59 protein-coding genes (2 of these 59 cut by a window edge) are annotated in these 57,671 nt (G+C 41.2%); 50 read left to right on the forward strand and 9 right to left on the reverse strand.

The annotated features are described in order from the left end of the window. The 10 genes from H6G08_RS06740 to H6G08_RS06785 form a co-directional block, all read left to right on the forward strand. On the forward strand, positions 1-2,651 hold the 3' portion of the coding sequence (locus H6G08_RS06740) for a two-partner secretion domain-containing protein (protein WP_190539872.1). Its footprint begins 2,227 nt before the window's first position; the window shows 2,651 of its 4,878 coding nt (coding positions 2,228-4,878); its start codon lies off the left edge, out of view; the stop codon is at positions 2,649-2,651. Between the two features lie 578 nt (positions 2,652-3,229). Continuing rightward, the gene (locus tag H6G08_RS06745) at positions 3,230-4,942 is read left to right on the forward strand and encodes a ShlB/FhaC/HecB family hemolysin secretion/activation protein (protein ID WP_242046087.1); all 1,713 of its coding nucleotides are present in this window, start codon (positions 3,230-3,232) and stop codon (positions 4,940-4,942) included. Further along, complete coding sequence (locus H6G08_RS06750) at positions 4,891-7,722, forward strand: CHAT domain-containing protein (RefSeq protein WP_190539876.1); 2,832 nt, start codon at positions 4,891-4,893, stop codon at positions 7,720-7,722. The genes H6G08_RS06745 and H6G08_RS06750 overlap by 52 nt, the downstream gene beginning before the upstream one ends. Before the next feature lie 475 nt (positions 7,723-8,197). Further along, positions 8,198-8,986, forward strand: a complete 789-nt coding sequence (locus H6G08_RS06755) for an S-layer homology domain-containing protein (RefSeq protein WP_190539879.1) — start codon at positions 8,198-8,200, stop codon at positions 8,984-8,986. Between the two features lie 3 nt (positions 8,987-8,989). Then, complete coding sequence (locus H6G08_RS06760) at positions 8,990-10,849, forward strand: family 10 glycosylhydrolase (RefSeq protein ID WP_190539881.1); 1,860 nt, start codon at positions 8,990-8,992, stop codon at positions 10,847-10,849. A gap of 417 nt (positions 10,850-11,266) precedes the next feature. Then, entirely contained in the window at positions 11,267-15,016 is a 3,750-nt protein-coding gene (locus H6G08_RS06765) for a CHAT domain-containing tetratricopeptide repeat protein (protein WP_190539883.1), read from the forward strand. A gap of 525 nt (positions 15,017-15,541) precedes the next feature. After that, on the forward strand, positions 15,542-17,149 hold the full coding sequence (locus H6G08_RS06770; protein WP_190539885.1) for a peptide ligase PGM1-related protein: 1,608 nt from the start codon (positions 15,542-15,544) through the stop codon (positions 17,147-17,149). 309 nt (positions 17,150-17,458) lie between these two features. Next, positions 17,459-19,195 (forward strand): serine/threonine protein kinase, encoded by a 1,737-nt coding sequence (locus tag H6G08_RS06775; protein ID WP_390625578.1) that lies wholly within the window; start codon positions 17,459-17,461, stop codon positions 19,193-19,195. Between the two features lie 565 nt (positions 19,196-19,760). Further along, positions 19,761-20,288 carry a pentapeptide repeat-containing protein gene (locus tag H6G08_RS06780; RefSeq protein ID WP_190539889.1) on the forward strand — a complete coding sequence of 176 codons (528 nt, stop codon included), beginning with the start codon at positions 19,761-19,763 and terminating at the stop codon, positions 20,286-20,288. Positions 20,289-20,706: 418 nt separating this feature from the next. Beyond that, a complete protein-coding gene (locus H6G08_RS06785) occupies positions 20,707-21,894 on the forward strand; it encodes a M20 family metallopeptidase (protein WP_190539892.1) in 1,188 nt (395 codons plus the stop codon). A 95-nt stretch (positions 21,895-21,989) separates the two neighbouring features. Here H6G08_RS06785 and H6G08_RS06790 read toward each other — a convergent pair whose 3' ends face one another. From H6G08_RS06790 to H6G08_RS06800, 3 genes are all read right to left on the reverse strand, one after another. Next, entirely contained in the window at positions 21,990-22,457 is a 468-nt protein-coding gene (locus H6G08_RS06790; protein WP_190539894.1) for a type II toxin-antitoxin system YhaV family toxin, read from the reverse strand. A gap of 10 nt (positions 22,458-22,467) precedes the next feature. Next, the gene (locus H6G08_RS06795; RefSeq protein ID WP_190539896.1) at positions 22,468-22,785 is read right to left on the reverse strand and encodes a hypothetical protein; all 318 of its coding nucleotides are present in this window, start codon (positions 22,783-22,785) and stop codon (positions 22,468-22,470) included. A gap of 304 nt (positions 22,786-23,089) precedes the next feature. After that, on the reverse strand, positions 23,090-24,142 hold the full coding sequence (locus H6G08_RS06800; protein ID WP_190539898.1) for a hemerythrin domain-containing protein: 1,053 nt from the start codon (positions 24,140-24,142) through the stop codon (positions 23,090-23,092). A 392-nt stretch (positions 24,143-24,534) separates the two neighbouring features. Here H6G08_RS06800 and H6G08_RS06805 point away from each other — a divergent pair, with 392 nt between their 5' ends. The 3 genes from H6G08_RS06805 to H6G08_RS06815 all read left to right on the forward strand — a co-directional run bounded on the left by H6G08_RS06805 (position 24,535) and on the right by H6G08_RS06815 (position 26,424). Next, positions 24,535-25,281, forward strand: coding sequence for an LmeA family phospholipid-binding protein (locus H6G08_RS06805; protein ID WP_190539900.1), 747 nt, complete (start codon positions 24,535-24,537; stop codon positions 25,279-25,281). Between the two features lie 12 nt (positions 25,282-25,293). Beyond that, the gene (locus H6G08_RS06810) at positions 25,294-25,836 is read left to right on the forward strand and encodes a DUF2231 domain-containing protein (RefSeq protein WP_190539902.1); all 543 of its coding nucleotides are present in this window, start codon (positions 25,294-25,296) and stop codon (positions 25,834-25,836) included. Positions 25,837-26,196: 360 nt separating this feature from the next. After that, positions 26,197-26,424, forward strand: coding sequence for a DUF167 domain-containing protein (locus tag H6G08_RS06815; protein WP_096643281.1), 228 nt, complete (start codon positions 26,197-26,199; stop codon positions 26,422-26,424). Between the two features lie 278 nt (positions 26,425-26,702). Here the strand turns inward: H6G08_RS06815 and H6G08_RS06820 are convergent, their stop codons facing one another. Next, entirely contained in the window at positions 26,703-27,314 is a 612-nt protein-coding gene (locus H6G08_RS06820; protein ID WP_190539904.1) for a glutathione S-transferase family protein, read from the reverse strand. A gap of 204 nt (positions 27,315-27,518) precedes the next feature. Between H6G08_RS06820 and H6G08_RS06825 the strand changes: the two genes are divergently transcribed. The 5 genes from H6G08_RS06825 to gatB all read left to right on the forward strand — a co-directional run bounded on the left by H6G08_RS06825 (position 27,519) and on the right by gatB (position 31,954). Then, positions 27,519-28,202, forward strand: coding sequence for an SOS response-associated peptidase (locus tag H6G08_RS06825; protein ID WP_190540041.1), 684 nt, complete (start codon positions 27,519-27,521; stop codon positions 28,200-28,202). A gap of 207 nt (positions 28,203-28,409) precedes the next feature. Further along, entirely contained in the window at positions 28,410-28,931 is a 522-nt protein-coding gene (locus tag H6G08_RS06830) for a photosystem I assembly protein Ycf3 (RefSeq protein WP_190539906.1), read from the forward strand. A gap of 104 nt (positions 28,932-29,035) precedes the next feature. Further along, a complete protein-coding gene (gene gatC / locus H6G08_RS06835) occupies positions 29,036-29,326 on the forward strand; it encodes an Asp-tRNA(Asn)/Glu-tRNA(Gln) amidotransferase subunit GatC (RefSeq protein WP_190539908.1) in 291 nt (96 codons plus the stop codon). Positions 29,327-29,395: 69 nt separating this feature from the next. Then, complete coding sequence (locus tag H6G08_RS06840) at positions 29,396-30,364, forward strand: glutathione S-transferase family protein (RefSeq protein WP_190540043.1); 969 nt, start codon at positions 29,396-29,398, stop codon at positions 30,362-30,364. A 114-nt stretch (positions 30,365-30,478) separates the two neighbouring features. Then, positions 30,479-31,954 (forward strand): Asp-tRNA(Asn)/Glu-tRNA(Gln) amidotransferase subunit GatB, encoded by a 1,476-nt coding sequence (gatB, locus tag H6G08_RS06845; protein ID WP_190539911.1) that lies wholly within the window; start codon positions 30,479-30,481, stop codon positions 31,952-31,954. A gap of 778 nt (positions 31,955-32,732) precedes the next feature. Here the strand turns inward: gatB and H6G08_RS06850 are convergent. The 4 genes from H6G08_RS06850 to H6G08_RS06865 form a co-directional block, all read right to left on the reverse strand. Next, on the reverse strand, positions 32,733-33,605 hold the full coding sequence (locus H6G08_RS06850) for an MBL fold metallo-hydrolase (RefSeq protein ID WP_190539913.1): 873 nt from the start codon (positions 33,603-33,605) through the stop codon (positions 32,733-32,735). A 222-nt stretch (positions 33,606-33,827) separates the two neighbouring features. Beyond that, the gene (locus tag H6G08_RS06855; RefSeq protein ID WP_190539915.1) at positions 33,828-34,478 is read right to left on the reverse strand and encodes a sigma-70 family RNA polymerase sigma factor; all 651 of its coding nucleotides are present in this window, start codon (positions 34,476-34,478) and stop codon (positions 33,828-33,830) included. A gap of 227 nt (positions 34,479-34,705) precedes the next feature. Further along, entirely contained in the window at positions 34,706-36,085 is a 1,380-nt protein-coding gene (locus H6G08_RS06860; RefSeq protein ID WP_190539917.1) for a DUF2330 domain-containing protein, read from the reverse strand. Between the two features lie 26 nt (positions 36,086-36,111). Continuing rightward, a complete protein-coding gene (locus tag H6G08_RS06865; protein WP_190539918.1) occupies positions 36,112-36,945 on the reverse strand; it encodes an RnfABCDGE type electron transport complex subunit D in 834 nt (277 codons plus the stop codon). A 198-nt stretch (positions 36,946-37,143) separates the two neighbouring features. On the opposite strand from H6G08_RS06865, the gene H6G08_RS06870 reads away from it, so the two are divergent. From H6G08_RS06870 to H6G08_RS06880, 3 genes are all read left to right on the forward strand, one after another. Beyond that, positions 37,144-37,629, forward strand: a complete 486-nt coding sequence (locus H6G08_RS06870; RefSeq protein ID WP_190539920.1) for a GNAT family N-acetyltransferase — start codon at positions 37,144-37,146, stop codon at positions 37,627-37,629. A gap of 415 nt (positions 37,630-38,044) precedes the next feature. Then, positions 38,045-38,884 (forward strand): WecB/TagA/CpsF family glycosyltransferase, encoded by an 840-nt coding sequence (locus H6G08_RS06875; protein ID WP_199322408.1) that lies wholly within the window; start codon positions 38,045-38,047, stop codon positions 38,882-38,884. Between the two features lie 225 nt (positions 38,885-39,109). After that, positions 39,110-39,979, forward strand: coding sequence for a polysaccharide deacetylase family protein (locus tag H6G08_RS06880; protein WP_190539922.1), 870 nt, complete (start codon positions 39,110-39,112; stop codon positions 39,977-39,979). A gap of 88 nt (positions 39,980-40,067) precedes the next feature. Here the strand turns inward: H6G08_RS06880 and H6G08_RS06885 are convergent, their stop codons facing one another. Further along, entirely contained in the window at positions 40,068-40,556 is a 489-nt protein-coding gene (locus H6G08_RS06885) for an NAD(P)H-quinone oxidoreductase subunit N (RefSeq protein WP_190539924.1), read from the reverse strand. A gap of 993 nt (positions 40,557-41,549) precedes the next feature. On the opposite strand from H6G08_RS06885, the gene rplC reads away from it, so the two are divergent. The 29 genes from rplC to rpsI form a co-directional block, all read left to right on the forward strand. Beyond that, positions 41,550-42,185, forward strand: a complete 636-nt coding sequence (gene rplC / locus H6G08_RS06890; RefSeq protein ID WP_190539926.1) for a 50S ribosomal protein L3 — start codon at positions 41,550-41,552, stop codon at positions 42,183-42,185. Positions 42,186-42,287: 102 nt separating this feature from the next. Beyond that, positions 42,288-42,920: a 50S ribosomal protein L4 gene (gene rplD, locus H6G08_RS06895; RefSeq protein WP_190540046.1), complete on the forward strand. Its 633-nt coding sequence runs from the start codon at positions 42,288-42,290 to the stop codon at positions 42,918-42,920. After that, complete coding sequence (locus tag H6G08_RS06900) at positions 42,913-43,227, forward strand: 50S ribosomal protein L23 (RefSeq protein ID WP_096643297.1); 315 nt, start codon at positions 42,913-42,915, stop codon at positions 43,225-43,227. Before rplD ends, H6G08_RS06900 begins: the two co-directional genes overlap by 8 nt. 7 nt (positions 43,228-43,234) lie before the next feature. Beyond that, positions 43,235-44,098 (forward strand): 50S ribosomal protein L2, encoded by an 864-nt coding sequence (gene rplB / locus H6G08_RS06905; RefSeq protein WP_096643298.1) that lies wholly within the window; start codon positions 43,235-43,237, stop codon positions 44,096-44,098. Positions 44,099-44,242: 144 nt separating this feature from the next. Continuing rightward, positions 44,243-44,521 (forward strand): 30S ribosomal protein S19, encoded by a 279-nt coding sequence (gene rpsS / locus H6G08_RS06910; protein WP_190539928.1) that lies wholly within the window; start codon positions 44,243-44,245, stop codon positions 44,519-44,521. A 77-nt stretch (positions 44,522-44,598) separates the two neighbouring features. Then, positions 44,599-44,958 carry a 50S ribosomal protein L22 gene (rplV, locus tag H6G08_RS06915; RefSeq protein WP_190539930.1) on the forward strand — a complete coding sequence of 120 codons (360 nt, stop codon included), beginning with the start codon at positions 44,599-44,601 and terminating at the stop codon, positions 44,956-44,958. A gap of 51 nt (positions 44,959-45,009) precedes the next feature. After that, positions 45,010-45,774, forward strand: a complete 765-nt coding sequence (rpsC, locus tag H6G08_RS06920; protein WP_096643301.1) for a 30S ribosomal protein S3 — start codon at positions 45,010-45,012, stop codon at positions 45,772-45,774. Positions 45,775-45,868: 94 nt separating this feature from the next. Continuing rightward, positions 45,869-46,303, forward strand: coding sequence for a 50S ribosomal protein L16 (gene rplP, locus H6G08_RS06925; protein ID WP_190539931.1), 435 nt, complete (start codon positions 45,869-45,871; stop codon positions 46,301-46,303). A gap of 3 nt (positions 46,304-46,306) precedes the next feature. Then, on the forward strand, positions 46,307-46,534 hold the full coding sequence (gene rpmC / locus H6G08_RS06930; RefSeq protein ID WP_190539934.1) for a 50S ribosomal protein L29: 228 nt from the start codon (positions 46,307-46,309) through the stop codon (positions 46,532-46,534). Between the two features lie 6 nt (positions 46,535-46,540). After that, positions 46,541-46,792, forward strand: coding sequence for a 30S ribosomal protein S17 (gene rpsQ / locus H6G08_RS06935; protein ID WP_096643304.1), 252 nt, complete (start codon positions 46,541-46,543; stop codon positions 46,790-46,792). A 41-nt stretch (positions 46,793-46,833) separates the two neighbouring features. Continuing rightward, positions 46,834-47,202 (forward strand): 50S ribosomal protein L14, encoded by a 369-nt coding sequence (gene rplN / locus H6G08_RS06940; RefSeq protein ID WP_015129713.1) that lies wholly within the window; start codon positions 46,834-46,836, stop codon positions 47,200-47,202. Next, complete coding sequence (gene rplX / locus H6G08_RS06945; protein WP_242045484.1) at positions 47,202-47,552, forward strand: 50S ribosomal protein L24; 351 nt, start codon at positions 47,202-47,204, stop codon at positions 47,550-47,552. Before rplN ends, rplX begins: the two co-directional genes overlap by 1 nt. Positions 47,553-47,666: 114 nt before the next feature. Further along, positions 47,667-48,215, forward strand: coding sequence for a 50S ribosomal protein L5 (rplE, locus tag H6G08_RS06950; RefSeq protein WP_096643306.1), 549 nt, complete (start codon positions 47,667-47,669; stop codon positions 48,213-48,215). A 20-nt stretch (positions 48,216-48,235) separates the two neighbouring features. Next, entirely contained in the window at positions 48,236-48,637 is a 402-nt protein-coding gene (rpsH, locus tag H6G08_RS06955; RefSeq protein ID WP_096643307.1) for a 30S ribosomal protein S8, read from the forward strand. Between the two features lie 79 nt (positions 48,638-48,716). Continuing rightward, entirely contained in the window at positions 48,717-49,265 is a 549-nt protein-coding gene (rplF, locus tag H6G08_RS06960; RefSeq protein WP_096643308.1) for a 50S ribosomal protein L6, read from the forward strand. Positions 49,266-49,267: 2 nt separating this feature from the next. After that, a complete protein-coding gene (gene rplR / locus H6G08_RS06965; protein ID WP_190539936.1) occupies positions 49,268-49,630 on the forward strand; it encodes a 50S ribosomal protein L18 in 363 nt (120 codons plus the stop codon). Positions 49,631-49,785: 155 nt separating this feature from the next. Further along, positions 49,786-50,313 (forward strand): 30S ribosomal protein S5, encoded by a 528-nt coding sequence (gene rpsE / locus H6G08_RS06970; RefSeq protein WP_096643310.1) that lies wholly within the window; start codon positions 49,786-49,788, stop codon positions 50,311-50,313. Between the two features lie 48 nt (positions 50,314-50,361). Then, positions 50,362-50,808, forward strand: a complete 447-nt coding sequence (gene rplO / locus H6G08_RS06975) for a 50S ribosomal protein L15 (RefSeq protein WP_096643311.1) — start codon at positions 50,362-50,364, stop codon at positions 50,806-50,808. A gap of 71 nt (positions 50,809-50,879) precedes the next feature. Continuing rightward, entirely contained in the window at positions 50,880-52,193 is a 1,314-nt protein-coding gene (gene secY, locus H6G08_RS06980) for a preprotein translocase subunit SecY (RefSeq protein WP_190539938.1), read from the forward strand. After that, positions 52,193-52,747, forward strand: coding sequence for an adenylate kinase (locus H6G08_RS06985; RefSeq protein ID WP_190539940.1), 555 nt, complete (start codon positions 52,193-52,195; stop codon positions 52,745-52,747). Before secY ends, H6G08_RS06985 begins: the two co-directional genes overlap by 1 nt. Before the next feature lie 228 nt (positions 52,748-52,975). After that, entirely contained in the window at positions 52,976-53,200 is a 225-nt protein-coding gene (infA, locus tag H6G08_RS06990; RefSeq protein ID WP_006276978.1) for a translation initiation factor IF-1, read from the forward strand. A 115-nt stretch (positions 53,201-53,315) separates the two neighbouring features. Continuing rightward, positions 53,316-53,429: a 50S ribosomal protein L36 gene (rpmJ, locus tag H6G08_RS06995; protein ID WP_015129703.1), complete on the forward strand. Its 114-nt coding sequence runs from the start codon at positions 53,316-53,318 to the stop codon at positions 53,427-53,429. Positions 53,430-53,544: 115 nt separating this feature from the next. Further along, positions 53,545-53,925, forward strand: a complete 381-nt coding sequence (rpsM, locus tag H6G08_RS07000; protein ID WP_096643314.1) for a 30S ribosomal protein S13 — start codon at positions 53,545-53,547, stop codon at positions 53,923-53,925. A 58-nt stretch (positions 53,926-53,983) separates the two neighbouring features. Beyond that, positions 53,984-54,379 (forward strand): 30S ribosomal protein S11, encoded by a 396-nt coding sequence (gene rpsK, locus H6G08_RS07005; protein WP_096558115.1) that lies wholly within the window; start codon positions 53,984-53,986, stop codon positions 54,377-54,379. Between the two features lie 346 nt (positions 54,380-54,725). After that, positions 54,726-55,673: a DNA-directed RNA polymerase subunit alpha gene (locus H6G08_RS07010; RefSeq protein ID WP_096643315.1), complete on the forward strand. Its 948-nt coding sequence runs from the start codon at positions 54,726-54,728 to the stop codon at positions 55,671-55,673. A 42-nt stretch (positions 55,674-55,715) separates the two neighbouring features. After that, complete coding sequence (gene rplQ, locus H6G08_RS07015; RefSeq protein WP_096643316.1) at positions 55,716-56,066, forward strand: 50S ribosomal protein L17; 351 nt, start codon at positions 55,716-55,718, stop codon at positions 56,064-56,066. Positions 56,067-56,130: 64 nt separating this feature from the next. Then, positions 56,131-56,979: a tRNA pseudouridine(38-40) synthase TruA gene (truA, locus tag H6G08_RS07020; protein WP_190539941.1), complete on the forward strand. Its 849-nt coding sequence runs from the start codon at positions 56,131-56,133 to the stop codon at positions 56,977-56,979. 80 nt (positions 56,980-57,059) lie between these two features. Next, on the forward strand, positions 57,060-57,515 hold the full coding sequence (gene rplM, locus H6G08_RS07025; protein WP_096647671.1) for a 50S ribosomal protein L13: 456 nt from the start codon (positions 57,060-57,062) through the stop codon (positions 57,513-57,515). Further along, a protein-coding gene (gene rpsI / locus H6G08_RS07030) for a 30S ribosomal protein S9 (protein ID WP_190539943.1) crosses the window boundary here: on the forward strand, positions 57,515-57,671 show its 5' end (the start). Its footprint extends 263 nt past the window's final position; the window shows 157 of its 420 coding nt (coding positions 1-157); the start codon lies at positions 57,515-57,517; its stop codon lies beyond the right edge, outside the window. Before rplM ends, rpsI begins: the two co-directional genes overlap by 1 nt.

Raw genomic sequence — 57,671 nt, forward strand, 5'->3', positions numbered from 1 at the left:
GAACTATGCTGAAAACAGATAATAACGGACTAGGAAATGGGGGAAGTATAGAAATTAATGCCAGCAAACAGGATATTTTGCTAAAAAACAGTCAAATTAATAGCGAAAGTAATAACTTAGATAATAATAGTTCTGATACTTATCTTTTCCCTGGTTATATTCAGATTACGGCTAGTCAAGGTTCGGTAATTGTAGAAAAATCTAGATTAAATACAACAAATAATGTGGGTGGGTATGCTGGCGGTATATTTATTAATGCCTTAAATGAAATTATTTCCAATCAAAATTCTGGTAAAAATGGCAATGAACCCCTGGGAATTATCAGTAATGGAAACTCCGGTAATATTTTGATTGGATATTCCCCTGATGGTCAATCTTTCAGCCCAAAAAAAGTAACTATTAACAGCAGTTTCTTAACTAGTAGCAACTTGGTAACAGGTAATAATACCGAAAATATTCTGACTAAAAATGCGGGTAATATAACAGTGCAATCTTTAGGAGAGATATCTTTAACTAGCAGTAATTTAGAAACTACAACTTATGGTTCTGGTGCGGGAGGAAGTATTAGCGTAACAGGTAATTCACTATCTTTGAGTAATAGGAGTTCTCTTTTAGCTAATACGCTAGGAACTGGTAAAGCTGGAAGCGTAACTGTCAAGACAACGGGTGGAACAGTCTCACTTTCAGAAAGTAGTATGAATACTGGTAGTGACGATTTAATTGGGAAAGTTACACAAAATGAACCATATAAAGAAGGACAGGGTGGCGGCGGCGATATTACTATTAATACTGGGGCTTTATTTGTAACAAAAAACTCTATTTTAAATGCTAATACTTTTGGAGCAGAGAACAGTGGTAATCTCTATATTACAGCAGATAAAACTGTATCTTTTGCTGATAGTTCTATTGTTAATGCTAGTACATCGCTCCAAGGTAATGCTGGAGATATTAATATTAAAGCTCAGGAAATTTATTTTAGTAATGAATCTTTAATTCAAGCAGAAACTTTTGGCAGTGGTAAGGCTGGTAATATTGATATTACTGCTGAATTAATATCTTTAAATCAGTCATCAAGATTTGATGCTCAAACCTTTGGTAGTGGTAAAGCTGGTAATGTAAATATCAAAACTCAGTCACTTTCTTTAACAGAGGGATCGAGAATTAATGGTAATACTTCTAGTAGTGGTAATGGGGGAAATATTACTATTAATCCCCTGAATTTACAGCAACAATATACTGCGGCTGTGACTTTATCTGGTGCATCATTGGTGAATGGATTTTCTAGTGGATTTTTTGTGAATACGGAAAGCGAATTAGCAGATGCTGGCACTGGTGGCAATATTACTATTAATACTGGTAATTTAACTATTAAAAATGGTGCAGTTTTAAGCGCACCTTCTAAAAGTAGCGGTAGCGGTGGGAATATCGAGATTAATGTCAATAATCTGGAAATTACAGGTGGCGGACAAATTCTCACAAATGCTTATAGTAGCGGACAAGCTGGTGGTATTAAAATTAATGCTACTAATAATGTGGCGATCGCAGGTCAGGATTTAAGCTACAATCAACGACTGGAAGCACTAACAGAGAATTTTGATGTAATTAAAAATACATACGGTTTTACATCCACGACAAGCGATCGCGAAATTGTTGGTATATTTGGCCCTATCAATCAATATAGCGGTCTATTCGCCAACACAGAAGGCAATTCTACAGGTAATGGCGGTACAATTAACATCGACCCGATTCAAGTCACCCTCAAAGACGAAGCGAAAATTACAGTCGATAGTCAGGGTACAGGTGTCGCAGGTAGTATTCGCATTACAGCCAATCGTCTGACATTGGATAACCTTGCAGGTATTAGTGCTGACACCGATAGCGGTCAAGGTGGTAGTATTACACTGAATGTGCAAGATTTACTGCTATTGCGGCGTCATAGTACAATCTCTACCACCGCAGGAAAACAAGGTGCGGGTGGTGATGGTGGTGCGATCGCAATTAACCTAAATACAAGTAATGGCTTTATTGTCTCGCCAGCTGCTGAAAATAATGATATCTCAGCTAATGCCTTTTCTGGTAGCGGTGGTGCTATTGAAATCAACGCCAAAGGCGTAATCGGTTTAGCAACCTTAACCAGGGTGGAATTAGAACAGAAATTAGGTACAACCAACCCTGAAAAACTTGACCCCCAATTGCTACAAACTAATGATATTACGGCAATTTCGCAAACAGATCCCCAATTAAATGGTGTAGTCAGTATTAATTCTCCAGAGATTGACCCCAGTAACAGTATTATCTCACTCCCCACAAATGCAACAGACCCCTCACAGCAAATCGCCCAAAGTTGTGGAGTGGGAAATCAAAAACTAGCGAGTACATTTACTGATGCTGGGCGTGGTGGATTACCGCCTAAGCCTGATGAATTTCTCAGTAGTGATACGCTGTGGGAGGATGTTCGTCTGCGTGCTAATTCTCCGCAGCAACCAATGTCTACCCAAACAACAAACCCCACACATCATCAGGAAAAGCCAGTATTAAATATGCCTGCGACTGGTTGGGTATTCAACAACAAAGGCGAAGTTACCCTCATTTCTCAAACACCCCAATCTTCTACTGTTGGATTCAATTCCTCTAGCTGTACAGCTAAGTAGAAGTCAAAATTTACGCAAAATTTCCTCAGACTTCTCTCTGTGTACCCTGTGTTCTCTGTGGTTTTTGTAAACATTTATGAATTGACCAAGTGCTACTTGTAGCCGTTTTAACTTTCATCGCATACAACTTTTGTATAGTCGCTTACTTATATCGCAATTAGGTTCATACCAATTCCAGAAAAAAATAAGACAGATGCGTAGGTTGGGTTGAACGAAGTGAAACCCAACATATACAAGGCTTTGGGGTGTTGGGTTTCGTTCCTCAACCCAACCTACATTCACATCATATTTTTTGTGAAATGGTATCAGTAAGGATTACAACCTTTCATCGAAATCAGTTTTTTAAGGAACCGCCAAGACGCCAAGGATAAAGAGAGAAGAATTAGAAGGAAGAAAAGGCAAAGCAATGCCTAACTGAATTGTATTTAGTTGAAATACGCATAATATCTGAAAAACCTGAATCTTCTCAATTGAGAAGCACTATATATATGTATGCATCACAAAAAAAACACATTAAAAATCACAGCAATTGGCTGATATTTATATTCTTACTCTTTAATTTTTTTATTCCTAAATCGTTGGCACAGACTCCTAGTAATCCACCGATACAAGATATTAATCGTCAAATTGAACAACCGACTACACCCACTCCTACATTACCCAAACTACCGAAGTTAGAGGAGTTATTCCCTACTTCACCTATTCCTAATCCGCCGATTGAGGAAAATGTTCCGCCAGATTTAGCGGGAAAAATTCAGGTAACTAAATTTGAGGTAGTGGGTAGTACTGTTTTTAGTCAAGCAGAATTAGATAAAATTCTCCAGGAATTTATCAATAAACCTATTACTTTTCCCCAACTATTAGAAGCAGCAGATAAAATTACCGAACTTTATACTCAAGGTTGTCAACCAGAAAATAAAAATACAGATTTACCCTGTTATGTGAATTCAGGCGCATATATTCCAGCTAACCAAACTTTTAAAGTTGAGGGTGGTGTAGTTAAAATTCAAGTTTTGGAAGGGAGTTTAGAAACTATTGAAATTCGCGGTACAAATAGGCTAAATCCTGATTATGTGAGAAGTCGCCTTGCTTTAGCTACAGGTAAGCCTTTGAATTTAAAAAAGTTAATGCAAGCTTTGCAACTTTTACAATTAGATCCATTAATCAAAAATATCTCGGCAGAATTAGGTAATGGTGTCAATCCAGGTGCAAGTATTTTATCTGTGCAAGTTGCGGAAGCTAAAACATTTACAGTGCAAATTAGTTTAGATAATAAACGCACTCCAGGTATTGGTAGTTTAGAACGACAAATTCAACTAAATCAAGCAAATTTGTTGGGTTTGGGTGATGGCTTAAGTGTGGGTTATACAAATACTGATGGTAGTAATAGTGTAGATGTCAGCTATAGATTACCCGTTAATCCTCGCAATGGAACTGTGCAATTTAACTATAGTTATGCAGCGAGTAATGTAATTGAAAAACCTTTCAATGTTTTAGATATTGAAGGAACTTCTCAAGAATATGGGATTAGTTTTCGCCAACCATTAGTGGAAACGCCGACGACAGAATTTGCAGTTGGCGTAAGTGCGAGTCATCGAGATAGTGATGTTGGTTTTTTGCAAGCACAAATAGGCGAAAGACTTCCGTTTCCTTCTCCTGGTGCGAGTGCAGATGGAACTACAAAAGTAACTATTTTGCGATTATTTCAAGAATGGACTCAGCGTAGTAGCCAACAAGTATTAGCAGCGCGATCGCAATTTAGTTTCGGGATAGACGCATTAGGTGCGACAATCAATCAAGATGCGCCAGATGGTCAATTTTTTACCTGGCGAGGACAGGCGCAATGGGTAAGGTTATTAGCACCAGAAACTTTATTTTTATTGCGTACAGATTTACAAATAGCTGATAAGCCTCTCTTAGCTTCTGAACAAATTGGCTTAGGAGCACAAGCAACAGTTAGAGGTTATCGTCAAGACCAAATATTAGCAGATAATGGCTTTTTAGCAACGGCAGAATTCCGTTATCCAGTATTACGAGTTCCTCAAGTTAATGGTTTATTACAAATTACTCCATTTCTAGATTTTGGCACAGCTTGGAATATTTCTCAACCGGGGAGAAATAACCTTAATCCCGATACTCTAGCTTCTACAGGAATCGGACTTTTATGGCAACAAAATAATTTAACAGCGCGTTTTGATTGGGGTATTCCTTTAGGTATTGATATTTCTAATAAAAATACTTGGCAGGAAAATGGACTCTATTTTTCTGTGGTTTATACACAGGCTTTTTAGTCAATAGTCAACATTCAACAGTCAACAGTCAACAGTCAACAATATTTATGTCTCTCATTTTACTTTTAAGTAGTTTATTTATCAATTCATCGCCTAATCTGACTCAACAAATTTCACCTCTAGTTGCAGTGATTAACAATCAAGTTTCAGAGGAACGAGTTAGCAAGGGTAAAGATGTATTAGATAAAGCTGTAATATCATACCAACAAGAACAATATGCACCAGCTTTGAAGATGTTTCAACAGGCTGATGTAGCATTTCAATTATCGGGAGATAAACTTAACCAAGTATTAACATTAAATTACCTCTCTTTAACTTATCAACAGTTAGGACAGTTAGCTGATGCGCAACAGGCGACTGACGAAAGTTTACAACTATTAAAGAATAAATCTGATAGCAAAGATTATTTATCAATTCTTGCTCAAACGCTAAATACTCAAGGTCAATTACAATTAGCAAAGGGGGAAACCGAAAAAGCTTTAACTAGTTGGCAAGAAGCAAGTAATACTTATAGTAAAATTGGCGATGAAATCGGCAAGCTTGGCAGTAAAATTAACCAGGCGCAAGCATTACAAACATTAGGACTTTACCGTCGCGCTAATAATACCTTAGAAGAAATTAAACTAATTTTAGATAAACAAGCAGACTCTGTTTTAAAAGTAACTGGCTTGCTGAGTCTGGGCAATACTTTACGTGTGGTAGGACATGCTGATAAATCTCGGAATATTTTAACAGAAAGTTGCCAAATTCAAGCAAAATTATTGAAATTAGAAACAGTTTGTAATTCTACATTATCAGCAAGTTTAAACAATACTAATACAGGAAAACCAAACCCCCAACAAGAAAAACTGGCAGAAATTTTATTAAGTTTAGGAAACACGGCGCAAGCACAGCAAGATATTGAAGCGGCTATTCGGTTTTATGAACGTTCTTTAACTATTTCTCAAAAGCAAACTACACAATTACAAGCAAATTTAAATCAATTACGATTGTTAATTCAATCTGGTGAAGATAAGTTTTTGTTGACGCAAGGTTTACCCCAGAAAATTATCTCGCAAATTGCTAATTTATCAACCAAAATAGAAAGTTTACCCGCAAGTCGCAGTAATATTTATGCGCGGATTAATTTTGCCCAAATGCTGCTAAAGTTAGGCAAAACAGGATTATTAACTAAAGATGTAATTGCCCAAAATAATTGTAAATCTGCTGATTCTTTGTGTAATGCTGCTAAGATTGTGGCTACAGGTTTTCAGCAAGCGAAAACTTTAGCAGATGTGCGATCGCAAGCTTACGCTTTAGGTACATTAGGTAGTTTATACGAATACACTCAGCAATGGACGGAAGCGCGAACTTTGACGCAGCAAGCGCTAAAATTAGCAGAAGGGATTCAAGCTAGAGATATTGCTTACCGTTGGCAATGGCAATTAGGACGGATTCTTAGTGCTACAGGTAATCCTGAAGAAAATCAACCAGGTGCCATTGCTGCTTACGATCGCGCAGTCAAGAGTTTAAAATCTATACGTCGTGATTTAGTCACAGTCAATCGCGATGCACAATTTTCTTTTCGCGATGAGGTAGAACCAGTGTATCGCGAGTATGTGAGCTTACTTTTACCAAAAACAGGCGAACCGAGTGCGGAGAATTTAGATAAAGCTAGAAAAGTTATTGAATCTTTACAGTTAGCAGAACTCGATAACTTTTTCCGTTCCGCTTGTTTAGACAGTAAACCCGTGGAAATTGATGAAATCGATACACAGAAACAAACTGCGGTAATTTACCCGGTACTGTTGAGCGATCGCTTATCGATTATTCTCTCATTACCACACCAGCAAAAAAATAAATCTCTGAAATTACATACAGTTATTCTCGCGAAACAAGAATTTCAAGCACAAGTTAAAAAACTCCAGCAAGAAATATTTCTCAAAAGTCCGCGAGAATTCCTTAAAACCTCAAAGCAAATCTATGAATTGTTAATTCGCCCTATTGAAGCCGATTTAGAAAATAGTGGTGTGAAAAATATAGTTTTTGTTTTAGATGGTAACTTACAGAGTATCCCAATTTCTGCACTTTACGACCAAGAAAAAAAGCAATATTTAATTCAAAAATCATACAACATTGCTATCACCCCAGGTTTAGAATTATTACCCCCAAAAGCTGTGAGTCAAAACCGCTTACAAGCATTAATTGGGGGACTAAGTGAAGCCCGTGATACATTCCCCGCTATCCCTGGTGTTAAAAATGAACTTGAGCAAATCAAAGATATATTAGCAACTAGAGGAAATTTTATTAATGAAAATTTCACCCAGCAAAAAATAGAAGATGCAGTGAAGTCATTTCCTGGGGGAATATTACACCTAGCAACACATGGTAAATTTAGTTCTAAAGCTGAAGAAACTTTTATTTTAACTTGGAACCAAAGGTTAAATGTCAATGATTTTAGTTCGGTACTTAAAACTCGTGAATCCAAGCAACAAGCGGCTATAGATTTACTAGTTCTCAGTGCTTGCGAAACAGCCGCCGGCGATAGCCGCGCAGCTTTAGGAATAGCTGGAATTGCTGTACAATCGGGGGCGCGCAGCACATTGGCGACGCTTTGGACTGTTAACGATGAAGCTACTTCGGCGTTGATGATTGAGTTTTATAAACAGATAGCGCAAAACCAAAAAAAAGCTGAAGCTTTGCGAAATGCGCAACTTCTTCTGCTATCAGGAAAATTAAATCCTGTATTTAAACATCCCTATTACTGGGCACCTTTTGTATTAGTCGGTAACTGGCAATAAAGTGGTTATTTAGCCATCTTAAATGATTGACAAAATATATATGGGTTTGTTAACTGTTAACCGTTGACAGTTAACAGTTAAGGATAATTGTAGGTTGGGTTGAACGAAGTGAAACCCAACAAACTCCCGAAAATGTTGGGTTTCGTTCCTCAACCCAACCTACACAGTTTCCGTTTTTCTGTTAACAGTTGACAGTCAACGATCAACAGCCAAAACCGATATGTTTCGCAACTAAAATAGGATTGCTATAGCAATTCACAATTTACAATTAAAATGTTTGATTGGCGATTGTTTAAAACTCTCACGAATGAATAATGATCCCCCTCGACATTTATTTTGAATTGCGCTAACTTAACTTATCTAAATATAGATTTTTTCTATTTGTATCATTATTTAAGTCTCATAGTCTTAGGACTGGCAATACTGACTATAAAATGTGATACTTGCACAAGCGTGAAAACAGACAACACATTTTATGGTAAATAATCCCCTATTTTCAGACATACAAAATCATTGGGCAAAAGCCTCTATTTTAGCTGCATCTCAGAGAAATATCTTAAAAGGTTATCCCGATGGAACTTTTCGCCCTAATGCACCAGTGACTCGTGCGGAGTTTGCAGCAATAATTGTTACAGGTTTACCCAAACAGTCAGTATCTCGTCCCCCGATTACTTTTACTGATGTACCGGCTAGTCATTGGGCAGCTAAAGCGATCGCTCAAGCATATCAGACAAACTTCCTCTCTGGCTATCCCAACAGTTTATTTAAGCCCAGTGAACAAGTGTTACGGGTGCAAGCCTTCGCAGCAGTAGCTTCTGGGTTAAAATACCAAGCTACAGCCGATCCAACAAGTATTTTAAAGAAAAATTACGATGATTTGGCGCAAATTCCCAGTTATGCGATAAATGCGATCGCAGCTGCAACGGAAAAAGCCATCGTTGTCAACTACCCCGACATCAAACGCTTACAGCCCAATCAAAACATTACCAGAGGCGAAATCGCCGCCTTAGTTTGTCGAATTTTAGGGTTGCAGACTGTACCGTACAATTACATTCCTGGTATAGAATTATTCGCGATCCCACCAAAATTTGATACAGCCGATGCTTTTACAGCAGAATTGGCAAGAGTGCAAATTAATAATCAGTGGGGTTATATCGATAAAACCGGACAATTTGTCATTCCCCCAGAATTTGATGAAGCCCATCCTTTTGCAGAAGGATTGGCATTAGTTAAAGACAATATTATTAAATCAAGCATCACCTAATTCATGGAAATTCGCGGTATTTGGATTACAACCACAGCTAGCCAAGTCTTAAATTCTCCACAAAATATTGCTGAGGCGATGAATTTTCTTGCAGACACAGGATTTAACGTTGTATTTCCTGTTGTTTGGAATAATGGCGAAACCATTTATCCCAGTAAAGTCATGGGAGAAAATTTTGGCATAGAAATTAATCAGAAATTTAAAGGTAGAGATCCCTTAGCAGAATTAATAGCTGAAGCTAAACGAGTTAATATTGCAGTTATTCCTTGGTTTGAATATGGTTTTGCTAGTTCCTATCAAAAACAAAACGATGCTATCCTCACTAAAAAACCAGAATGGGCAGCGATTGATGCTAATAAAAAACCAGTAGTTAAAAATGGCTTTACTTGGCTAAATGCTTTTGATAGTCAAGTCCAAGAATTTTTATTAAGTTTATTTCTCGAAGTCGTTAAAAAATATGACATAGCAGGAATTCAAGGAGACGATCGCTTTCCTGCTTTACCCAGTGAAGCCGGTTATGATGATAAAACAATTGCTCGTTACAATCAAGAATTTAATCAATCACCACCAGCAAATATCAAAGATCCAACTTGGTTACAATGGCGGGCTGATATTCTTTCTAATTTTTTAACCCGCGTCTACCGAGAAATTATTAATATTAAACCTGAATTAATTATTTCCCTATCTCCCAGCGTTTATCCTTGGGGTTATGAAAACTATCTCCAAGATTCTCAAGCTTGGGTTGACTTAGGATTAGTTGATTTAATTCATCCCCAGGTATATTGGAAAGAATTTGACACTTATAAGCGAGATATAGATAGATTTATAGCGAGTAATTTTAGCAAACAGCAACTACCCCAACTCGTTCCCGGTATATTGTTAAAACAAAGTACCTATCGAATTTCACCAGAATATTTAGTCCAGGCAATTAAGTATAATCGTTCCGTGGGGCTGCAAGGAGAATTATTATTTTTCTACGAAGGTTTACTAGAAGATAATAAAGCCTTAGCCAAAGTTCTAAAAGCTGAAGTTTACGCAAAACCGCCTGGTAAATTTGACCCCAAAGAAATCAAAAATAATAGCTTTACTCATAGGCGGATAAATAGTCATTATATTACCAGAAATATCTCCCAAGAAATTATCCTGAAAGCTCAATTTGATTGGGTAGAACCATTTTCTCAAGGTATCGCTGCCGTCAAAATGGGATATAAATACGCTTATATTGATAAAATTGGTAAATTGCTCACTCGCTTTGACTATGATGTAGCTGAACCATGTAGAGAAGGACTAGCACTAGTAAAATTTAAAAATCTATATGGCTATATCGATGTAACTGGTAATCTGAAAATTAAGCAACAATTTAATGGTGCAAAATCATTCTCTGAAGGTTTAGCTGCTGTCAAAAAAGGCGATAAGTGGGGATATATTGGGCAAGGATATATTGGGAATAATGTGCCATTAGTAATTCCTACAAACTTTGATGATGCTAAATCTTTTTCTGAAGGATTAGCTGCTGTCAAAATTGCTGATAAATGGGGATATATTGATAAACAGGGTAATGGAATCATTCAATTCAATTTTGATGATGCTAGCAATTTTTCAGCAGGTATAGCATTAGTCAAATTCCGAGATAAATTAGGTTATATAGATAAAAATGGCAATTACCTGATTCAACCCCAGTTTGATGATGCTGATATTTTTTCAGAAGGTTTAGCCCCTGCGAAATTAGGCAATAAATGGGGATATATTAATCAGTATGCTGAATTTACCATTCCCCCAAATTTTGATAATGCTAAACCTTTTGTTGATGGTATGGCATTAGTTAATGTTGGGGATAAATGGGGATATATTCGTAAATGTTAAGGGTAAGATTATTTGAGCCACTGCGAGAAAATCGTAGGTTGGGTTGAGGCTTTGCGAAACCCAACAAAGCCCCCAAATGTTAGGTTACCGTTCATAGTAATCTGTACAAAGCTACCCAAAGAAGCGACGTAAATGTTGGGTTTCGTTCCTCAACCCAACCTACGCAGGTTAAAGTTTTTGGGCTTAACAGCGCAATATTAGAGGTAATATCCCTCACTTATCCCGAAATTCCGCCCTCACCCTCAAGGGTGGGGCTAACCGAACAAAGCCTGCCTACGCAGGCTAATAAACTTGATAAAGAGGTAAATAACGGGAATTTGGCATAACTACATTTATGTTTAAAGTTTCTGTAAACTTGCATAACCTCATACCACTGAGAAATATATTGATTTGTAGCCAAAATCAGTATAAATTTTCATGAAAAAGCATAAACAACTTCCCGCGTTAGCTTCTCGCGCTGCGGCTTTATTTTTCGCCCTGCTTTTATTATCCGAGTCAACAGCCGCTAGTTTGGGGAGTCATGGGGTAAAAATTGCCCAGCAACCAGCGTCTACGCCGTCAGTTCCCTTGAATGCAGAACAACAAAAGTTATACCAACAGGGTGTAAAGCTAGTTGGAGAAGCAGAGGAGTTAAAGAAGAAGGGGACTAAAGAAGGATATCAACAGGCGATAAATAAATATCAGCAAGCTTTAAAAATTGTTCAGGAATTAAGATTACGTGCAGAAGAAGCTGAGATAACCCTAGCAATTGGTTTAATTTATTCTATTTTCTCAGAGAATTTAGAAGCCCTAAAGTATTTCAATGAATCTCTCAAGATTTCCCGTGAATTAAAACTTCCTATAATTGAAGCATCAGCACTAACTGTTATAGCTCAATCTTATACCCGAACTGGTAAACCTCGCGAAGCACTCACTTATTTAAAACAAGCAGAGTCTATTTTTCGTAAAGAAAAAAGATTGGATGCTGTCGCCTCAGTTTTATTATCTATGGCAGCCGTATACACTGGGTTAGGTGAAATACCTCAAACTCTTGAACCGCTAAATCAAGCGTTAATAATTTATCGTGATGTATTAAAAGATTTACCAAAACAAGCTACAGTTTTGAAGCAGATTGGCTACAGTCATTCCCAAATGGGTGAACCTCAAAAAGCTTTGAAATACTATGAAAAAGCTCTAGAAATTCAGCAAAAAAGCCAAGATTTATTACCCGCCCAAGCAGAAACATTGAGATATATTGGCTCTTTATATCATCAATTAGGTAAATCAGAAGAAGGTCTTAATTATTTAAATCAAGCTAGAAAGATTCAACAAGACAAAGGTTTATTAATTGCAGAAGGTTTAACCATTCAAGCTATTGCTGATATTTATACATCACAAGGAGATTATCAAAAATCAATAGAACATCACAAACAGGCAACAATTCTCTTTCAAAAAGGAGGTAATGCAACTTTAGCATCCTTAAGCCTTCAACGTATTATCAGTATATACAAGAATTATATTGGCGATGCTCAAAAAGCATTAGAATTCATAGATGAAGCTCTCAAACTTGATAAGAAGGTTACGGGAGACATAGAAAGATATGCCGTTACTCTTAACCAAAAAGCTGATATTTATACATCGCAGGGAGAGTATCAGCAGGCTTTAGAAATTTATAACGAAGCATTAGACATTGCAACAGCCACAAAAAATAAAAATATAGAAGCTCGTACTCTTAGCAATCTGGCATCTCTTTACGAGCTATTAGGCGACTACGATTTAAGTAGTAAAAATTATAAACAGGCACTACAGATATATCGACAAATACCAGATAAGCCATTTGAGCTTATGCTTCTTCCTTTAATTGGTAACTTATATATGACAAAGGAAGAATATCCCGAAGCTATAAAATATTACAATCAGATTTTATCATTATCACGAGAACAAAATAATTCTACATTTGAAATCACAGGATTGATGGGGCTAGCAAGAGTTTACGAGTTACAGAAAGATTTTCCCAAAGCTTTAAAAAATGCTGAAGCTATGTTAGCTTTATCCAAAAAAAATGGATATAAATATTCAGAAGCAGGCGCTCTCAGCTTAATTGGTATTATTAACCGAACAAAAGGTGATTACCAACAATCATTAACTAATCACCAAAAAGTTTTATCACAGTACCGTCTGTTGGGAGTGCGTAAATTAGAAGCTCAAACTCTCAACAATATTAGCCTAACTTACGGATTATCAAAACAATATCAGCAGGCGATAAATACACTCAATGAAGAATTGAAAATACGGCGTGAGTTAAAAGATAAAACAGGCGAAGCAGATGCACTTTACCTAATCGCCATCAACCAACGCAAACTAGGAAACCTCAACGCCGCACTTACCAACATCGAAGCAGCAATCCAAATCATCGAAAATATCCGCAGTAACGTCAAAAACTCAGACTTACGTACTTCCTACTTCGCCACAGTCCAAAGTTACTATAAATTCAAAATCAACTTATTGATGGAACTGCACAAAAAAGACCCATCAAAAGGATACAATGCCCAAGCCATTGAAACAAGCGAAGCATCTCGCGCCAGAGGACTTGTAGAACTATTAACCGAAGCCCGCGCCAATATCCGCAAAGGTGCAAACCCCGAACTTTTAGCCGAAGAACGCCGCATACAAGCTTTAATTGATGGTAAAGAAAAAGTCCGCTTTGAAATAGTTAACAGCGACAAAATTAACAACCCAATATTTAAAGCCAACGCCGAGAAATTACAAACAGAAATTGATGAACTCCTCAGTCAACAAAAAGAATTAGAAACCAAAATCCGCCAAACTAGCCCACAATACGCTAACCTCAAATACCCCCAACCCCTAACTTTAGCCCAAATTCAGCAACAACTCGATAAAGATACCCTACTATTACAATATTCCTTAGGTGCTGAACGCAGTTTTTTATGGGTAGTTTCTCCCAATTCCCTCGATACTTACGAACTTCCCAAAAAACAAGAAATAGAAAAAAGCGCCATTAATTTATTTTGTTTAATTAGCCAAAATACCTCTAAACCACCATCTGTAACTAACAAAGAAAATCCCTGCGCTAACATCAAAACTCAGCAAATAGATAGCGCCGCTAAAGAACTAAGTCAACTAATTCTCGCACCTGTTAAAGATAAATTAGGCACAAAACGCTTAGTAATTGTCGCTGATGGTGCTTTGCAATATATTCCCTTTTCCGCCTTAGCTAATTTAAATTTTCAACCAAGCTCCACACCACAACAACAAGATAAACCCAAAAATTCCTGTGAAACTGATAGAAGTATATTTCGTCCTTGTGCCTCACTTGACGATCAGAGCTTCAATTACCAACCTTTACTAGTAAATCACGAAATTGTCAGCTTACCTTCCGCATCTACCATTGCCATTCAACGCCAACAACTCGCCAATCGTCCACAAGCACTTCAAGCCTTAGCTATCCTCGCAGACCCAGTATACAACGCTACCGATACAAGAGTTACCAGCGCCCAAAATAAACAACTGCAAAAGCAAGATTCTGTTAATTTAGAACTAGAACGTTCTCAAATCAGGCGTTCTGCTGATATTCTCAATCGTGATATATGGACGCGGCTTTTAGGTACTCGTAAGGAAGCAGAGACAATATTTAACCTAGTACCAAAATCCAAAGGTGTACAACTGTTAGATTTTGCCGCAAATTACACCGCAGCTACCAGCAGCAATCTCAATCAATTCCGAATTTTACACTTTGCTACCCACGGCTTTGTGAACGATGCTAACCCAGAATTATCAGGGATTGTACTTTCTTTGGTAGATAAACAAGGTAAAGATATTCGCGGATATCTGCGATTAGCAGACTTATTTAACCTCGATTACCCAGCAGATTTAATTGTTTTGAGTGCTTGCGAAACCGGATTAGGTAAAGAAATTCAAGGTGAAGGCTTGGTAGGCTTGACAAGGGGATTGATGTATGCAGGTGCAGAAAGATTACTCGTGTCTTTATGGAAAGTCAGCGATGAAGGCACATCTGAGTTTATGCAAGAATTTTACAAGCAAATGTGGCAGCAAAATAAATCAGCTTCTCAGGCTTTGCGGGCGACGCAATTAAAAATGTGGGAGCAAGAAAAATGGCGTAATCCTAATTATTGGGCAGCATTTACATTTTTGGGCGAATGGAATTAAGCAGGTTGGCGTCATGAAAATACTGGCAAGGGCTATCATTAGAGAGGTGATAACCCTTGTCTGTACAGTGGTGAAGGTGGGTAAATCTATACTTTTTTTAACGCAAAGGTACGCTAAGGTTCACGCAAAGGTACGCGGAGTTTTTTTCAGTTCTTTATCTGCCAAAATAATTACTTGCATCTTGATATTAAATTGGTGTTACTTAATTTGTAATTCGTAATTAAATCACTCTCAATGGGGATAGTAACCAAGCTGAATGTATGGTAGAAAGCTATATTGATGCTCCCCGCTAATGTGCAGCATCTCGTAGAAAAGACACCAAGAATGCCAATAATTATGAGACTGTGCGGCAATCTTAATTGACTAAGAAATATACAGATAAGTTAAGAATTATGAAAGAAAATCTGTCTTTGTCATGATTTCAATTTTTAAACTTTTTTAGTTATTTTTATTTGTATTAGTGGCTATAGTCAAGATGTAAAATTATTAATAATACAGTCTTGAAAGCAAGACAGGGAAGGAGTTATGGTAACATTAAACGTGTCAGAGATAGATGGGGTTGATCGGTTTCGTCGTTTGCAATCAACTTTGCGCGATCGCTGGAAAACTATGGAACTGTTTGATAACAGTGAAGCCGATATTTTGATTATTCCTTCCTTAAGTATTGACCAGCGAGAACTACAAAAAGTAGAAGGGTGCGAACATTATGAAGAACGATTATTATTTTCTTTGATGCGATTGCGGAATCCGCGAACTCGATTAATTTATGTAACATCAATGCCGTTGCATCCAAGTATTATTGATTACTATTTGCAACTGTTACCAGGAATTCCTTTTTCCCACGCCCGGAATCGGTTACTGTTACTTTCTACTTATGATTCTTCCCTTAAACCCCTCAGTCAAAAAATTTTAGAACGTCCGCGTTTGCTAGAGAGAATTCGTCAAGCGTTCAGACCAGAACAAGCCTTTATGGTTTGTTACAATTCCACATCTTTAGAAGCAGAATTATCGTTAAAATTGGGCGTACCTCTATATGCAGCCGCCCCAGATTTACAAATTTGGGGTTCAAAAAGTGGTAGTCGCCAGATATTTGCAGAAAGTGGCGTACCTCATCCAGATGGTAGTCAAAGGGTATGGAGTGCGCAAGATTTAGCGCAAGCAGCTAGCGATTTGTGGGAACGCCAACCGACATTACAAAGAATGGTAGTCAAACTCAATGAAGGGATTTCCGGTGAGGGAAATGCTTTGCTAGATTTACGACCAATTATGAATGTAGCACCAGGAGAAGCTTCTAGTGCTAAACGAGTCGCAGCAATTAGCGATCGCTTTGCAAATTTGCGTTTTCAAGCATCTCAAGAAACCTGGGCTAATTTTTCCGGGCGCATCTGTGAATTAGGTGCAATTGTCGAGGCTTTTGTGGAAGGCGAAAATAAGCGATCGCCCAGCGTTCAAGGGCGGATTACACCCACAGGCGAAATCGAAATACTTTCCACCCATGACCAAATTTTAGGGGGGCCTGACGGTCAAATTTATCTTGGTTGTCGCTTTCCCGCAGATGAAAGCTACCGCTTGGAATTACAGCAATTAGGATTAAAAGTTGGCAGAAAACTCGCGGAAAAAGGTGCTTTAGAAAGATTTGGGGTAGATTTTATCGCCGTAGAGCAAGAAAATGGTAAATGGGATATTCAAGCTATTGAAATTAACCTGCGTAAAGGCGGTACTACTCACCCATTCATGACCCTCAAATTATTAACTAATGGGCGCTATGACCTATCAACAGGGTTATTTTACAGTCAACAAGGTCGTCCAAAATACTACATCGCCACCGATAATTTGCAAAAAGACCGCTATCAAGGTTTATTACCCAACGATTTAATGGATATTATTGCCCATCACAGATTGCACTTTGATAGTTGCACTGAGACAGGTACAGTATTTCACCTCATGGGTTGTCTTTCCCAGTTTGGCAAATTGGGATTAACCAGCATCGGCGACTCATTGCAACAAGCAGAAGATATATATAACCGAGTGGTGAAAGTTTTGGATCAAGAAAGCCGCAGCGATAGTCAAGATTTTCCCTCATTTTCCGATTATGCCTTCCCCGTACTATGGGATGGACAGTTTAATTCCTAATTACCTTAAAAAATCTCCACTTTCCTCTCTGCGCACTCTGCGTCCTCTGCGGTTTACAAATCAATTATTTAACCACGAGGCGCAGAGAACACAGAGATTAAGAGACTTCCAAGTAAAAAAATATTCCATTGCTATTGTTCACTGTTGACGGTTCACGGTTAACAGTCAACAGTCAACAGTCAACAACTTGAACGGAATAATTTATTTTTTGGAGTTCCCTAAGAGTTAATAAAGTGCAATCTGTTGCAACTTCTGACTACAACCGACAATAAACGCTAAAATCGATTCAGCCTTTGTATGTTAGCGGTTGTGTCTCACAACACTCTGAGTGCGGTTCACTGCATAAATCCCGATTGTCAACGTCCCTATCCTCAACCTTGGGGAAACAAATTTTGTAACAACTGTGGCGCACCGTTACAGTTGTTAGATCGTTATGTACCAATTCAACCTTTAGGTGCGGGAGGATTTGCCCAAATTTACACAGTTTGGGATGAAAAAACTCAAACAGAAAAGGTACTAAAGGTTTTGGTGGAAAGTTCCGCCAAGGCGCTGGACTTATTTAAACAAGAAGCTGATGTTTTAAGTAGTTTACGCCATCCAGGTGTGCCAAAAGTAGAGGCGGATGGGTATTTTTTACTCAATTTAGCAAACCCCCAACCGCGCCAAATGCATTGTTTGGTGATGGAAAAAATTAATGGTCAGACTTTAGAGGAGGTACTGAAAAATTATCCTCAAGGCTGTCCAGAAAATCTAGTAGTAACCTGGTTAACCCAAGCGGTGCAAATTTTACAGGAATTGCACAAACGCCAGATTATCCACCGGGATATTAAACCTTCTAATTTAATGCTGCGCAATCGGCTGGGAAATACAGCAATAACTGGGCAAAATCAGCTAGTATTGATTGATTTTGGTGGTGCAAAACAATTTAGTCCGGCGAAAGTGCGATCGCAATCCAGTTCTACAAGGTTATTTTCTTCTGGTTACAGTCCACCAGAACAAGTCATTGGCGGTAATGTCGGGCCTAGCGCAGACTTTTACGCTCTAGGGCGGACAATGATTGAATTACTCACAGGTAAATATCCGCCAGAATTGGAAGATCCGCAAACTGGGTTATTGCAATGGCGCAATCGGGTTAATATTAACCCCAGATTGGCAGATTTATTAGATGACATGATCCAAGAAGATGTGCGATCGCGTCCTTTAAATGCCAAAATCATCCAAAGACGGTTAACCAGAATCGCTCAAGTCTCCTCGCCTCAACAATTATCAGTTTTTATTAAAAATCATCTACAGCAAGCATCAATCCGATGGAAAATTTTGATGCAAGCCATCGAGCAAGCTGTAAAGGAATTTACTAAAGCAGTAAGTAAAACTACGATATTAATTTTCAAAAGTATCGGCAAATTCCTCCTCGCCTGTTTAATTACAATTTGGGCGATGATCCTTACAGGGAGTGGTGCGGTACTGGGTACAATCGCCGGATTCTTTTTAGCATATCGCACAATTTTAGGCGATCGCCTGGCGCAACAGATTATAAATCAGCTACCAGGGTTGTTTAAACCAGATCAAACAATTGCGATCGCCGAAATTTTAGTATTTGCGATCGCTGGCTTAGGAACCGCTTGGGGACTCACCGTAGCAGGCGGATTTGCCCAGCGAAGGCGATTTTTGGTTGTGTCACTCATGGGTATAATTAGTTACAGCCTAGCTTGGTTAATTTTGCAACTAACCATACCCACCAACAGCAATGAAGGATTAGTCATTTCCATAGTGTTTGCAGTATTCCTGCTGACATTGAGCTTAGGACTACGCAGCCATCGCATAGTGTACGCAGTCATTGCTTCTTTAGGTACTGCAATGTTATTTGCAGGAGCCATTCGCTTAGGCATTCTGCCAACTATCTTCCAATTTTCCAGCCCACCCCGATGGTATCAAGTCTTAATACCTAGTACATTTTTTGCCATAGAAGGCATCTTGATGAGCTTCTGGTTAGGAGTGAGCTATTACCTCATAGTTCCCGGCTTGCGCTTCTTAGGCTGGCGTTAGGTATTGGGCATTGGGCATTGGGCATTGGGCATTGGGCATTGGGCATTGGGCATTGGGCATTGAGCAAAAGTCAAATAGAATTCTTAATTTTGAATTTTGAATTTTGAATTTTGAATTTTGAATTGTTTGTCTCCCTTGTCCTCAAACAAAGCCCCAAAATTTAAAATCCCCCTAGCTGCTTCTGAGCTTGAGCTAGGGGGATCGCATATGTGATAGTCTATAAAAGGTTCAGTATAGTTCGTTACGACACGATTCTAATCCCTAAATTTAGTTTTGGGTAGTAGATTCACCCGAATTTATAAGAATTTTATAACTTCTTCATTGTCGCTTCATTACCCGTAATTTGCCGAAAAATTCGGATATCTTGTGTATGAGAATAGGTATAGTTGTTATGCCTTCCCCAACAACCTTAAATTGGCTGTAATCCAGACTATCCGCCTTTACTGTGGTATGAGCCACAAGTTAGCCTCTCGCTATCTCGCGATAAGTTAGGAGAATTTAGGTATTACAGGTATGCAACTGCACTGGCTATTACATATCATCTTTGTAAATATCCTTAAAAAATATGAAACTCCACATTACTGCTACCCTCACCCTGTTAGCTTGTTTTGGGGTAGGGGGACAGGCCTTTGCCTTCAATCCCCAAGACTTAGAGCAATTAAAAGCAACTAAAAGTTGTCCTAGATGCGATTTAAGTGGTGCCGATCTCACTCAAGTTCCCTTAACGGGGGCTAACTTACGTGGCGCTAACTTGAGAGCAGCCAATTTATCCCAAGTCAACCTGACAAATGGCGATCTCACAGGGGCGAACCTAGAAACTGCTATTCTTAGTTCTGCCAATCTCACAGGTGTCTCTTTCACAGGTGCAAATTTAAAGTCAGCATCCTTAGAAAAAGCTAATCTTTCCTACGCTGGGTTTATTAGCGCCAACTTAGAAGCTGCTAACCTCAAGGATGCAACATTGCTATTTACTAATTTCCGGGGAGCCAATTTCCGACTGACTACCCTAGCTAATGGTGTCGTCACTTCCGATAAACCCTACGGTTGGTCATTACAAGAAGGTACAGAAGCAGATGTAAATCCGAGGAAATAGCGCTTTAACCTCTACACTTTTGGTCAGATTCCTCAACAAAGCCCGCGTAAGCGGGCTTTGTTGTTTTTAGTAGTAGACTTCCAGAAATTCAGAAAATAATATTTTCTTTCCTCCCCCCTGCTCCCTGCCACCTTGCCCCTAGTTAACGATCCATTAACAGTTCGCGGAAGTCCCCACCCCGAAAGTGCAGGGTGGGGATAGGGAGCGGGCGGCTGCGCGGGTTCTTCCTTGAGGAGATAAAGGTAGCAATACCAGAGACGCTGTGTAAGACCAAATTGTACTTGTACAAGGAGGCAACGGCGAATGAGACGCGAAACGTTGATGGTTGTTTTTATGAGCGATACGCTTCAGCGAAGCAAGCCGGAGTACTTCACCACTTCTTTATCATGGAGAAAAAGCTGTCAACTGCGATCAATTCATGCTGAACCAAATAAAAGACTTGGCTACAAAGCTAGCACCTCGCCTGATTGAAATTCGTCGCCACATCCACTCACACCCAGAACTTAGCGGTCAGGAATACCAAACAGCAGCCTTTGTTGCTGGCGTGCTATCTTCTAGCGGTCTGTATGTACAAGAAGGCATTGGTAAAACAGGCGTAATTGGCGAATTACGAGTTAATAGCAGTGATGAAAGATTATTAGCTATTCGCACTGATATGGACGCTTTGCCAATTCAAGAACGCACTGGTTTAGAATACGCATCTCGCACCGAAGGTGTAATGCACGCTTGCGGTCATGATGTCCACACCACAGTTGGGTTAGGCACGGCAATGGTACTATCCCAAATGGCAGAAGAACTAGGTGGTAAAATCCGGTTTTTATTTCAGCCAGCAGAGGAAATTGCCCAAGGGGCTAGTTGGATGGTAGAAGATGGAGCGATGAAAAATGTCTCAGCGATATTGGGGGTACATGTTTTTCCTTCCATCCCTGCAGGTTCTATTGGTGTGCGTTATGGTGCATTGACAGCTGCGGCTGATGATTTAGAAATTTTGATTATTGGCGAATCTGGACATGGTGCGCGTCCCCATGAAGCAGTTGATGCGATTTGGATTGCTTCCCAGGTAATTACAGCTTTACAGCAAGCTATTAGCCGGACACAAAATCCTTTACGTCCTGTGGTCTTAACTATAGGACAAATTAACGGTGGTAGAGCGCCGAATGTAATTGCTGATAAAGTGAGGTTATTGGGAACAGTGCGATCGCTCCATCCCGAAACCCGCGCTCAACTTCCCAACTGGATTGAGAACATTGTCGCTAGTGTTTGCCATTCCTATAGGGCTACTTATCAAGTCAATTATCACCAGGGTGTACCCAGCGTGCAAAATGATTACGCCCTGACACAATTGTTACAATCAGCCGGAGAAGAAGCTTGGAGTAGCGATCGCGTTCAAGTCTTACCCGAACCCTCTCTCGGTGCAGAAGATTTTTCCGTTTATCTAGAACACGCCCCCGGCTCTATGTTTCGCTTGGGTGTAGGCTACAAAGAGAAAATTCTCAATCACCCATTACACCACCCCGAATTTGAAGTTGATGAAACTGCCATTATCACTGGTGTTGTCACAATGGCCTATGCCGCCTACAAATACTGGCAAAATTCTCAAGCCTAATTCAATTGCTGATTCCTGTTTTGCTTCAACTTGATTATCTCAGTTGAAGCAACTCTTGATTTGTGTAACGACAAATTAAGAATAGGGTGTAAATATTATTCAGGTTCATCCTGAGATTTCTCTGATTCTGCAATCAATTCATCCAAACTATCTGGAAATGTCCCTCGCGCAACCATCTTGGTAAACACTTCATAACAATCATCCTTCGCTCCCTCTTTGCGCGGAAATCCTAACCACAAAATTACAATCGCCTTTAATTTTGTAGCGTCGAATGCTCGAAAAAATAGGCGATATCTTTCTGGTAAACCCATCTTCTTTACCCGTCCGTAGCGTTTTAATGCTCCCGTCAAAGCAAAGTGACTGGCAAGGGGATCGGCAGGTATTTTAGTTTCAATGGCAACAGTAATTGCAGCAAATAACTTTACCGTTGCATGGGTTTTAAACTCAGCTTCTGGTAAGTTTTTCCTTAGTTCTGAAACCCGATCAAATAATTCTTGATACTGAGTACCAAATAATTGTGGATGAAAATAAATCTCCCAATTATTACTGACAAACTTAGGCATCTTCTAGCAGCTAATCTTCTATTTCCACACTCTCAATTAATTTATGTGCCGCCTCAGACATCTCAGTTGTGTAAGGTTGCAAGCTGTTATTTTTCAATGCTTCTATCATGGCAAAATCAAGAAACAGCCGCATCATTAGGGAATCGTCTTCATCCTCGTCATCAATTGATTCGGGAATAATTTTGACGATCGCAGTATTGGGGGACAATACTTCTATCCAACCTGAAGCATTAGCAAATTGGGGATATTCGCGGTAAAAATCCGCAGGTAAGCGAAATCCGGCGCTGTTACCAATTTTGGTACTGCGAATTTTGTATGGGTTGCTCATTATGTATATACGTAATGTACTTACATAATAGCAATTTTAGGACTTACGCAGTGTCAGATATTTTTCATGCTTTTTGTCAATGGTCAATAGTCCATAGTCCAAAAACTTGAATTTTGACCATTGACTTTTGACTTTTGACCACCCTTGTGAGGGTTTTTGTGTTCGGTGCGTAAATCCTAAATTTGTAGGCGTTTTGAAAAAAAATTGACACAGGCAGCGCAATAAAAACTCCCAACACCTAAATGCTGGGAGTGTACAACTCTAACTAACCTTTACTAACCTCTAGAGAAAAGCTGAATTCGTTCTACACGTTGGCTTCGCTGACAACGCCAAGTCTTTCTTGAATTTTCTTCTTCGCAGCTTTGAACTCAGTAGCCCATTGTTCGGTTTGGTCGCTGCTTAGGTTGTTGCGAATAGCTGCAAACATTGTGCTTTCTTCTTGACGGATATGGTCGCCAACTGCATCCATCAACTGCTTAACTTTATCCTTGAATTGCTGTGAAGAGGGGCTAATGGCTTTAATTTCTTCCAACACCCGCTTCATTTCAGCTTGCTCATCATACAGTTCTTGGGTGTCATCCTGACCGTAGAAAGCACGTACTCTAGGATAAACAACTTCTTCTTCAGCTTCAGCGTGAGCTGTTAAATCCTTGTAAATTTGACCAAAGTACTCTTGGATTTTTTGGGGATCGTTGCTTTGCAGCAGTTCGGTAAACAGAGTATTTACCTTGTTGTGATCCAAACGAATGACATCTTGGATATTTAGATCCTTCTTGTCACTACCTTGGGTAACTGCACTACCAACAGCACCGCTAACTGCGGCCATAGCATCTTGAACTCTCGCCCAAATACCTTGATCTGCTTCTTGTCCAGTGAGTTCGCGAACACCCAAGATTTCCAGAACACCTTTGAGTTGCTCTTGGTGAGCGCGGTTTTCAAAGTTAATAGCGTTTAAAGGCCCGATCGCCAACATGACATCAGCACCAACTTTTTGCGCAGCTTTGTGCACAATCAAGCCACTCATAACTATTTGATGCTTCAGCAATTCATGCTGAGATACCTTCTCATACAAGCTGAGTTCAGAACCTTGGAATAATTTTCTAGCACTGTCAATAAATTGTTGAACTGTTTGTTTGGGTTCAGCTTGAATACCATACTGACCGATGACAGTTTCTAAAATACCCAGGTTTTTTTGATCGTCTTGGATAAAATCCCGGATGCGGTCAGAAATTTCGCCATCTAAACCTTGCTGCAAAAGTTGCTGCTCATTTTCTAAAACCAACTGTTGCAGTGCTTTCATATTTGCCAATTTAACGGCAATTGCATTACGTTTAGTATCATCTAAATTAACTACCATTATTCAGTTCTCCTCAGGAAAAGAATTCTTAGTTGTCACTAATACCAAGTTTGCATACTGCTGAGAATCCTTCCCTCTTTCTTTTGAGTGATTACTTGAGTAACTTCAGGTAGAAAATAAAAAAAGTGACTCTGAAATTTATACTTCTACTTTTAGATAGATAGAAACTTACTCTTGAGTCTTTCGCTAGATAGATAAATTTTTATTGCAGATTTTTTAGATTTGCTCAAAGATAGTCAAATAATTTTGGATTTTAGAGTCAATGATTTGATATTGACTACATTTACCTAAGCTAGGAGCGCCATTTATGTTTCCAAGCAGTAGCATTTAGGCAATCAAAAAACAAATCCATAATTGTAAATTGGCAACATCAAATAGGAGATTAATTGATAATGCCCGAAAGTCCTGGACTAGGAGAGCAAGCCCTAAATAAAGCAGCAGAAGTAGGTTTATCTAGCCAATTAGATGAAGTAGAAAATTTAGATGTCAATATCAAAACCGATCCGCTCAAATTGGTTCAGGGACAGGTAGATTCAGTCTCCATTGAGGGAGAAGGGATGGTGATGCAAAAAGACCTCCGCGTTGAGGAGATGAATATGCAAATCCAAAGCGTCGCCATTAATCCTTTGAGTGTTGCATTTGGCAAAATTGAATTGACAAAACCGACTGTAGGAAGTGCGCGAGTTGTGTTAAATGAAGCCGATATTAACCGCGCCTTTAATTCTGATTATGTTCGTTCTCAACTGCAAAATCAGCAGATCCAAGTCAATGGCAAAGCAACAACAATTAACCCCCAAAATGTAGAATTTCGCCTACCTGGTGAGGGAAAAGTTGCCATCAATGCCAATATTTGCTTAGGAGAAACTGGGGAAATTCACCAAGTGGCTTTTGAAGCAGTACCTCGCGTGAGTACAAATGGGAAAACTGTTTCTTTAGAAAATGTGGAATATGGACAAGGTGAGGAAATATCGCCAGAACTCACAAAAGCTTTGGTTAATCAAACCAGCGAACTTTTGAATTTAAGCAACTTTGACTTAGAAGGAATGACCTTACAAGTTAACAGTTTACAAGTAGAAACAGGCAAATTAATTCTTCAAGCTCAAGCTTATGTTGAGCAAATCCCTTCCACTGAAAAGTAAGGTAATAAAATAATGGAAACTACAGAAACAACTTCCACTCCATTTCCAAATATTCCCCCAATTATTGAAAGTGACGATCGCGAATTTAATGATACAGGTGTACCAAGTACAGTAGCGATCGCCGGTCATCCCCTCCACCCCTTAACTGTAATTTTCCCCATCGCCTTTTTAGCTGCTGCGTTGGGAAGCGACTTTGGCTATTGGTTAACCAAAGATTTCTTCTGGGCTAGGGCTTCCATGTGGTTAATTGGCTTAGGATTAGCCGGAGGTGCGATCGCAGCTTTAACCGGACTCAGCGACTTTACAAAAATTGAACGAGTCCGCAAGCGTCAAGCAGGCTGGGCGCATTTGATTCTTAACGTTTCTATTCTCGTCCTAACACTCGTCAACTTCCTCATCCGTCTAGGTAATGTTGATTCACGTATCCTACCTTGGGGACTTCTCATCTCATTAATTGTCGGCACCTTAACTAGCATTTCTGGCTGGTTTGGTGCCGAACTTTCCTATCGTCATAAAATCGGTGTAGTAGGTGCTGGTAGTAAAAGATATCCGTAAATATCTAAAAGAATGTAATTAAATACACTGAATCAGGTGGCATTAACCACCTTCACCTTGTTTAGTGCAACTCAAAGAACTGAAAAATCAACCTAAATAAATAGCGATCGCTATTTATTATTCATTCCTGCTCATCATAGTTGCGATGAGCTTTTTCTTTATATATAAAAATTACGCAACTATCCCTCAAATCCGGTTTTTGCTGATAGGTTCGCCAATCTCACCAACAAACAGAACTTTCCCATAGAAAATATAGCCATCCTCCTTCTCCCCCTTCCCTTGTCTCTCTTGTCCATATTGATTAACTATTGGGTTATGCTTGAGCTTAGTTATGCCTAAATTAAATCCCAATAATTAAAAATGCAGAAAAAAGTTAAAGTGAAACCTAATTCTAAACAGCAAAAAATTGCAGAGCAAACCGATGGTAGTCTAAATGTACATTTAAAATCCCCACCAGTAGATGGTAAAGCTAATGAAGAGTTAATTAAACTACTAGCAGAAAAATTTAATGTCCCTAAATCTCACATCAAAATTAAACTGGGCGCATCTTCTCGCCAAAAATTGGTAGAAATCGACACCGATATTTAGTATTAACTCAGTATGTATAAATAAACCAAACTACATTACGACACGTAACTAGACTTACAACCCTTACCAATGACAAATGACAAATGACAAATGACAAATGACTAATGACTAATGACAAATGACTAATGACAAATGACTAATGACAAATGACTAATGACAGCCCTTGCCAGTATTTTCGTTACGCCGACCTACTTAACTTAGTATTTAGAAGTTAGTTAACAGCTATCAGGGTAAAGCTGATAACTATTAACTAATAACTTTTGATAATCATCATGCGATCATTCTTGGTTAATACTTATATATCCTGATTGAGATTTGACCCGTTCTATCCAAGCTTGAATCGCTGAAAATTGTGTCAAATCAAATCCACCTTCATTCGCAACATGCGTATAAGCAAACAATGCAATATCAGCAATAGTGTAGCGTTCGCCAACAAAAAACTGATTAGCGCTTAAATGTTTTTCCATCAGTTTTAATGCAGCATAACCCGGTTCGCGCCTTTGTTTGATAGCTTCTTGATATTCTTCGGCTTTACCCAAAATAGAGATTAAATATCTCGATGTCGCAATAAAAGGCTCGTGACTAGATTGCTCAAAAAATAACCATTGCATCACTTGAGCGCGGAGAAATCTGTCATAAGGTAGAAATTCTGTGCCTTCACTTAAATACACCAAGATGGCATTTGATTCTGATAAGTATTTTCCTGGCTCAATCTCCAAAAGGGGAATTTTACCGTGAGGATTTTTACTCAAAAATTCGGGTGTTCGAGTCTCGCCTTTGGTGATATTAACTTCTATTCTCTCAAATGGCATTCCAATTTGTGTCAATAGAAGACGTATCTTGTAGCCATTACCTGAAGGTAAAAAATCGTACAGCCGTAATATTTCCATGCCAAAAATATAATAGGGAATATGTGCAGAATGTGGGGTTCAAAATACAATATCTTACCAAATGATTTTCAAAAAACCGGATATTTTCTGATTTATATTCAGTATCTGACTGTGAAGTAGAATTATCTGAAGAAATAAAAAAAATATTAATTATTTATCATTATTTTAGATGTGTGATTTTAATCTGTGGTCACAAATAAAAATATGTGTGGAAGATTCACCTTAAACCAGACAGCAGCCACCCTAGCTCAAGCTTTTGAACTAGAAGCAGTACCCGACTTGACGGCGCAATATAACGTTGCACCTACGCAAATGGTGGCGACAGTAGTACAAAAATCTGAGAGTGACAAGCGACAATTTCAGCAGTTACGTTGGGGGTTAATCCCCTCATGGGCGAAAGACCCAGGAATAGGAGCAAAATTGATTAATGCTAGAGCTGAAACTGTGGCAGAAAAACCTTCTTTTCGTTCAGCTTTTAAGCACAGACGCTGCTTAGTTTTGGCTGATGGCTTTTATGAATGGCATCAAAAACAGGGTAAAAAGCAACCTTTTTATTTTCGCTTGCAAAATGGTCAACCATTTGCTTTTGCTGGTTTGTGGGAGAAATGGCAATCTCCTGAAGGTGAGGAAATAAACTCTTGTACAATTTTGACTACAGCCGCTAACGAAGTGCTACAACCAATCCATGACCGAATGCCAGTAATTTTGGCACAGGAAGATTACAATCTGTGGTTAGATCCCCAACAGCAAAAGCCGGAAGTCTTACAGCCGCTATTGCGTTCCTATCCAGCCGCAGCTATGAGCAGCTATGCAGTTAGCACTTTGGTCAATAAACCCCAGCATAATACCCCAGAGTGCATTCTGCCAATCAGTGAGAACAATCCCTGACAAATCGGTAAAATTAGGTGTTAAGTATAGCGATATAGCGATCGCTAATTTACCAAATTAATACAATTTGCGGCTCTCCCCTTTCATCCGTTTGACTAAAGAGGGACAATAAGGAAGTTCCGCCTATGCCCACAAAATAACCACGGCTAAACAAACTCCCCTTTGAACATCTTTTAAGCCAATAGCTGCAACCCCACAGAAGCAAATATGCCAAGAACCCAGAAAAACGATAATTTTATTGACAAATCCTTTACAGTCATGGCAGATATCATTCTCAAGATACTGCCAACCAACAAAAAAGCAAAAGAAGCGTTTGTTTATTACCGAGATGGCATGTCAGCCCAGGCAGAAGGCGAATATGCTGAAGCCTTAGAATATTACGAAGAAGCCCTGACATTAGAGGAAGATCCTAACGATCGCGGTTATATCCTCTACAATATGGGACTAATCTATGCCAGTAATGGGGATCATGACAAAGCTTTAGAACTTTACCACCAAGCAATAGAATTAAACCCCCGTTTACCCCAAGCTTTAAACAACATCGCCGTGATTTATCACTACAAAGGCGAAAAACTCAAAGAAACTGGGGATCATGACGGTGGTGAAGCTATGTTTGACCAAGCCGCCGATTACTGGATTAGAGCAATTCGCATGGCTCCCAACAACTATATTGAAGCCCAGAACTGGTTAAAAACCACTGGTAGAATGCAAATTGACGTATTCTTTTAGTCAATAGTCCAAAGTCAATAGTCAATAGTCCAAAGTCAACTAACTATTGACCATTGACCATTGACTAATGACAATTGACCAATGACCAATGACTCTGATTAACAATGATTGACCGCGAACTAGTCCGTAAAGTAGCCCTGCTTGCTCGTTTAGAATTACAGCCAGAAGAAGAAGAAAAATTTACTACTCAACTAGGTAGTATTCTGGATTACATCGAACAATTAAATGAACTGGATGTAAGTGATGTTCAGCCTACAACCAGGGCAATAGATGTCAGCAATGTCACCCGCGAAGATGAATTAAAACCCTATCCTGACCGCGAAGCCATCCTCCAAGGTGCGCCGGAACAGGAAGGAGACTTTTTCAAAGTACCAAAAATTCTCAATGCGGAATAGTCAATAGTCAAATAACAAATGACAATTGTACAGACGCGATTCATCGCGTCTCTAACCAAGGAGATAATTATGGGTTTGGGAATCCTCAAAGATGGAAAGTGGATATCGGAACGGGATCAAGAAGATTCTCAAGGTAGATTTATTCGTCCCTCAACCACTTTCCGCCATAAGATTACAGCTGATGGCTCTAGTGGATTTAAAGCTGAAAGAGGACGCTATCATCTGTATATTTCCTGGGCTTGTCCTTGGGCTTGTCGGACTGCAATTATGCGTCAGTTAAAAGGACTGACAGATGTAATTGGTTTATCTGTAGTTGGGGCGGTAATCGATGAAAATAGTTGGGAATTTAGCGATGAACCGGGCGCAATTCCCGATACAGTAAATGGTACTCAATATCTTTGGCAAATTTATCTCAAGGCTGAACCTAACTATAGCGGACGGGTAACAGTCCCCGTTTTATGGGATATTCAACAACAGACAATTGTTAATAATGAATCTCGCGAAATCATTCGCATGTTGGATACAGAATTCAATGCTTTCGCGAAAACAGATGTAAATTTCTATCCCACCGAATTACAAAAAGTAATTGACGAGACGATTGACGCAATTTACAAACCTATTAATAACGGTGTGTATCGCGCAGGATTTGCTACTAGTCAATCAGCTTATGATGAAGCTGTCACAGAATTATTTGTTGCGCTGGATAGTTGGGAACAAGTTTTAGATCGACAACGCTATCTCTGCGGTAGTCAAATTACCGAAGCAGATTGGTGTATGTTTACTACCTTGTTTCGCTTCGATCCCGTTTATTACGTGCATTTCAAATGCAACATCCGGCGAATTGTTGAGTATCCTAATCTGTGGAATTATCTCAAAGAACTTTACCAAGTACCGGGAGTTAAAGAAACTTGTAATTTAGACCATATCAAACGGCATTATTATCGCAGTCATCCCAAGGTAAACCCCACCAGGATTGTACCAAAAGGGCCGTTGATTGATTTTGATGCGCCCCATAATCGCGATCGCCTACCTGTATAGTCGGCAATCCCTATCTCACAAACTCAGCAATCAACACTATTTAAGACTTCAACGCAACTTCTAGGGCAGTTACAATAGTACCCTTAAGAAGGATTATGCCCGATTTTTGATTTTATGACTTCTGCTACAACTGTAAAAACCGAGTACGAAGCGATTATTGGTCTAGAAACCCATTGTCAGCTGAGTACAAATACCAAGATTTTTTCTACCAGTTCGACAGCATTCGGTGGTGACCCCAATACTAACATCGATCCAGTATGTATGGGTTTACCTGGAGTATTACCAGTTCTCAACCAAAAAGTACTCGAATATGCCGTAAAAGCAGGTTTGGCACTCAATTGTCAAATCGCTAAATATAGCAAATTTGACCGTAAACAGTATTTTTATCCTGACTTACCCAAAAATTACCAAATATCACAATATGACTTACCAATCGCCGAACATGGTTGGTTAGAAATTGAATTGGTAGATGCTGATGGCAATCCTGTTCGCAAACGCATTGGGATTACCCGATTGCACATGGAAGAAGATGCAGGTAAATTAGTACACGCAGGTAGCGAAAGGCTTTCCGGCTCTAGTTATTCTCTAGTAGATTACAATCGCGCAGGTGTACCATTAGTTGAAATCGTTTCCGAACCAGATCTGCGTTCTGGACAAGAAGCTGCTGCTTATGCCCAAGAATTGCGGCGCATTGTACGCTATCTTGGCGTTAGTGATGGCAACATGCAAGAAGGATCTTTACGTTGCGATGTCAACATCTCTATTCGTCCCGTAGGACAAAAAGAATTTGGCACAAAAGTAGAAATTAAAAACATGAACTCATTCAACGCCATCCAAAAGGCGATTGAATATGAGATTGAACGCCAAATCGCAGCCACAGAAGCAGGCGATCGCATTATTCAAGAAACTCGGCTGTGGGAAGAAGGTTCGCAACGTACAATTAGTATGCGGACAAAAGAAGGTTCTAGCGATTACCGCTATTTCCCCGAACCAGATTTAGCACCCATAGAAGTTTCCCCAGCACAATTAGAAAACTGGCGCAGCGAACTTCCCGAACTCCCCGCCCAAAAACGCCATCGTTACGAAAGTGAATTAGGGCTTTCTGCCTACGATACCGGAGTTTTGACAGAAGATAAGCCTGTTGCTAACTATTTTGAAGCCGCGATCGCAGCTGGCGCAAGTCCCAAAGCTGCTGCTAACTGGATTACCCAAGATATTGCAGCCTACCTCAACAAGCAAAAACTCACCATCAGCGAAATCGGTTTAACTCCCCAAAATTTAGCTGATGTGATTTTGCGGATTGAACAAGGTAAAATCAGTAACGCCCAAGCCAAACAAAAGTTACCAGACTTGCTCAAAGGCGTATCTCCTGAAAAAGCTTTCGCCGGACAAGAACTCATCAGCGATCCTGCTATTTTAGAACCAATCGTCGATGAAGTCATCGCCGCCAATCCCAAAGAACTAGAAAAATATCGCAACGGTAACACCAACCTCAAAGGCTTCTTTGTTGGACAAGTCCTGAAAAAAACCGAAAAACGCGCCGATCCCAAGCTCACAAATGAATTGGTAGAAAAGAAACTCAATTCTTAACCCCAATTCAATCAATGATTTTTCACTCATCCCCTGTTTAACCACCAGGGGATTTTTACCCCTTATCAATAAAAATTGTACAGACGCGATTCATCGCGTCTCTGATTAATGCAAAGATGGGTTATACCCCTCAATCCCAAAGTGCTATACTCTGTTAATTGAATACACCATGATGGTCTGGAAAGCTGTTTAAATGGCTCCTCTTTTTCTAGACTCCAGCAACTTAGACAAAAATATCTCAAAATTTTTAATAGGGGGTCTTGCCCCTCACTGCAAACGTGCTATAATCTGATATATAGATGCACCCTGATGATCTGGAGAGCTGCCCAAGTAGCTCTCTCTTTTTTAAAGCTTCCATAAAACTTCATCATATCTTTGCACAAAAATAGCTGATCGATGGGTATTGACCCTCATGCGTAAAATGCTATGATATGCTACGTAGATGCACCCTGATGACCTGGAGAGCTGCTTAAGTAGCTCTCTTTTTTTATTGGCGATACAACAGCAAAAAAAGATTAATCATTTTTTTATATTTTTTAACTAAGGGGTCTTGCCCCTCATAGCAAATGTGTTATAATCTGATATATAGATGCACCCTGATGATCTGGAGAGCTGCCCAAGTGGCTCTCCTTTTTCAATTTTTATCCACAACTGAATATTTTCTAGTCAAGACTTGAGTAGTTAATTTGTCAGCAGGCTTTGTTATGGATGAACTAAGGGCAGTTTTATTAATCAATGCACAGTAACTAAAATGCCCTAACAATTTTCAGCAGAATCTCTAAACAGCTTTCATCGATTCAATACACTTTTTCATTTCTTGCTGCATAGTATCAACATCAGCATGAAATCTTCGACCATGACCAGGTAGTACCCACTCAAATGAGTAATCAGCTAACTTACTCATGGATTTAATCTGTTCTGACCAAGAATACCAACAGAAATCGCGGAACGCAACTAATTGTTGTAAGTTATTTGACCAAGCGAGATGATCGCCAGTAAAGAGAAACTTATTTTGATAAAGTAAAACAGTGTGCCCTTGGGAATGACCGGGAACTGGGATAATTAATACATCTGCAGTTAAAGCAAATGGTTCCCCACCAGTTAGTTGGATTTCCACATTGCGAGTACTTGCAGTAATATCATCAGTATGAAGAACGCGCTGACAATGAAAATGTTCAGCAAAATTTTGATGATCTGCAATATCATCTCTGTGGGTGAGATACATATAAGCAACTCCCCCCATCTCTTCTAAACGCTTGACTAAAGGCGCTGAAAAACTGGGAGAATCTACTAAAATATTCCCTGCTGGATGTTGAATAAAATAGCTAGCTGCAGCAAAAGATTTTTCTGAGTGATAGCCACAATGGTAAACATTTTCTGCTATTAATATTGGCAGAGTTTCTTGCGCAATTTTAATATCTTCAGGTTTTTCAACTGTACCAATAGAATTAGTAGGACAAGATAAAAGTGCTTGTAGTGCTGCTAATCTTTCAGTAGAATTTGTGGGTTGATGATAAACTGCTGACTGTTCGTCAATACTATGAAATACTTCCGGAGCCATCCAGCGACAGGTATCACAATCTATACAAGTATTATCTACATAAAAATCGCCGTGAACATTTTCTGAGCGACGTAGTTTTAAATTCGCCATATTAAAATCCTTTCCGCCTAGCTAATTGCTGAGAAGAGCAACCTATATCACCACGCTAGCAAAACTCAACGCAGATTATAGAAGTCTTGAGAGATAAATTGATTGCTCAAATAGAGACATATTCTGATACAGCTAGCAGCAAAGGATCGTCTTTTGCTAATGATACAAAATTAGGTATTTTATAGAGAAATAAAAATAAGCGATCGCCTATCTTTAATTAACTTATAAATAACCTTCAACTTCAGCAAATTTACGCAATCGTGGCAAACATTGACGTTGATAAAAGCTGCTTAAAGTCGGGATCGGTAAGCCAAATTGCTCAGATAATTCCTTCCAGCTAGCTTCTGGGGGTAGGCGTTTCAAAATTAATATCTGACAGTTGACATCGGGACGGCCTTTCACACAAGTAGCCCGCAAATCTCCCGTAGTATCCGCTTTTACCCACATCCTGACATTGTCTAAAATTGGCGGTGCTTCAGGGGTAGCAGCGAGGTTTTCTACAGGATCAATTATCTCACTGCGATCGCCTGAACCAGACTGAAGTACTTTCAAAGGAACCTTAATAATTTGTTCTCGTTGTTGGTTGATATAAAAGTCTTGTAATCGGCGTTTTAAATATGCATTCAACCAAGTTACAACACTCCCATAGTTAGGATCGTAAGCTTGGCCTGTATTAGCTTCACAAATATTACGACAAAAATATAACCAAGTTTGTTGGAGTGCGTCTTGATAATAGGAAGTAGTTTCCTTCCAAAGTTTGTTTGCAGTCAAGCGAATGATTTGTGTAAGCAACTTTTGACGCTGTAAACTTCCAGGTGGATTTTTACAGGCTTGGGTAACTAAGTGGCGTAGCTCTTCATCCAATTTAAGCATACTAATCTGGGTTGAAAAAGCAAGAATAGCACAGTATGGCGTATAACAATGTACTAAAGAATTACCCTTCGTCGTGATATTAATTCGGATGGTTCATCCAGGAAATGAGGATTTTGATTGATAGTCAGAGGCAAGACGTAGAGAGTTTGTTAGATAAACTGTCCCCACGTCTTGCAAAAGCTTTGAAATTATGGAATTTCCAGTTTAATTACTTAACTGTTATATATCTATAAACCCAACCAAGAAAAGAATTGTTTCCACCAAGAATTTGTAATTTCACCAACAGTTAACTTCATCTTGCGGCGAATATCTTGAATATTCCAGTTGGTTAGCTTGGCTAAAGTTTGCGCTTCTTGTTCAAAGCGTTTAGGTAAAGACTGTTTATATTCTCTTCCAGCAGGACATTTGACCTCACCTAAAAACGGATGTTGTAAAATATAACGTCCCTGGAAAGACTCGCGATTGGAAGTTTCTTGGAACATTGGATCTTCAGGAAACTTGTTGCGCGTATAGCGGATATGCAAGCGACTGATGAAAACGCCACTGTTATAAACCGGAGGACGTACAGTACGACGGGATGCGGGAAAGTCATCACTAGAATCCCCATCTAGCCAAAATACGCCAGCTTGCTTTAATTCTTCTGGCGATAAAGGTTCAGCAGAACAAGGATCGCAACTGCTCATATCCCAGGCATATTCCAAGAAAGCAACTTTGCGGTCTTCTTTATTGTAGGCTGTTTGGAACATGGACTTATAGAATTCGCCAAATTCCTCTTTGACATACAGGGGAATATTGGCATCAGAAGGGATTTTTACTGTCCGGTAATTAGTAGTTTCCGCTTGTCCTTTGGGCGATAGGATATAAACAATCACATCCTGTTCGCTAGCAGCATTAACCATACCTAAGCGGATGGGAAGCATGAATCTTGGGGATTTATAGGAAATTTGTATTGGGCGCAAAAACTGATAACCAGAGTCTTCAAATTTATCGAGGTTGACTTTAGCAACAAAGAATTTCATCGCCGAACGGATATATGGCTTGAGTAAATCTTTTGCACCTTGAGGAATTTTGTAACCGTTTTGACGCAGCCAGGTTTCCAATCCACCCGATTCTTTAGCGCTGAGAATCACAATGTCATATTCGCCAACATTGAAACGCGCCTCGACAGTAACACCCAAATTATCAGCACTTCCTCTGTTACCTGCGCCTTCACTTCTGGCTGCTGGTGCAGGTACTCCTTGGAATTTCTCCGCTTCATCAAGTCGAGCGCAGGGATCTGAGTCGAAATATTCTACCAAGCGCGGTGCGCTAAAAGCGTCAAGACGTTCAATAATCTTGGGTTCAGCAACACGAACTTGCTCTTTTTTCAAAACAGTAGGTACGGGGACAACGATCGCAAAATCTTTGACTTCCCCTTGAAAATCATTCGCCATTGTCAGCACAGTGCGATCGCCATCTCGCGCAATTACTACTTGAGAAGCTTTGTTATATAATTTGGCATCAGCTTTAGACACATAAAATCCGCAAAATGCCCATGCTGTCGGCGCAAAGCACAGCACAGCTACCAACGCCATCACTATGGGGATGAAGAATTTTAAAGGTTTCATTTTATTTCTCGATTTTGTTAAAGGAGCTAGGGGCTAGGGACTGGAGAATTATCAGTAACACTATTGTTATCTTCTTTACTTAGCCAGTAATATTCTGGGGCGGAGAAAAAGGCATCGAATAGCAGCGTTAACGGAGCTAGGATAAATAATGCCCAAAAAACTGCACTGGAAATAAAGAAGTAATTCCGCAGTATAAAAGTGAAGATGGCAATGCAGATTGCCCACAGTATACGCCCGATTCTGGCATTAGGAATTGACCGAGGATCGGTGACCATAAATAGAGCAAATAACAGCAAAGATCCACTCATCAACCGATGCAGATAAACATCCCAAGTCCACCCCAGCCAGAGATTACGCATCGCCTCTAGCATGGCGTAGGAACCCAAAAAAGCGGCTGTAGTGTCCCAACGACCAACTCGTTGCAAAATCATCCCCCCAGTCCCGACAAATAACAGCCCATACCACCAGTCCTCACCCCACTGTCCGGGAGAAACCCAAGCATCAGTGGTGAGTAATAAAGCAGTAATAATGCCAAAATTCGCCGGATTGAAGAAATGCTTATTTCCGACTTGGAAGAGAAACTTACTTGCGATCGCACTAGCTGCGGCTAAAGCCATTGTTGTCCAATGATCCGCCCGTAACAGTAAGCTGAGTCCTAATGAAGTAATTAGGGCGCTACGAAGATTCAGCTTGTGTTCTTGGCTAATTAGCGATGACAAAATCCATTGAGTTAATAAACAAGTTGCGATCGCAACCCCAATTAACTCCGGACGCAGCGTCCAATCCCTAGTCCCAATTCCCAAAACAAGGAACAACGACAAAAACAAAATTTGATAATCTCGGATATCATTTAACACCATTACCCGTCTACTCCGGGATTCCTCGCAGATTTTTCCTCAATCTAGACGGTGAAACGGGTAAATAATGCCGTTGTTACAGTTTTTGTTACAAACTCAATTTATCAGCATCGGAAATCGGGCGAGAACTTTATACAAATTAATCTTGCGTATCCATTCGCTACAATTCAAACATCATCTTCCATCCCAACCCTGAAGCTTATGGAAATCCGCAATGCGACACCAGCCGATGTCCCCAAAGTCTTACCTATGGTTGCAAAGATTTGTGCTTTGCATGATGCTTGGGACTCAGCCAAATACGGATTTTTGCCCAATCCAGAACAGCGTTATCAAAACTGGTTAGGACGATTAGCAAATAGCGAGCGTAGTGTATTTTTAGTAACTGAAGATGCAGAGAACTTAGTAGCGTTTTTAGTAGCGACAGTTGAACGCGAAATCCCAATTTATCGGTTACAAGAATACGCTTTTATTCACGATCTGTGGGTTGAGCCAGAATATCGCCAAAAAGGAGTAGCAAAACAGATGGTGATGCAAGCTGTGGAAACCTTCGCGCAAATGGGCGTGAAGCAAATTAGATTAGACACCGCAGCCATCAACGAAGCCGCACGCAAATTATTTGCATCTTGTGGTTTTCGCATCAGCACTATAGAAATGCTGATAGAGATTGATGTCATATCTGAGACATAAGTTAGGACTTGCTGATAGTCAATAAGCCATTGAAATATCCTTATATATCCAAGAATAATTCTCTTGAGTAGAAAAATTCATGTAATCTTCATATTACTACTCACATTGTTAATGTGTAGAAGCATTGCCATATCTACATTTAGGATATTTTTTCTTTATGTAAGGAAAGTAATAATTATAAATTATTAGTAAATTTTTTAAAAAAGAGTTGTTTTTATGGAAATGTTATCTAATTATACCTAAGTAAGGCAATAGATAAAGTATCTACCAGCTAGTAAATCAGAGTTCAGCCATCGTCATCTGTGCTGATACAGTCCATAATTTTTATCTCAACAACTTCAAATACTCCAATAGTTAATCTCGGTGCTTAATTCAAGTCTCACCCCTTAATAAGCTTGCTTATTATCAAGGGTGAGTGCAAAAAGTAACACCAAAAAATCTGGGAATAAGGATGACAATGATACAGGAAAACGTTGCACTTAAACAGCACTACATCCTGGGCATGAAAGTCAATGTTATCAACTATAAAGATGCAACTAGACAAGTCATTAAATTTGCTAAAGCTAGGAAGTCAAGCTATGTCTTCTTAGCAAATGTACATATGGTCATGGAAGCATATGACTCTGCTGAATTCCGGCAAATTGTAAATGCAGCAGATATAGTGACTCCCGATGGTAAACCATTAAGCTGGAGTTTACAAGCATTGGGAGCTACCAACCAGCAGCAGGTTTGTGGCAGAGAACTGACTCTTCAAATCTTGAAAGCTGCAGCATTAAGCAGAATATCGGTGGGTTTCTATGGGAGCAGTAAAAATGTTCTCAGCGCTTTAGTCACAAAAATGAAACAGAATTACCCAGATATAAATATCGCTTATGCTTACTCACCGCCTTTTCGTTCTCTAACCCCACAAGAGAAAGATGATGTCATTCAAGAGATTAAATCAACTGGAGTACAAATTCTTTTTGTAGGATTAGGATGTCCTAAACAAGAACGCTGGATAGCTCAACATAAAAATCAAATTCCTGCCGTCATGTTAGGAATAGGAGGAGCATTCGATATGCTTGCTGGTGCTAAACCTCAAGTACCATGTTGGATGCAAAACATAGGATTAGAGTGGCTCTTTCGATTGTGTTTAGAACCTCGTCGCCTATGGTATAGAAATTTTAGGCATAGCCCTAGATTTATAGTTATGTTTGCGCGTCAAATTCTCAAATTAATACTGATACTTGCATTATTACCTGCCCCAGCTTTTTAGGGAAATGATTGAGAATTTACTCTTGATTTACACCATCTGGAACAATATTTTGTAGATAAAAAACACTATTTAAGCTGATGAATAATAGGAAAATTACCAAATCTAATCTCAGCTAAAAAGAATTAAAACATACCTCGATACCTCTGATTATTATTTAATACAAACTAATAAGAGAATTTAGGCAAATTTTATGATATTGGTGTAAACATGATACCATTTTTACAAATGGCAAAAGTAAGTCAACGACAGCAACATGCCTTCACAGTAGATGTTGAAGACTGGTATCACGGTACAACTGACGAAGACATGAAAGTCTGTGCAGAACGTCGTCTGCATTATGGTTTAGGTACTTTATTAGAACTCTTGGCAGAATTTGAAGTTAAAGGAACTTTTTTTTGGCTAGGTCAAGCAGCATTAGATAACCCACATCTTGTTAAGCAAGTAGCTGAAGCTGGTCACGAAATTGGCTGTCATGGCTTATTACACGAGTTTATATACAATATGTCACCTCAAAAGTTTAGAAGTGATACTCAACGTGCCCAGAACATACTTGCTGACTTGACAGGTAAGTCAGTTGTTGCATATCGTGCGCCATATTTCTCAATCGTACGTAAATCTTTGTGGGCGCTAGATATCCTGGCTGAATTGGGATTTCGATATGACTCCAGTATTTTTCCTGTAAAAAATTGGCGCTACGGAATACCAGATTTTGAGCCACAACTACAACAGATTCACACATCCACTGGTTCAATTTATGAAATACCGCTTTCGGTTCGGCAGATTATAGGACAAAATATACCCATCAGTGGCGGAGCTTATTTTCGCCTTTATCCCTATATACTAACAAAAAATAACTTTCTGGCGGCAGAACGTGAAGGAAAGAATGTCGTCTTTTACACTCATCCTTGGGAACTAGATCCCGATCATCCACCGCTATCACTACATTGGAAAGAACGTCTTACACACAACATTAATCTCCACTCAACAAAGACGAAACTGCGGCGATTGCTACAAGATTTTTGCTTTACATCTTTGGGCAAGCTTTTAGAAAATCAAGTCTTGAAAGAAGATAAAATGTCTGAATTAGTGGTTTAGCAAAATTTTTTTGAGTTTTGCAATAAAAAATTGGGCGATCGCCAGCTAATTTAATTGTTTGCAGATGCGATCGCCCAATTGCGGTTAATTACACAGCCTGATAACTGCCAGAGTAAGTATTTTTGAGAGGTGTCCAACGAAAAGCGCGATCGCCACCTCTTTCAATTACTACCTTGACTTTTGGTTCTAATTGTGGTAATGCCGTTAAGTAATCAATTTCCTGATTGGAAAGAATATGTCCCTCAATAATCCACAACACTAGTCCTTTGGACTTTGGTGGTAACTGTTCTAAGTGGGAACCGATTAGAGGTGGCAAATAGTATACATTACCTACTGCCGCACCACTACCAGTACTTTTTTTACCCAAATGAGGTGGTCTGACTCCATGAACTCCGGTGAGATAGGCAGCCAAATCCCCTAGTCCCTTAGCAGTAATGTGGAGAGTTTCGTAGCCGGTTGCACGCAGTCGGCGGCGATACCGACCTTCATAACCTCCCTCTGGAGGTACATAAACACCAAGAGAACCAACTTTTTCTAGTTCGCGAATAAAAGCGTTGCCAGTGGTAAGTAGCGCCATAGATATTCGTTCTATCTCACTTTAGATATCTCTATTATTTATCGTGAACCGTTCAATTAGGCTCAACAATTAATTTATGATCTAGATTAGGATTACTTGCTGTCAATCCATCCGGCAATATCGCCTCATCACCAATTTGCTTTCTCTAGACAGCACCGGAATGAGAGACAAAGGGAAAAGATAATTATTACCTATTCTCGTCTTCCCCATGCCCCATGCCCAATGCCCCATGCCCAATGCCCAATGCCCAAAAACTTTCTAGACAAATCTAAATAAATCATTTATATTGTTAGATTGTGACCAAATACGCAAATTAGGCTGCCCTCTTATTGGCATTCTGAGCTAGTGTAAGCATCAAGAGTTAATGACTTGATAGCAAATTTGCAAAAAGCTAGCGTAGAGCGATCGGAGACTGGTAAACTAAAAAAGCTTTCGGGTCAAATATAGAACTTATGGCTGGAAAATTCAAGCCAACCCTAAGTTCCAGGCTACATTCACTCCTGTAGTCCTGAAAAAGTAGGCAAAACCTTGAACAATAGTTTAAGGTATTTTAGTCGGAGTAGAAACTAAGCAGTAGTGTTGGTTTGGTCGCATTACATCAGCCTTAGTTAAAGGATACTGAGTGGCAAGAAGCTGCTTAAGTCCCACTACAGCACGGCTGTCGCTAAATGTCGGCCAGCCCGTTTTTAGCGCCTGCCTCCAGAAAGTGCCTAAGCAATTGCTTGGATAAAAGCATTGCTGCACAAAGTGCAAAGCCCTCAAGCCTTGCCTTGATTCCAGAAGTTAACCCTTCTTATAAAGAAGGTGCTTATGGCTGTTCTGGTGAACTGGTGAGTGAAAGTAAACGGATTCACCAAACAGTAAGGACATAGTTTTTTGTGTCCCGGAAAACTTGGAGCCTCCAACACGGCTCTAAATTTATCGGTGGACAAAAAGCCTGTCTTTTAGAGTCCGATGCCAAGGTTAGCAAGTAGATAAGGAGAACCAGTTACTGTGTCTGTAGGTATTCTCGGCACCAAGCTGGGCATGACCCAAATATTTGACGAAGCAGGAGTAGCAATTCCTGTTACCGTCGTCCAAGCGGGCCCATGCACTGTTACCCAAGTAAAAACCAAACAAACTGATGGTTATTCGTCCATTCAAGTTGGTTTTGGTGAAGTAAAACCCAAAGCGCTAAACAAACCTTTGTTAGGGCACTTAGCAAAATCATCTGCCCCAGCGTTGCGCCATTTGAACGAGTATCGCACAGATACTGCCAGCGATTATGCTTTAGGTCAAGAAATTAAAGCAGATATTTTTAGTGCAGGTCAAATTGTAGATGTAATCGGTACAAGTATCGGTCGCGGTTTTGCAGGCAACCAAAAGCGCAACAATTTTGGTCGCGGGCCCATGTCACATGGTTCCAAAAACCATAGAGCACCCGGTTCCATTGGTGCAGGTACCACCCCAGGTCGTGTTTATCCCGGTAAACGGATGGCAGGACGTTTAGGTGGTAGTCGCGTCACAATCCGCAAATTGACTGTAGTACGAGTGGATGCAGAGCGCAATTTACTGCTAATCAAGGGAGCTATTCCTGGTAAACCAGGTGCGCTGGTAAATATCGTACCTGCCAAGAAAGTTGGTAAGTAGTCAAGAGTCATTAGTTGTTAGTCATTAGTCATTAGTCATTGGCTAAGGACAAGTGACAAGGACAAATGACAAAGGACAAATGACAAAGGACAAGTGACAAAGATGGTTGAGACTATAGTTAAAAATTGGCAAGGAGAACAAGTCGGAGAGACTTCGTTTGAGTTGCGGGTTGCCAAAGAAGAAACAGCAGCCCATATTGTCCACAGAGCCTTGGTGAGACAACAAACCAACGCTCGTCAAGGAAACGCAAGTACAAAAACCCGCTCTGAAGTTAGAGGTGGTGGCCGCAAACCTTGGCGGCAAAAAGGTACAGGTCGCGCCCGTGCAGGGTCAATTCGTTCACCCCTGTGGCGTGGTGGTGGTGTAATCTTTGGCCCCAAACCCAGAGATTATGATTTAAAGATGAACCGCAAAGAGCGGCGTTTAGCACTGCGCACAGCATTTGTGAGCCGTGTGGACGATTTGATTGTTGTAGAAGAATTTAGCGAACAGCTATCCCGCCCCAAAACGAAAGAATTAGTCGCAGCACTAGCGCGTTGGGGAGCTGCGCCAGAAAATAAGACACTGTTAATTTTGTCTGACATTGCGGAAAACGTGAATTTATCCGCCCGCAACGTCGAAAATTTAAAGCTAATTGCAGCAGATCAGTTAAACGTTTTCGATTTACTGCACGCTGACAAAATAGTCGTTACAGCATCAGCCCTTGCAAAAATTCAGGAGGTCTACAGTGCCTAACTTCGACCCCCGCAACCTAGCTGACTTAATTCGTCGCCCCATTGTTACAGAAAAGGCGACCATCCTCATGGAGTTAAACAAATATACATTTGAAGTAACTCCCAAGGCTACCAAACCAGAAATTAAAGCTGCCATCGAAGACTTATTTCAGGTCAAGGTTGTCAAAGTCAATACTTGTAACCCACCAAGAAAAAAGAAGCGCGTGGGTAAATTTATTGGTTACAAGCCCCAATACAAGAAAGCGGTTGTTACTATCGCAGCTGGGGATGTAGAGAAGGTTAGACAAGTTCTATTCCCAGAGGTCTAAAACAAAGATGGGTACTCGTTCTTATCGCCCCTATACCCCTAGTACTCGCCAAGTTACAATCTCTGACTTTGCGGAAATCACCAAAACCGAGCCAGAAAAATCCCTGACTAAGTACGTACATCGTGCTAAAGGACGGAACAACCAAGGCCGGATTACCAGCCGTCGTCGGGGTGGCGGACACAAAAGACTGTATCGGATTATCGATTTTAAAAGAGATAAAAGAAATATTGTCGCTACAGTTACAGCAATTGAATACGATCCCAACCGCAACGCGCGGATTGCCTTGGTGCAATATGAAGATGGCGAAAAACGGTACATTCTTCATCCCAACGGCTTAAAAGTTGGTACCAAAATTATTGCTGGGCCAGAATCTCCTATTGAAGATGGGAATGCGTTACCCCTAGCGAATATTCCCTTGGGTACCAGCGTACATAATGTAGAAATGACACCTGGTAAAGGTGGTCAAATTGTGCGTGCTGCTGGTGCGACAGCGCAAGTAGTCGCCAAAGAAGGTAATTACGTTACCCTCAAGCTACCTTCTGGTGAAGTGCGCTTAATTCGCCGCGAATGCTACGCCACCATTGGACAAGTAGGTAACACCGACGCCAGAAACTTAAGTGCAGGTAAAGCTGGACGCAATCGCTGGAAAGGACGCCGTCCCAAAGTTAGAGGTAGCGTCATGAACCCAGTAGACCATCCCCACGGTGGTGGTGAAGGTAGAGCGCCGATTGGGAGATCTGGGCCTGTTACTCCTTGGGGTAAACCTACTTTGGGTGCCAAAACACGCAAACCTAAGAAAGCTAGCAGTAAATTCATTGTGCGCCGTCGCCGTAAATCTTCTAAACGCGGTCGCGGTGGTCGTGAATCCTAGAATTTTAGATTTTAGATTTTGGATTTTCGATTGGGTTTAACTAATGAGCATTCAAAACTTTTAAAGCTTAATTAAAATACCTAGTCATCCAAAATCCGAAATTCATGCATCCAAAATCCGAAATCCTAAAAGCAAAATAGCACTATGGGTCGTTCTCTAAAAAAAGGTCCTTTCGTAGCCGATCACTTACTCAGCAAAGTTGAAAAGCTGAACGCCAAAAACGAAAAACAAGTTATTAAAACTTGGTCGAGAGCATCGACAATTTTACCCCTGATGGTTGGTCACACCATCGCTGTTCACAACGGTCGCCAACACGTTCCCGTGTTTATCAGCGATCAAATGGTAGGACACAAATTGGGAGAATTTGCCCCCACACGTACCTACAGGGGTCATGGCAAAAGTGATAAAAAATCAGGGAGATAGTCAAAAGTCCAAAGTCCATAGTCCAAAGTAAAAACTATTGACTATTGACGATTGACTATTGACAAAAGGAAAAAAATATGGCTACTGATACTACTGAAGTCAAAGCGATCGCTCGTTTTATCCGCATTTCTCCCTTTAAAGTGCGTCGTGTACTCGATCAAATTCGGGGCAAATCGTACCGAGAAGCGCTGATTATCCTGGAATTTATGCCCTATCGCGCCTGCGATCCTGTTTTAAAGGTTCTCAGAAGCGCTGCCGCTAATGCCGAGCATAATGCTGGTTTAGATCGCGCCCAGCTAATTATCACCCAGGCATACGCCGACCAAGGCCCAGTACTCAAACGATTCCAACCCAGAGCGCAGGGTCGAGCTTACCAAATTCGCAAGCCAACGTGTCATATCACCGTAGCTGTAGGCGCTGGCGCTGCTGCGGAATAATTCATAGACACAAAACATTGCGTAAAGTAAGAAATTTTAGAGGAAGCATTTGTGGGACAAAAAATTCATCCAGTTGGTTTTCGGCTGGGTATTACACAAGAACACCAATCTCGCTGGTTTGCCGTTCCTGACAAATATCCAGAACTGCTCCAAGAAGACCACAAACTCCGTCAGTATATAGAACAAAAGCTGGGCAGACTAGCGCAAAACAACGCCGGGATCTCAGAAGTCCGGATTGAGCGCAAAGCCGACCAAATCGACTTAGAAGTCCGCACAGCTAGACCTGGTGTAGTTGTCGGTCGTGGTGGTCAAGGTATCGAATCCTTACGTACCGGACTCCAAGAACTGTTGGGTAGCAATCGCCAAATTCGCATCAACGTAGTAGAAGTACAACGAGTCGATGCTGATGCTTACTTGATTGCTGAATATATCGCTCAACAATTGGAACGCCGCGTATCTTTCCGTCGCGTAGTCCGCCAAGCTATTCAACGTGCCCAACGTGCTGGCGTGCAAGGTATTAAAGTCCAAGTTAGCGGTCGGTTAAACGGCGCAGAAATCGCCCGTACAGAATGGACTCGTGAAGGTAGAGTACCCTTACACACCTTAAGAGCTGACATTGATTACTCTTACTGCACAGCCAAAACCGTTTACGGTATTTTAGGCATCAAAGTGTGGGTATTTAAGGGCGAAATCATTCCCGGACAAGAAGAAACCCAAGCCGCACCCACCGCTACCCGCGAACGGGAACGCGAACCTCGCCGCCGTCAACAACAACGCCGTCGCCAACAATTTGAAGACCGATCAAATGAAGGATAGTCAAAAGTCCATAGTCCGTAGTCTATAGTCCAAAACTAACTATTGACTTTTGACCATTGACTTTTGACCATTGACTCTTAACTCTTGACAAACCATGTTAAGTCCTAGAAGAACTAAATTCCGCAAACAACAACGCGGACGGATGGAGGGTCTAGCCCACCGTGGTAGTACCCTGAACTTTGGCGATTTTGCACTCCAAGCTCAAGAACCCGCTTGGATTACCTCAAGGCAAATCGAGGCTTCCCGTCGAGCCATGACTCGTTACATTCGCCGGGGTGGACAAATTTGGATTCGGATTTTCCCTGATAAACCCGTAACCATGCGTCCGGCGGAAACCCGGATGGGTTCTGGTAAAGGTAACCCAGAATTTTGGGTAGCTGTAGTTAAGCCAGGGCGGATTTTGTTTGAAATCGCTGGTGTTTCCGAAGAAATTGCCCGCGAAGCCATGCGTTTGGCTGCATACAAGCTGCCAATCAAAACCAAATTTATTGCCCGCCCTCAAATACAGGAAATACAGGAGCAGGAGTAGGTTATGCCTCTTCCCAAAATTTCAGAAGCTAGAGAATTAACTGACGAGAAACTGGCTGAGGAAATTGTTGCTGTTAAAAGACAACTATTTCAATTGCGCTTGCAAAAAGCGACCAGACAATTAGACAAGCCCCATCAGTTTAAACACGCCCGACATCGCCTAGCGCAATTGCTAACGGTTGAAGGAGAACGCAAACGGGCAGCAAGTCAACAGGCTCAAGAACAAAAGTAGAAGATTATGGCAGTCAAAGAACGAGTTGGCTTGGTAGTGAGCGATAAAATGCAAAAAACGGTAGTAGTAGCCGTAGAAAACCGCGCTCCTCACCCCAAGTACGGCAAAATTGTAGTTCAGACCCGGCGCTATAAAGCTCATGATGAAGAGAATCAGTGCAAAGTGGGCGATCGCGTTCGCATTCAGGAAACTAGACCCCTGAGCAAAACCAAGCGCTGGCAAGTCACAGAAATTCTCAACGCTAAAGCTACAACTTAATAGTTGTTATCAAATTAACAACTTAACAAGGGAGACAAATTGTGATTCAACCCCAGACTTACCTGAATGTCGCAGATAATAGCGGTGCCCGAAAGCTAATGTGCATCCGCGTATTAGGCGCTGGCAACCGTCGTTATGGCGGCGTGGGTGATAAAATTATTGCCGTTGTCAAAGATGCTCAACCCAACATGGCTGTGAAAAAGTCAGATGTGGTCGAGGCAGTAATTGTCCGCACTCGCAAAAGTATCAATAGAGATAGCGGTATGAGCATTCGCTTTGATGATAACGCCGCAGTAATCATCAACAAAGATGGTAACCCCAGAGGCACACGGGTATTTGGCCCGGTAGCACGGGAACTGCGTGATAAAAACTTCACCAAAATTGTTTCGTTGGCTCCGGAGGTGCTGTAATGGTAAAACAGCCACAACCCAAGGTGTTTCATAAAATGCACGTCAAAACTGGCGACACTGTACAAGTGATTGCTGGTAAAGACAAAGGAAAAGTTGGTGAAGTGATCAAGGCACTGCCTCAACTGAGTAAAGTTATTGTCAAAGGCGTCAATATTAAAACTAAGCATGTAAAGCCTCAACAAGAGGGCGAATCAGGAAGAATAGTTACCCAAGAATACCCGATTCACAGCTCTAACGTGATGCTTTACTCGACTAAGCAAAATGTCGCCAGTCGCGTATGCTACACCTTCACTGCTGAAGGTAAAAAAGTGCGGAAGCTCAAGAAAACTGGCGAGATTTTAGATAAATAATCATCTGCCAAGGGACGATTTTAGATGAGATTTTAAATTCAATCTAAAATCCAAAATCTAAAATCTAAACTTCGAGGTTCCCTGACCAAGCCCAGGGATAAACAGGAAAAAACTATGGCGACAACAAGACTAAAAACCTTATACCAAGAGACAATCGTTCCCAAACTGACCAATCAGTTTCAGTATACTAACGTTCATCAAGTACCAAAGTTGGTGAAAGTTACTGTAAACCGAGGTTTAGGGGAAGCGGCTCAAAATGCGAAAGCATTAGAAGCGTCTCTCAACGAAATTGCGGTGATTACTGGTCAAAAACCAGTAGTAACCAGAGCGAAAAAAGCGATCGCAGGCTTCAAAATTCGTCAAGGTATGCCTGTTGGCATCATGGTCACCTTGAGAGGCGAAAGAATGTATGCCTTCCTTGATAGACTGATTAGCTTGTCCCTACCTAGAATTAGAGATTTTCGCGGCGTTAGCCCCAAAAGCTTTGATGGTCGCGGTAACTACACACTAGGTGTAAGAGAACAGCTAATTTTTCCAGAAATCGAGTACGACAGCATCGATCAAATCCGTGGTCTAGATATTTCCATCATCACCACAGCGAAAAACGACGAAGAAGGTCGCGCCCTACTGAAAGAATTGGGTATGCCTTTTCGCGATCAATAAGTTCATCTAAAGAGGGAACGATGGCGGCTAACGACACAATTGCAGATATGCTGACGCGCATCCGCAATGCCAATTTGGCGAGGCATCAAACTACACTAGTGCCTGCGACAAAAATCACCCGTAGTATTGCGAAAGTACTACGAGATGAAGGCTTTATTGCTGAATTTGAAGAATCAGGAGAAGGCGTAAAACGTAACTTGGTGATTTCCCTGAAATATAAGGGTAAAAATCGTCAACCACTAATTACTGCCCTCAAGCGCGTAAGTAAGCCTGGTTTGCGGGTTTATTCTAATCGCAAAGATTTACCCAGAGTACTCGGTGGTATCGGCATCGCCGTTATTTCAACATCCAGTGGAATCATGACCGACCGCGAAGCGCGGCGTCAGAACTTGGGTGGCGAAGTACTGTGCTATGTCTGGTAGTCATTAGTCATTAGTCATTTGTCATTAGTGAAAGACAAAGGACAAAGGACAAAGGACAAATAACAAAGGACAAAAAGTCATGTCTCGTATTGGTAAACGTCCAATTACTATTCCCGCCAAAGTGCAAGTGGCGATTGATGGCACAAAAGTTGTCGTCAAAGGGCCTAAAGGAGAACTTTCTCGTGATTTACCTACTCAAGTGATAGTCTCTCAAGAAGGCGAAACATTACTGGTGACCCGTCGGGATGATTCTCGTACCGCCAGACAAATGCATGGTTTGAGCCGTACCTTAGTAGCCAATATGGTTGAGGGCGTGTCTCAAGGTTTTCAACGCCGTTTAGAAATCCAAGGTGTTGGTTACCGGGCGCAAGTGCAGGGTCGTAACCTAGTTTTAAACATGGGTTACAGCCATCAGGTACAAATTGAACCACCCGAAGGCATTCAGTTTGCTGTGGAAGGTACAACTAACGTCATAGTCAGTGGCTATGACAAAGAAATCGTAGGCAACACAGCAGCGAAAATTCGTGCGGTTCGGAAACCAGAACCTTATAAAGGCAAGGGTATTCGCTACGCCGGTGAAGTGGTCAGACGGAAAGCTGGTAAGACTGGTAAGAGTGGTAAGAAGTAAACATGAAACTTACTCGTAGAGAATCAAAAACACGTCGCCATAGACGTATCCGTGGTAAAGTTCAAGGCTCTCCAGAACGTCCACGCCTAGCTGTGTTTCGCTCCAACGAGCATATTTACGCTCAAGTAATTGATGATACTCAGCATCATACTTTGGTTTCAGCTTCAACTGTAGAACCAGGGTTGAAATCGAGTTTAGCCTCAGGTGCTAACCGCGACGCATCAGTGCAAGTTGGCAAATTAATCGCAGCGCGATCGCTAGAAAAAGGCATCACCAAAGTCGTCTTCGATCGCGGTGGTAACCTTTACCACGGTCGCATCCAAGCACTAGCTGATGCCGCTCGTGAAGCTGGTTTAGATTTCTAAAGTCATTTGTCATCAGTCATTAGTCTTTTGTTCAAGAACAACTGACAACTGACAACTGACAACTGACCTTTCAGGTTCGTCAGTTGCTCATGGGGGAAACCCCCAAGACCGCACTGACTCACAACTGACAATTGACTAACAGAGAGCATTTAATTATGGCAACTGGTCGTCGTAAAGCAAACCGCGCAAAAAAAGAAGAAACCAACTGGCAAGAGCGAGTCATTCAAATCCGCCGGGTGAGTAAAGTCGTCAAAGGTGGTAAAAAACTCAGCTTCCGCGCGATCGTCGTCGTCGGTAACGAACGCGGTCAAGTTGGTGTTGGTGTAGGCAAAGCCTCAGATGTAATTGGCGCGGTGAAAAAAGGCGTAGCCGATGGTAAAAAACATCTCATTGACATCCCCATTACCAAATCTAATTCCATCCCCCATCCTATTGATGGTGTAGGTGGTGGAGCTAAGGTGATTATGCGCCCAGCCGCACCCGGTACTGGGGTAATTGCTGGTGGTGCTGTGCGGACTGTATTGGAATTAGCTGGAGTGCGTAACGTCCTAGCGAAACAACTCGGCTCCAACAATCCACTCAACAATGCCAGAGCCGCAGTCAACGCCTTATCTACCCTGCGTACCTTAAATGAAGTCGCTGAAGATCGGGGTGTTCCTATTGAAAATCTCTACATTGTTTAGTAGAGCCAATTTTTCCGAGTATTTGTGTAAAAAATTACTATTTACATCATGAGACTCAACGATGCCAAGCCTCAAAAAGGCTCAAAAAAACGCCGTAAGCGTGTAGGTAGAGGTATTTCTGCAGGACAAGGTGCCAGCGCTGGTTTAGGGATGCGGGGGCAAAAATCCCGTTCTGGTAGCGGTACCCGCCCAGGCTTTGAAGGTGGTCAGCAGCCATTGTACCGCCGCTTACCCAAGTTGAAAGGTTTTCCCCAAGTTAATCGGAAAATTTACACTACGATTAATGTAGATAAGCTAGCTTCTCTGCCTGCCAATACAGAAGTAACTTTGGAATCCTTAAGAGCAGCAGGTATCCTGACTGCGGCAAAAGGGCCATTGAAAATTTTGGGTAACGGGGAACTGAACGTTCCACTCACAGTTAAGGCAGCAGCTTTCACGGGCCAAGCTCGTAGCAAAATTGAGGCAGCTGGAGGCAGTTGCGAAGTGACAGAGTGAAGCCCAATAGCGCACTTAAAATGCTAGCCAACTCGCTTCCAGCGCCTGGTTCACGATAAAGGTAGCACTCTATGATCAGTCGAGACAAAGCCCCAACGGCTCAAGAAACTTTTATGCAGATGGCTCAAGCAGCTGGACTGAGAGGTAGGCTGCTTGTAACTGTCGGTATTTTAATTTTGGTTCGCCTGGGCATCTTTCTGCCTGTACCAGGTATTAATAGAGTTGAGTTTGCCAGACAACTCCAAAACAATAATGCCATATTCGGTTTATTGGATATATTTTCTGGGCGCGGATTTTCGACTTTGGGCGTTTTTGCTTTAGGGATTTTGCCCTTCATTAATGCGTCCATTATTATCCAATTACTCACGGCTGCCATCCCATCTTTAGAAAAGTTACAGAAAGATGAAGGTGAAGCGGGACGGCGGAAAATTTCGCAAATTACTCGCTACGTCACTGTAGGTTGGGCGATTATTCAAAGTACTGCTTTTTCAGCTTTTTTCCTCCAACAGTTTGCCTTACAACCAGGCCCCTTATTTGTAGCAGAAACGGCGATCGCTCTCACTGCTGGTTCCATGTTCGTTATGTGGGCTTCGGAACTAATTACCGAAAGAGGTCTTGGTAATGGAGCATCATTGTTGATTTTTGTCAACATTGTGGCATCCCTGCCAAAATCTTTGGGCGATACCATCGATTTGGTGCAAGTTGGCGGTCGGGAAATTGTTGGTCGGGTAATTGTGTTGGTGTTGGTCTTCCTAGCGACAATTGTTGGTATTGTATTTGTGCAGGAAGGCATTCGCCGCATCCCAATTATTTCCGCACGGCGTCAAGTAGGGCGGCGAGTTTTGGCTGAACAACGTAGCTACCTACCTCTACGGCTCAACTCTGGTGGCGTGATGCCAATTATTTTTGCCGCAGCTATCCTGAGTTTGCCACTATTAATTGCTAATTTCACGAAAAACCCGGATTTGGCGAGAATTGTTAACACTTACCTCAGTCCCGGTGGTTCTCAGCCTTGGGCTTATGCCTTGGTTTACTTAATTTCTATTGTTTTCTTCAGCTATTTCTATTCTTCGTTGATTGTCAACCCAGTAGATGTAGCCCAGAACTTGAAGAAGATGGGTTCAAGTATTCCGGGAATTCGCCCTGGTAAAGCTACTAGTGAGTACATCGAACGGGTAATTAATCGACTGACTTTTTTAGGTGCAATCTTTTTGGGCTTTGTGGCAATTATCCCTACAGCAGTGGAAAGTGCTTTAGGTGTACCAACCTTTAAGGGATTAGGAGCTACATCTTTATTGATCTTGGTTGGTGTGGCAATTGACACGGCGAAGCAAGTCCAAACCTACGTAATATCTCAGCGCTATGAAGGAATGGTGAAACAATAGTGACGCGATTAATCTTCTTGGGGCCACCTGGAGCTGGTAAAGGAACACAATCTCAAAAATTGGCTCTTCACTTGCAGATTCCCCATATTTCTACGGGTGATATTTTAAGACAAGCAATGAAAGACCAAACTCCTTTGGGAGTTAAAGCTCAAAGTTATGTTGATAGCGGCGAGTTAGTTCCCGACCAGCTAGTACAGGACTTGGTACAGGAGCGGCTAGAGCAACCTGATGCTCAATCAGGTTGGATTCTCGATGGCTTTCCTCGGAAAGTAACACAGGCAGCTTTTTTAGGAGAACTGCTGGAAACAACTCATCAAGGTGGCGAAAAGGTAGTTAACCTTGATGTCCCCGATGATGTGGTAGTTGCTAGGTTACTTGCCAGAGGGAGAAAGGATGATAGCGAAGATGTTATTCGCCGTCGTCTAGAAGTTTATCGCTCGGAAACTGCACCTTTGATTGATTATTATGGCGATCGCCAAAAGCTACTCACTATTAATGGTAATCAATCCCCAGAAGAAGTCACAAGCGCGCTGCAAAAGGTAATCGAGTCTTAAGCAAGCAGATATATCAGGGGTAGGCGGGAGAAATCCCTAGATGAAATTTCTCCCATATCCCCAATTTAGTGCCCAGATAAAATTCTTGGCTGTCTGGCTGTGTAGGGCAGATAGCAACTTTAGCTAAGATATATTAAGAAACTGTTGATATATTTCGTAAAGTATGTTCTCTTGCAAATGAAGCTCAAGCAATAGAACAGGAGAATGTTGAGTTGAGGAAAAAACAAGTTGTCTAAACAAGATTTGATTGAAATGGAAGGGACAGTCACCGAGTCATTACCCAATGCGATGTTTCGCGTTGACTTGGATAATGGCTTTAATGTCCTGGCACACATTTCCGGCAAAATCCGCCGGAATTATATCAAAATTTTACCTGGCGATCGCGTCAAAGTGGAGTTAACTCCCTACGACCTGACAAAAGGTAGAATCACCTATCGACTGCGCAAGAAGTAAGGTTATGTAGAGAATATTACCATATAATCCCTTTGTTGGGTGTTCCCTAGTCATTTAACTGACTAATTTCTGTAAAAATGCTATAATTCACTATTTGGAGTTAATTACAAAAGGCATGAAAGTCCGAGCCTCAGTCAAAAAGATTTGCGAAAAGTGTAACGTGATCAAACGCCGTGGTCGCGTTATGGTGATTTGTGTTAACCCCAAGCATAAGCAACGTCAAGGCTAGTGTTCTGATAATCAATCAGAACTAAATGCGACACAAAAACGCCAGACAAAGCCCAAAATGCGCTTAACCGCATTTTTATCACAGCAATAGCCAGAACAAGAGGGAGAAATTCATTGTGGCACGTATTGCCGGAGTAGACCTGCCACGCGACAAGCGTGTCGAGATTGGTCTCACCTATATCTACGGAATTGGTTTATCTCGGTCGCAAGAAATTTTAGCGACTACAGGTGTTAACCCAGACACCCGCGTTAAAGAACTCAGTGATGCTGATATTGCTGCCCTAAGAGCCGAAATCGAAAGCAACTATCAAGTTGAAGGTGACTTGCGCCGATGGGAAGCGATGAACATCAAGCGCCTGATTGATATTGGTACTTACAGAGGTCGGCGTCATCGGATGGGCTTACCAGTAAGAGGACAAAGAACTCGCACCAATGCCAGAACCCGTCGCGGTAGAAGGCAGACAGTGGCAGGTAAGAAGAAAGCACCAGGCAAATAAATAATATGTTCATGCTTGCTCATCCGAGCAAGGTTTACCTTACATTCACTACACAAATATGGCGCGACAACCAACCAAAAAAACCGGAAGCAAGAAGCAAAAGCGCAACGTACCCAACGGTATGGCTTACATCCAGTCTACTTTCAACAATAGCATTGTCACCATTACCGATCAAAACGGCGATGTGATTTCATGGGCAAGTGCTGGTTCTAGCGGTTTTAAAGGCGCAAAAAAGGGAACTCCCTTTGCTGCGCAAACTGCTGCTGAAAGTGCTGCACGTCGAGCCATTGACCAAGGAATGCGGCAAATTGAGGTCATGGTAAGTGGCCCCGGCGCAGGTAGAGAAACTGCGATCCGCGCACTCCAAGGTGCAGGATTGGAAATTACCTTGATTCGGGATATCACTCCGATTCCTCATAACGGTTGCCGTCCGCCCAAGCGCCGCCGAGTTTAACACCAACCTTGAGGGCGGTGAAAGCAAGAAGTTCGAGCACGGAAAAGTCACCTGTAATGCCTGCTTGAACCAAGGAAAAGCAAACTGCTGTGGCAAAATTGTGGCTTTGGACTTCAGACGGCTTGGGTAACCTAAAAACGAGCAAATCCTAGCAACAGGAAGCTGGAAATTTTTCGGAATACCCAAAAATTAAATATTATCGCCCAAAAGCTGAATTAGGGGTGCAATTAAAGACATTTGCAGTTGGCAGATTGACATACCTAGAGTAAGCTTCAGGGCAAGAACTAAATTCGGGAGGCAAGCGATTTGCCTACTAGCAGCACCTTAAACAGAGGGAGGCAACTCCGTGGCGCAGTTTCAAATTGAATGTGTAGAGTCTACAACTGAGGAAAGTCGAAGCCATTACAGTAAATTTGTCTTGGAACCTCTAGAACGCGGTCAAGGAACGACAGTAGGTAACGCCTTAAGGCGGGTTTTACTGTCCAATCTAGAGGGGACAGCAGTTACAGCAGTAAGGATTGCAGGTGTTTCACACGAGTTCGCCACAGTTCCGGGTGTGCGGGAAGATGTGCTGGAAATCCTCATGAAAATGAAGGAAGTCATTCTCAAAAGTTATTCCTCTCAACCGCAAATAGGGCGGTTACTCGTTAATGGCCCTGCAACCGTTACGGCGGCACATTTTGATTTGCCAAGTGAAGTAGAAATCATCGATCCCACCCAATATGTAGCCACCTTAGCTGAAGGCGGCAAACTAGAAATGGAATTTCGGATCGAGAGAGGTAAAGGTTATCGCACCGTAGAACGAGGACGGGAAGAAGCCACATCTTTGGACTTCTTGCAAATCGACTCGGTGTTTATGCCAGTGCGAAAAGTTAACTATAGTGTCGAAGATGCCCGTGGGGACGGCTCGATCGCTAAAGACCGATTGCTATTAGAAGTTTGGACTAATGGTAGTATCTCTCCCCAAGAAGCACTATCATCGGCTGCGGGCATTCTGGTAGATTTATTCAACCCACTAAAAGATATATCACTAGAACCCACCGATACAGGTTCAGATATTCCCGACGATCCTACCGCCCAAATTCCCATCGAAGAATTACAGCTTTCTGTCAGGGCATACAACTGTCTCAAGCGCGCACAAGTTAACTCTGTAGCCGACTTGCTGGATTATACCCAAGAAGACCTGTTAGAAATTAAAAACTTTGGTCAGAAGTCAGCCGAAGAAGTAGTTGAAGCTTTACAGCGACGCTTAGGCATTACCCTACCCCAGGAAAGAAGCTCTAAACACAGCTAAAATCAAAACCGTTAGTACGTTAGTAATTGATATTGCATTATTATGCGTCACCGTTGTCGGGTCAAGAAACTTGGTAAACCAGCAGATCAGCGTCGTGCTTTGTTACGGGCGCTGACTACTGAACTAGTCCGTCATGGACGAATTACCACTACTTTAGTTAGAGCTAAAGTAGTACGCGCGGAAGTAGATAAAATGATTACCTTAGCTAAAGATGGCTCCTTAGCAGCACGTCGCCAAGCTTTGGGCTACATCTACGATAAATCACTAGTTCATGCTCTATTTGAGCAAGCTTCCACTCGCTATGCAAATCGTCAAGGCGGTTACACCCGCATCCTGCATACAGTACCTCGTCGGGGTGATAATGCTGAGATGGCGATTATTGAACTAGTTTAAGTCATTGGTCATTAGTCATTGGTCATTTGCAACTGACAACTGACAATTGACAAAACAAATCTGTATGATAGAAAGCCACCAGCCAAGAGAAACTCATCGAGTAGCCCTAGTAATTCAATACTTGGGCACTCATTTTCATGGCTGGCAACGGCAAAAGCAACAGCGTACAGTTCAAGAAGAGATAGAAACAGCGATCGCGAAAATTCTTGGGTATCATGTAACACTACATGGTGCAGGCAGAACCGATGCGGGAGTTCACGCCGCCGCCCAAGTTGCCCATTTTGAAGCTACGGGTTTAATTCCACCTCACAAGTGGGCAGATGTTCTTAATAGCTATTTGCCCAATGATATATTAATCAGGGCTTCAGCAGGTGTCGGTAACCGTTGGCACGCTCGTTTTAGTGCAGCCTATCGGCGGTATCGCTACACGATATACACTGAAGATCAGCCGAACTTGTTTGTGCGACCCTTCAGTTGGCATTATTATTATGCACCCCTAGATGAAACCTTAATCAAAGCTGCCCTGAAACCCCTGCTGGGAAAGCATCATCTAGCTGCTTTTCATCGTGCAGGCTCAAAGCGATCGCATTCTTGGGTAGAAGTACAAGCAGCAGAATGTCATCGTAACGGGCCATTAATTCATATTGAAATCCAGGCAGATGGATTTTTGTATGGCATGGTTCGGCTTTTAGTAGGGATGCTGGTACAAGTAGGTACTGGACAGCGCACCCTAGCTAACTTTACTGAATTGTGGAAAGCTGAACGACGAGAAGAAGTGAAATATGCCGCACCTCCCCAAGGTTTGTGCTTGTTGCGAGTCGGCTATCCAGATTTCCCTTTTTCCCCAAATGTTTGGTATGACAATCTGCCAAAATTTGTTTTTAGTCAAGAGTCAATGGTCAAAAGTCAATAGTCAATAGGCAATAGTCCCATGACAACTGACAACTGACAACTGACAACTGACAACCAAAAATGACAAGGGACAAATTACAAATGACTAAAACATACCTTCCTTCTCAAGATTCTCTTGAGCGTGAGTGGTACGTAGTAGATGCTACAGACCAACGCCTCGGCCGCCTCGCTAGTGAAATCGCTATGGTTTTGAGAGGCAAAAAGAAAGCTGAATATACTCCCCACCTAGATACAGGTGATTTTGTCATCGTGATCAATGCCGATAAAGTAGCAGTTACAGGTAAAAAACGTACCCAAAAACTCTACCGTCGTCATTCTGGTCGTCCTGGCGGGATGAAGACAGAAACCTTCGCCAAGCTGCAACAGCGTTTGCCAGAAAGAATTGTCGAACATGCTGTGAAAGGGATGTTACCTAAAAACAGCCTGGGTAAGCAGTTGTTCACCAAGCTGAAAGTTTATGCTGGCCCAACTCACCCCCATGCAGCACAACAACCCAAAGAACTCAAAGTTAATACAATTCCTGGAGCAGAAAGTTAATGGTAGCAGTAGCAGAAACTACTAGCGGTCGTGCCGTATACTGGGGTACTGGCCGTCGTAAGTCCGCAGTAGCAAGAGTTCGCCTCGTTCCTGGTAGCGGTCAACTGATTGTTAACGGTAAAGATGGTAACTTGTACTTCCAGTTCAACGCCAACT

The sequence above is a fragment of the Calothrix anomala FACHB-343 genome (assembly GCF_014696435.1).
Classification (GTDB): Bacteria; Cyanobacteriota; Cyanobacteriia; order Cyanobacteriales; family Nostocaceae; genus Aulosira; species Aulosira anomala_A.

Bases quoted from the DNA above. Each gene is read 5' to 3' on its own strand.
- rplO (WP_096643311.1), top strand. From the start codon at position 50,362: ATGAGACTCAACGATGCCAAGCCTCAAAAAGGCTCAAAAAAACGCCGT.
- H6G08_RS06810 (WP_190539902.1), top strand. From the start codon at position 25,294: ATGGAAACTACAGAAACAACTTCCACTCCATTTCCAAATATTCCCCCA.
- H6G08_RS06780 (WP_190539889.1), top strand. From the start codon at position 19,761: ATGAAACTCCACATTACTGCTACCCTCACCCTGTTAGCTTGTTTTGGG.
- rpmJ (WP_015129703.1), top strand. From the start codon at position 53,316: ATGAAAGTCCGAGCCTCAGTCAAAAAGATTTGCGAAAAGTGTAACGTG.
- H6G08_RS06770 (WP_190539885.1), top strand. From the start codon at position 15,542: ATGGTAACATTAAACGTGTCAGAGATAGATGGGGTTGATCGGTTTCGT.
- H6G08_RS06830 (WP_190539906.1), top strand. From the start codon at position 28,410: ATGCCAAGAACCCAGAAAAACGATAATTTTATTGACAAATCCTTTACA.
- rplE (WP_096643306.1), top strand. From the start codon at position 47,667: ATGGCGACAACAAGACTAAAAACCTTATACCAAGAGACAATCGTTCCC.
- rplB (WP_096643298.1), top strand. From the start codon at position 43,235: ATGGGTACTCGTTCTTATCGCCCCTATACCCCTAGTACTCGCCAAGTT.
- rplQ (WP_096643316.1), top strand. From the start codon at position 55,716: ATGCGTCACCGTTGTCGGGTCAAGAAACTTGGTAAACCAGCAGATCAG.
- rpsH (WP_096643307.1), top strand. From the start codon at position 48,236: ATGGCGGCTAACGACACAATTGCAGATATGCTGACGCGCATCCGCAAT.
- H6G08_RS06805 (WP_190539900.1), top strand. From the start codon at position 24,535: ATGCCCGAAAGTCCTGGACTAGGAGAGCAAGCCCTAAATAAAGCAGCA.
- H6G08_RS06855 (WP_190539915.1), bottom strand. From the start codon at position 34,478: ATGCTTAAATTGGATGAAGAGCTACGCCACTTAGTTACCCAAGCCTGT.
- H6G08_RS06785 (WP_190539892.1), top strand. From the start codon at position 20,707: ATGCTGAACCAAATAAAAGACTTGGCTACAAAGCTAGCACCTCGCCTG.
- rpmC (WP_190539934.1), top strand. From the start codon at position 46,307: ATGCCTCTTCCCAAAATTTCAGAAGCTAGAGAATTAACTGACGAGAAA.
- rplF (WP_096643308.1), top strand. From the start codon at position 48,717: ATGTCTCGTATTGGTAAACGTCCAATTACTATTCCCGCCAAAGTGCAA.
- H6G08_RS06765 (WP_190539883.1), top strand. From the start codon at position 11,267: ATGAAAAAGCATAAACAACTTCCCGCGTTAGCTTCTCGCGCTGCGGCT.
- gatB (WP_190539911.1), top strand. From the start codon at position 30,479: ATGACTTCTGCTACAACTGTAAAAACCGAGTACGAAGCGATTATTGGT.
- H6G08_RS06825 (WP_190540041.1), top strand. From the start codon at position 27,519: ATGTGTGGAAGATTCACCTTAAACCAGACAGCAGCCACCCTAGCTCAA.
- H6G08_RS06840 (WP_190540043.1), top strand. From the start codon at position 29,396: ATGGGTTTGGGAATCCTCAAAGATGGAAAGTGGATATCGGAACGGGAT.
- rpsS (WP_190539928.1), top strand. From the start codon at position 44,243: ATGGGTCGTTCTCTAAAAAAAGGTCCTTTCGTAGCCGATCACTTACTC.
- H6G08_RS06755 (WP_190539879.1), top strand. From the start codon at position 8,198: ATGGTAAATAATCCCCTATTTTCAGACATACAAAATCATTGGGCAAAA.
- H6G08_RS06870 (WP_190539920.1), top strand. From the start codon at position 37,144: ATGGAAATCCGCAATGCGACACCAGCCGATGTCCCCAAAGTCTTACCT.
- H6G08_RS06760 (WP_190539881.1), top strand. From the start codon at position 8,990: ATGGAAATTCGCGGTATTTGGATTACAACCACAGCTAGCCAAGTCTTA.
- H6G08_RS06850 (WP_190539913.1), bottom strand. From the start codon at position 33,605: ATGGCGAATTTAAAACTACGTCGCTCAGAAAATGTTCACGGCGATTTT.
- H6G08_RS06795 (WP_190539896.1), bottom strand. From the start codon at position 22,785: ATGAGCAACCCATACAAAATTCGCAGTACCAAAATTGGTAACAGCGCC.
- H6G08_RS06865 (WP_190539918.1), bottom strand. From the start codon at position 36,945: ATGGTGTTAAATGATATCCGAGATTATCAAATTTTGTTTTTGTCGTTG.
- rplD (WP_190540046.1), top strand. From the start codon at position 42,288: ATGGTTGAGACTATAGTTAAAAATTGGCAAGGAGAACAAGTCGGAGAG.
- rplP (WP_190539931.1), top strand. From the start codon at position 45,869: ATGTTAAGTCCTAGAAGAACTAAATTCCGCAAACAACAACGCGGACGG.
- rpsQ (WP_096643304.1), top strand. From the start codon at position 46,541: ATGGCAGTCAAAGAACGAGTTGGCTTGGTAGTGAGCGATAAAATGCAA.
- H6G08_RS06880 (WP_190539922.1), top strand. From the start codon at position 39,110: ATGGCAAAAGTAAGTCAACGACAGCAACATGCCTTCACAGTAGATGTT.
- rplV (WP_190539930.1), top strand. From the start codon at position 44,599: ATGGCTACTGATACTACTGAAGTCAAAGCGATCGCTCGTTTTATCCGC.
- secY (WP_190539938.1), top strand. From the start codon at position 50,880: ATGATCAGTCGAGACAAAGCCCCAACGGCTCAAGAAACTTTTATGCAG.
- truA (WP_190539941.1), top strand. From the start codon at position 56,131: ATGATAGAAAGCCACCAGCCAAGAGAAACTCATCGAGTAGCCCTAGTA.
- rplX (WP_242045484.1), top strand. From the start codon at position 47,202: ATGGTAAAACAGCCACAACCCAAGGTGTTTCATAAAATGCACGTCAAA.
- H6G08_RS06815 (WP_096643281.1), top strand. From the start codon at position 26,197: ATGCAGAAAAAAGTTAAAGTGAAACCTAATTCTAAACAGCAAAAAATT.
- H6G08_RS06790 (WP_190539894.1), bottom strand. From the start codon at position 22,457: ATGCCTAAGTTTGTCAGTAATAATTGGGAGATTTATTTTCATCCACAA.
- H6G08_RS06820 (WP_190539904.1), bottom strand. From the start codon at position 27,314: ATGGAAATATTACGGCTGTACGATTTTTTACCTTCAGGTAATGGCTAC.
- rpsK (WP_096558115.1), top strand. From the start codon at position 53,984: ATGGCGCGACAACCAACCAAAAAAACCGGAAGCAAGAAGCAAAAGCGC.
- rplR (WP_190539936.1), top strand. From the start codon at position 49,268: ATGAAACTTACTCGTAGAGAATCAAAAACACGTCGCCATAGACGTATC.
- rpsE (WP_096643310.1), top strand. From the start codon at position 49,786: ATGGCAACTGGTCGTCGTAAAGCAAACCGCGCAAAAAAAGAAGAAACC.
- gatC (WP_190539908.1), top strand. From the start codon at position 29,036: ATGATTGACCGCGAACTAGTCCGTAAAGTAGCCCTGCTTGCTCGTTTA.
- H6G08_RS06860 (WP_190539917.1), bottom strand. From the start codon at position 36,085: ATGAAACCTTTAAAATTCTTCATCCCCATAGTGATGGCGTTGGTAGCT.
- H6G08_RS06885 (WP_190539924.1), bottom strand. From the start codon at position 40,556: ATGGCGCTACTTACCACTGGCAACGCTTTTATTCGCGAACTAGAAAAA.
- rplM (WP_096647671.1), top strand. From the start codon at position 57,060: ATGACTAAAACATACCTTCCTTCTCAAGATTCTCTTGAGCGTGAGTGG.
- H6G08_RS06800 (WP_190539898.1), bottom strand. From the start codon at position 24,142: ATGGTAGTTAATTTAGATGATACTAAACGTAATGCAATTGCCGTTAAA.